Origin of the sequence: Acinetobacter sp. AR2-3 (assembly GCF_001878775.1) — a bacterium.
Lineage (GTDB): Bacteria > Pseudomonadota > Gammaproteobacteria > Pseudomonadales > Moraxellaceae > Acinetobacter > Acinetobacter lwoffii_D.
On record NZ_MJIQ01000001.1, the window covers coordinates 1 to 44,947 of the forward strand.

Consider the following 44,947-nt stretch of genomic DNA (forward strand, 5'->3'; position numbering starts at 1 on the left):
ATTGATGACACGCCCTAATAGAAAATTAGAATTTTTTATTCCGTTTCCGACTGATCTTCTGCATCTTTATCAGTTGTTTTCGGTTCTGTAATCATGGAAAATTGGGTGGCTTGCCCAGCCGGAGCATTGTCTTGACGATTACTTTTTAATTTGATCTGTAAACGTAATTCATTGGTTGAATCGGCATTACGTAATGCTTCTTCATAAGAAATTTCGCCTTGGTTATAGAGTTCAAATAAAGCCTGATCAAAGGTCTGCATTCCCAATTCCCGTGATTTTGCCATAATCGCTTTCAACTCATGAAACTCTCCTTTCAAAATCAAGTCTGAAATGAGCGGTGTATTTAACATGATTTCAATGGCTGCTCGACGTCCCTTGCCATCCTGAGTCCGAACCAAACGCTGTGAAATAATAGCCTTCATATTGGAGGACAAATCCATCAACAACTGATTGCGACGTTCTTCTGGGAAGAAGTTAATAATCCGGTCTAAAGTCTGGTTGGCATTATTGGAATGCAACGTACCTAAACAAAGATGCCCAGTTTCAGCAAAAGCAATCGCATGTTCCATAGTTTCTGTATCGCGGATTTCCCCGATCAAAATCACATCGGGTGCCTGACGTAAGGTATTTTTTAAAGCATTTTGCCAAGAATGGCTATCTACCCCGACTTCACGATGGGTAATCATGGATTTTTTATGCTTGTGTACATATTCCACCGGATCTTCTACCGTGATGATATGTCCAGCCGAGTTTTCATTCCGATAGTCAATCATCGCTGCCAGTGAAGTTGATTTACCCGAACCGGTTCCACCGACCACCAAGACTAGACCACGTTTTTCCATAATCACATGTTTCAGCGATTCAGGCAGTTTTAACTTCTGGAAATTTGGGATTTCCGCAGTGATGGTACGAATCACCATACCGATATTCAACTGTTGCTGGAATACATTGACCCGGAAACGTGAAATACCCGGAACAGTAATCGCAAAATTACACTCAAGTTCGGTTTCAAATTCATTGCGCTGTTTTTCATTCATTAGGCTATAAGCAAAGAGCTTGGTTTTCTCAGCGGTCAGGGTCTGCTGTCCAAATGGTTTCATCAAACCTTGATGTTTAATACTTGGTGGAAAATCTGCAGTAATAAATAAATCTGAACCGCCATATTCAACCACTTTGGTTAGCATATGGTGCATAAATTTTCGTGCTTCTTCTAAAAGCTCTAGCGCAAACATTGAGATCCCCAAGTGAACGGATTTGATATTTAAATATTTGAAAAATTTATATATTCAGAGAGATATACTGGTTTTTATTGTGTCTAGAGTTAGACAAGGACACAAACAGATTTTAATAATTTGATGAAAATTATCGTCACAATTATGTGACCTATTACAGGTTAATTATATTTATAAATAACTGCTTCCTGATATTCAAAAAAGCACTTTCCCCGCTGCTCAAGCAGAGAAAGTGGTTTTTAAATTTAGGCACTACGTTTCAGACAACTGATCGCTAAAGTATTGGCCACCTCCAGTAACAGTTGTCGTGTTTTTGTCCAGCCCAGACATCCATCAGTAACAGATTGACCATAAGTCATTTGCTCAGAAATTTTCTGGTTGCCATCTACCAAATGACTTTCTAGCATTACGCCACGAACATTGGTCTGTAAGCGTTCTGCCACGATCTGCTCCAGTACTTCAGGCTGCAGCATCGGATTTTTTGAGCTATTGCCATGACTACAGTCAATCACCAATGCGGGTAAGTCGATCTGATGTTTGGCGCGGATTTTCTCAATTTCTGACAATTGATAATTTGGTCCGCTATTCGAGCCACGTAAAATCAAATGTGCTTTAGGATTACCTTGCGAGTGTAAAATGCATGGCAAACCGGATTGGCTCATTCCCAGGAATTGATGCGGATGAGAGGCAGACTGAATGGCATCCAGAGCAATTTGAATCGAACCGTCAGTACCATTTTTGAAACCAATGCTATATGGCATATGGCTGGAAATTTCGCGATGAATTTGCGATTCGCTGGTACGTGCGCCAATCGCACCCCAAGCTAGTAAGTCATCGAAATAAGCAGTTGCCATTGGGCTAAGAATTTCCGAAGCGATTGGCAGGCCCATTTCAATAATTTTTAGGTATAAGTCACGGGATTTTTCCAAGCCCAATTGCATATTGGATGAACCATCCAGATTTGGATCGTAAAGGAAACCTTTCCAACCCACCGTAGTCCGTGGTTTTTCAATATAAGCACGCATCACCAGGAAAATCTGATCAGATAGCTGTGACTGAAGTTGTTTTAATTTTTCTGCATAGTCTAGCGCGGAAGCTTCATCATGAATGGAACATGGGCCTGTGACCACCATTAAACGATGATCCTTGCCTTCTAATATATTTTGAATAGTTTGACGGTGTTCAGCGACTTGGCTGGCCAATTGCGGAGACAGTGGCAATTGCTGCTTAAGCTGCTGAGGTAAAATTAAAATGCTTTCAGCATGATGTTGTTGTGATGTATTTGGGGTATTCATGACTTTAATCCTGGGACTGGCAATCAGTCCAAACTTTTATTTGAGCGTTATGGGTCTAATCGAAGGTGTTGTGAGTGTCATTAGCTGACTAAAATAAGACCAATAAAAGTTGTTAAAGTATGAATAGTTAAAGTTTGTCATGGCTGTCTCCAAAATATTGTAAAAAATGAAAGGCATAAAAAAACCTGATCAGGGTTGCCGATCAGGTATAAACTGGTGGGCAACCTTTTCATTGCCCAAACGCATTCAGGCAATTAGCTAAACTGCCAGAAATAAAAATATGCGTTTGAAATGATAGGTTGCTTTAACATGTTATGTCTTTCATAAAATGTGATTCTGAAATTAAAATACGCGCTCTGTGATCATTTGACAAGCATTAAATATAAAAAAATATTTATTAACTTTTCTACTTTTATTTATTAATTCATCAAACCGTGAGATGTATCACTAAAATTGGTAAAACCCACAAACCTATTGCAGATTTTACCAAAGAAACTTCAGTTTAATCCAAAGATTAAAAATTAACGTGAAACACGATTCCAGGCATCACGCACTGCAAATTTAGCCTGTTCCCAGTTTAAACGTGATTCGCCTTTTATTTGTTCCCATTTCAGTCTCAAATCAGGTTCTACGTCTTCAAAACGGGTATGGGCATCATAGCTACCACGGTTTTCATAACCGACTCGGTAGGCCGTATCATAATCACGGTCATAATCCAGATCGCTATAGGTAGTACGGGCATCTGAATAGTATGGCGTATTGATCGAATTATCACGCCAGTAAGCCTGTTCTTCTGTTGGATTTATAGCTTCGCCTACACCTTTACCTGCCAGACCACCAACAACAGCACCGACAACGCCACCGACAGCGACACCCACTGGACCGCCTGCAGCACCAATAGCTGCACCTGCAGCTGCACCACCTGCAGCACCTACACCTGTACCTACAGGATGTGCGCCAGGTTCACCCGTAATTGGATCAGCATTTAAATCATCGCGGACATCTTTAGGCGCATTCTTAATTACATCACGATCAAAATTATCATTCGACATAGAGCTTATCCTTATTCTTTAAAATGGTTTTAGCACGTATCTTCATACGTCCTATTTAATATAAGCATCTGGCATGTAATGACATTAGCAGGCGTGTTTTGTTTCAGTGACTCTCTGTGAGGCTTTCATGCACTAATGTATCCTGAATCAAGTGAAAGCCGCATAAAAAAGACCGGTTTAATACCGGTCTTTTTTAAAATTGAAAAAGCTTAGTCAAAATGAATGACCGTACGGATTGATTTACCTTCATGCATCAAGTCAAAAGCTTCATTGATCTGATCCAGTGGCATGGTATGTGTCACAAAAGGCTCAAGTTGAATTTCACCTTTCATGGATTGCTCTACCATTCCCGGCAATTGTGAACGACCTTTTACCCCACCAAATGCAGTACCCATCCATTTACGACCTGTGACTAACTGGAATGGACGGGTTGAAATTTCTTTACCTGCTCCGGCAACACCAATAATCACCGACTGACCCCAGCCACGATGCGCACATTCTAGTGCTGAACGCATCACATCTACATTGCCGATACATTCGAATGAATGGTCTACACCCCAACCAGTCATTTCGACAATCACTTGCTGAATCGGCTGATCATAGTCTTTTGGATTCAGGAAATCTGTCGCACCAAACTGTTTCGCCAGTTCAAATTTATCCGGATTGGTATCAATCACAATGATACGGCCGGCTTTGGCCTGACGTGCGCCTTGTACTACAGCAAGACCGATACCACCTAAACCAAATACTGCAACACTGTCACCTTCCTGAACTTTAGCGGTGTTATGTACTGCACCAATACCGGTAGTCACACCACAGCCCAGCAGGCAAACATGCTCATGGTTGGCTTCAGGATTAATTTTTGCCAGAGAAACTTCAGCAACCACGGTATATTCTGAAAAAGTTGAACAACCCATATAGTGATAGATCGGCTCGCCATTATAAGAGAAACGGGTCGTACCATCTGGCATGACACCTTTACCTTGCGTCGCCCGTACAGCAACACACAGGTTGGTCTTGCCTGATTTACAGAACAAGCATTCGCCACACTCAGCAGTATAAAGCGGAATCACGTGATCGCCGGGTTTCAGGCTGGTGACACCTTCACCGACTTCAACGACCACACCCGCACCTTCATGACCCAAGATTGCAGGAAATACACCTTCAGGATCTTCACCAGACAAGGTAAATGCATCGGTATGACACACGCCTGTATGGCTAATTTTTACCAGTACTTCACCTGCTTTTGGTGGAGCAACATCCACTTCTACAATTTCTAATGGCTAGCCTGGACCAAATGCAACTGCTGCACGTGATTTCATGTAAAACTGTCCTTTTTTTGCTGATTTACAGATGACTAACAGTAACCTCTTTCTATTCGGAGATTCAACTATTAACATCACAAGATAAGGAATAAAAGATCCTATAATTAATGGAACATCAATGACTAAACCTTCGCCTTTTGTATGTTTGAGCATTTTTACTTTTAGCATCATGCTTTCTGGCTGTGAACCGGCTCCCAACACTGCTGAAGAAGCGAAAATCACGCCAGTTCGACCTGCACACTGGATCGACAATCAACTTTCAAAACAGCAGATCAATAGCGGTAAAACGGCTTTTTTGCCGCTCTATGATGGCTTTATGAGTATGGCAGCGCGTCTGCACCTAATTAACAAAGCCAAATATCATCTGGATCTGCAATATTACATCTGGAAGGATGATTATATTGGCAATATGATCTTGTCTCAATTGCTCAAAGCTGCCGATCGCGGTGTCAAAGTACGGGTTCAGATTGACGATCAAAATGGTACCCAGCTTGATGACAAGCTTCTTGCTCTAAGCCAACATCCAAATTTTGAAGTTCGGATTTTTAATCCCTATAAATTTCGTCATTTACGTGCGCTGGATTATGGCTTCCGGATGAAAAAGGTCAATCATCGCATGCACAATAAATTGATCATTGCGGATGGCACTGCAGCCGTGACCGGCGGCCGCAATATCAGTAGTGAATATTTTGATGCCAGTGAAGATTTTCAGTTCACCGATGTGGATATATTCTTCGCAGGGCAAAGCGTAACAGATGCCAATCAGACCTTTATTAACTTCTGGAATGATGATCTGAGTTATGACGTTCGACAGATCTTGAATGATGCCGGCCATCCTGAAATGCTTAAAAGGCTCAGAACTGAATTTGAACGAGAAGATGTTGACGAAACTGAACTCAAACGCCGGGTGGGCATTGCCGAGAAACAAGTCGAACAACACTTAAAAAAACAACCCATTCACTGGGCGCCGGCTTATTTTGTTGCGGATAGTCCCGCAAAAGCCCGTCCTCATGCCAAAAATGGCGATTATATTTATACCCATATGCTTGAATTAATGGGTGAGCCAAAAAAACATCTGGAACTAGTGTCCTCATATTTTATTCCCACGCAAAAAGGGGCCGACTATTTAACCCGCCGTGCGCAACAGGGTGTGAAAATCAGAATCCTGACTAACTCTTTTCAGGCCAATGATGTGGCCGCAGTGCATGCCTATTACCAGCAATATCGTCAGCAATTATTGAAAAGTGGCATCGAACTCTGGGAATTTAAACCCTACATTGTCCGTCCGGAACGGACCTGGTATGAAATTATGACGGGAGACATTATCCCGGCTAAAAACAAAAATAGCTCCAGTTTGCATGCCAAGTTTTTTGATCTGGATGGCATGGTTTTTGTCGGTTCATTTAATTTTGATCCGCGTTCAGCCTATCTGAATACCGAAGTCGGTCTGGTCATTGAGTCGGAAGATTTTCAGAAGGAAATTACCAGTGCGATGGATCAGTACTTACCACGCGTGGCTTATCAGCTTAAGCTGAATGAAAAAAATGAAATGATTTGGCTAGAACATCAAAAAGATGGCCGTAGCATTCAACATTCACATGATCCGGAAACTACAAAATTCCAGCGTTTTATGATGAATCTGGTGACGAAATTTCCCGGTGAATGGTTAATGTAATGACATTGGAGTGACCTTAAAATTACATGCTATGAAAAGCCCGTATTTCGAGAATAGCCGATTAACCTAACTTAGTCCGATCATCTTTTAAAAGGTTTTACAGTCGATTGCGCTTACTTTAGAATTACACTTTTCTCGTATTTTGCGATTGTTCGCCCTCCACTCCCATGCAATTTTTTGATTTAAGCCGTCAGTTTAAGTTCAGTGATATTCTGACGCCTGTAAAAACTCTCCATGATTTATCCCAGCAAGAATGGTATTTGGCCAAAATTCGGGTGGAACATGACTGTCTGTCCGACTCCGATACGGTCGAGGGACAGGTAGTTTTGAAATCCAGTGAAAATATTCAACTTGAACTGGAATGGCTGATTCAGGATAGCGGTTATGAATTACAGGTTTTATTTAAAGGTGTAGAAACCGAAGCCACTGATGAGACCGGTATTATGTTAAAAGGTGCACAACTGGTCGATGAACTGCAGCAAGTACTCTCTGCCCAAGCATTGAGCTTATGGATTGATGGCACTCTTTTGCCGATGTTGCCCGAGATCCGTCAGGAAATTAAAGCACGTTTAAACTTATGGGATTATGTCGAATACGATGGCTAATCGCCGAGTTTTGCATTTTTTAAAGAGCCTATGGGGCTCTTTTTTATAATCTGAATAACGATTTAGATTGATCAAACTGCCGTAGCTTCAGTTTTTTCAGGCAATGCCGAGCTGGGTAACTTGTTATAAAATTTATAAAAATAATAAGAGAATCAAGGCATGATTTCTGATAATGAATGGCAACAGATTCGCCAGGTGGTCGCTGATGCACAACGGGCCGCCATGCATTGCTCTATTGCAACAGTCAACTCCAAAGGCTTTCCTAGTATTACTCCGATCGGAACCGTATTCCTCAACAAAAAGACCAGTACGGGTTTCTTTTTTGATACTTATTCCACTACTTTTTCTGAGAATTTGCAGCATCAGCCGATGGCCTGCATACAGGCTGTGAACAGTAGCAAAATGTTTTGGTTTCATGCGTTGCTTAAAGGTAAATTTAAGCGTTATCCAGGAGTACGCTTATATGCAGAAATTGAGCCTTTACGTCCGGCCTCACCTGAGGAAATACAGCAGGTGGATTCGCGTATTCGAGCTTTAAAATGGACCAAAGGTAGCCAGTTAATCTGGTCAAGCTTTCATCATGTCCGGGAGATTAAGATCAATAGCTATCGCTGGGTCGAATATCCAAATATGTGAATAAATACAACCAAAAACTTACAAATAGTAAGTTCATTTCTTATCTGCAGCCCAGAAACTTCTTTAACTATTTTTTCATCTGATTATTGGATTAAATATTAAACCAGACCCACATGTTCAAACATCGTCCGGTAACTTTCGGCTTTTTTCTCCAGAGAAACCGGATAGGCTCGAGAAGATGAAGGCATGCGATATAAATACAGATCACGTCCGACAAAATGGGCTTGGCTAGGTTGACCAATACTCGGCTTTAAAGTCCCTTCAGGCATGGACAGCATCATGGTGTCTGTGGCCTTGTCGCCTGTGGTCATAATATGATTGCACTGCGGCATTTGGCTTAGTAGTTGCTCAATATTGGTAGGTACTACAATTTCCAAAAATTTGTCTGAAGCATTGCCCTTTAAACGCCGGATCTGATAGCCACTATCAAAAATCGCAATCCCCGTTTCTGTTAAAAACTCCCGGATCAATTGTTCCTGAAATTTTTTATTGGGTAGATCTAAAAAGTAATCTTTATTTTCAAAGAAAATCAGTCCAAAAATCCGCCACATATCATTTTGATAGTTTGGATAATAAAAGTTCATTTTCCAGCGTGTGGCAGGTGGCGGAAAACTACCCAACATCAGTAATTTGGCATTGGGCGGTAAAAATGGCGGTAGCGGATGCGTTTCAATATCAGACATAGAATTAACTAAATTGAGAGATTTCAACTATTTTAGAAGGTCTTCCGAATCTTGCCAGCTACTTCTTGTCCCCAAAGTGTATAAACTTCCTTACTCGGATGAAAACCATCTGCAGCCATTTGTAAATTCATGGCACGATACTTCTCAATATCGTATTCAATCCATTGCATATTCACTTGCTGATTCACAAAATTTTCTAGTTGCTGGTTCATCTGTTTAGCATACTGGCCAAATAGCCAGGCTAAAGGATTCGGTAGCGCCGGAAACATATTCATTGGCGGCACACCGGCAGCAATGATCAGTTTCGGACTAAATTTTTGCTGAATTTTACTATAAAGCTGTTCCTGCTTCTGAATCCAAACCTCGACAGGTATCAGTTTGGTCACATCATTGACGCCAACCGACGTGACGATTACATCATAGTGCTGGACTTCTATTTGGTCCAAAGCATGAATTACTTTTGAGCTGGTATCGCCTGTTTTGGCCTGTAATTTCCAGTCAATTTCAAAGTCATCTTTCAGTTCATGCAGAATTGCACCCAGTAATGCGTCATCCTGATGTTCTACTCCTACACCTGCTGCTGCCGAATCCCCTAAAATCAGCAGAGACAGTTTGTTGCCGGTTCCGGTTTGACCTTCACGTGCACCTTCAGGTTCCGGCAGTCTTAGGGTATTTTTCTTGACACGATTACCCTGAATGACAAGTGCAGGAATCAAGGCAATGGTGGCGGCTTTCAGCAACATAGCGGGCTAATTTATATAGGGATATACTTAATTTTACCTGAGTTTATTCTTTTGAACTATTTCCTCAACAGTCATTTTAAATGAATGTTCACCTAAATTTAACTAAGATAGGATTCTTGCAAAATACAGGCTTATACATCTTGCCATTGGGTAAAACATCAAGGATAAATATAAAAAAATCCCGCTTAAAAACGGGATTTCTTATGGAAATTAAAGCTTAGATTTTATAGTCATTCCAGCGATTCATACGCTTAAAATTTCCCACATCATTAAAACGCACGCCCACTTCTTTCATTACTTTATGCGCCGTTTTGGACGTCAGTTGACGGATATAAAATGGCTCTTTGACCACAAAATGATGAATCGCATGGGTCGAACCAAAATTACAGCAGAATAACTGGAACGGAACCATCCACCATGGATTGAGCACTTGGGTTTGTTTGATCACATCACGTGGATCAATATCGCCATAGTAATGCATATTTGAGCTGACAAACTGCAAGCTAAAAGAACGGATAAAGTTCGGAATCACCCAGATGACTGCCAGCAGATTTACAATCGGCATCGCGTCGACAATGCCTTGCGACCAGAGCATCTCATAACCGAATAGCGGTGAAACTGCATTTAAACCATGAAAGACCACAAACAGGTAGCACAATCCATAGTAAATAATGCTGAGAGGTAAAAAGCCAAATAGCTGAGAAATCATGGCAATTTTACGTTCTTTTTCAGGCTGTTTTTCCAGAAAAAGATGAATCATTTTAATCATCTGAAATGGACGCAGATACACTGACATCAACTGGTCACTAATCACCAGAATTCGGCGAATGCCCCAAGGCATACCATTACTGATGCCACGTTCTTCCAGGTCATGTTCAGTGCCTGAATATTTATGATGATGCAAATGTAAACGACGACGTGCCCACGGACTGATGGTGTTTGGACGTGCCAACCAGACCAGTGCCAGCATCAGATGATGTGCCCAAGGTGTTTTTTTGAAATACATATAATGAATCAGGTCATGTTCCAATTCATGGGTCAATGACGCAAAAATCGCAATCAAGGGAATGGTAAACCATGCTGAGAGATAACCTGTTCCATATGCTACCGCGCATGCAATCATGCCTGCCCAGGCAAAGCCTAAAATACTCGCACCTATAAAGTTCTGATGTTTGAGTATGGGATAACGAGCACGCACCTCTTCCCCGGCCTGGGTAACGATACTTCTGACCTTGGAGATTCGCTGCTGGTCAGTCATATCCGCAGATGTAGACATATGGACAACCTTTAATTTCTGAACGGTTGTACATTAAAGGAAATTCTAAAAAAGAGAAGTTATCTTTCCACTTTTAGAGTGAGTATGTCTAAGTTTTGGACAGTTTGGAAAAGTTCTTAAAATTGGCGAAAATTAGGAAAAGTAAAAGATGGTCTTTCTCATGAAACGAAAATTTAAAAGTAATTGATTTAATTGCAAATTCATCAATAAAATAAAAATATAATTTTTGATAATTTAAAACTTTATTTTAATAATCAATATATTAGGATTTATAAGATTTCGCTTTTTTGTAAATTCAAGCTATACATTTTTTAGAAAAAAATACTGATTCAGAAATTTTTCTCAGTTTGTCATAAAAAATAAAAAGAGAAGCGCTCTAGCTTCTCTTTTTATAGATCTAAGAGCGCTTTTAACCTAACTTGTTCACCAGTTTAAGTGGTAATACTTTCATGGCTAGACCGAGTGGCAACCAAGGCCATTTCGGCACATAAGCCTTAACTGGTGCTTTTTCAATTTCTGCTGCCAATAAACGCGAACCAGTTTTTTCATCTACTTCAAAAGGTAGCTTTTTTGCCCCTTCATTAATTTCAGTACGAATATATCCTGGGAAAATGGTGGTCACTTTTATTGGCGTATCGATCAATTCAGCTCGAATGCCTTCCGCTAAATGAGCCACGCCGGCCTTACTTGCACCATAAGCCGTTAAATGTTTTGGCATACCGCGCATTGCACTCATAGATGAAATCATCACCAGATGGCCAGAGTTTTGTACACGGAAGATTTCAACTGCAGCTTCACATTGTGCTAATGCCGAAATAAAGTTGGTTTCAACCGTGGCTTTATTGATAGCAAAATTACCTTTACCAATCCGGCGGCCCTCACCGACACCAGCATTCACAATAACTCGGTCAATGGTGCCAAAGTCTTCTTTAAAAGCACGAAACACTTCAAACACTTGATCGTAATCGGTGACATCTAGTGTTTTGGCAATGACTTTGATGCCATATTGGCTTTCCAGTTCCTGCTTTAAGATTTCCAGACGCTCCAAACGACGTGCACAAATCGCCAGGTTATAGCCTTTTTTCGCAAATTCACGTGTCATACCGGCGCCGATCCCTGAACTTGCACCGGTAATTAAAATTGTTTTAGCCATGTATTTACCCTATTCCTTTATTTTTCTAACGTATTAGGTTTTAAATCCAGGTCAATAAGTCTGGACGCTGTGCTTTAATAAAATGATGTTCATTTAAACTGAGTAGTTGCGGTTCATTACCCACCAGACGTAGTGTCGTGATACTGGTATTGGTAATCGCCCAGTTCAGAGCAAAGGTTTTCTCCGGACTAAGGCCCAAAATTTTGCCTACAGCCACAGAAATCACCCCACCTGAGGTATAAACTACTGCATAGCGTGGTCGGCTTTTGGACAACTGGTCACACAGATTTTCTAAGCCGCTTTCCACGCGTGCTTTGAAACTTGGCCAAGATTCATCATATTCATGGTGATAATCATCGCCAGTCCAGCGTGCAATTGCACCGCTAAAAATCTTGCTCAGATAATCCCGTGGATTTTCATGTTCTGATACATCCTGTTTCAGCAATTCAGGCTGATTAAAGCGCGGCTCATAACGGGCGAATACCTGCTGATGATTAAATTCATTCCAGGCACTATCGGTCAGAATCTCACTTTCCGGAAAACATTTGTCCAGTGATAATTGCGCTGTCTGTTGATGGCGTTGCATGGAACCAGCCACCACATAAGGCGCTTCTTTCAGGATTTCGTCAAAATAGCGACCCAAAAGCTTTGCCTGTAACTCGCCGTTGGGCGAAAGTTGATCGTAACTTTCTGCGCCAAAAGAGGCCTGGCCATGCCGGATCAAGTAAATGGTTGTCATTTTGGCATTATCTCTTTAAATTTAAGCACATACTTTTGTGCAATCTCATTGGCTTCCAGTTTTTGCTTGCCAATCAGTTTTAAGGCACGAATATGCAAGGCATGAATCACCACCCAAAAATCCTTGAACGCTGGATTATTAGTCTGTTTATGGTAATAACGATAATAGATCTGCTGGGCAATCACCGCGAGACGGAAAATTCCGAACACCTCATAAAACGCCCAGTTTTCCGGTTGCAGGCCGGTTTTCCCCAAGTAGTAATCCACCACTTCTTTACGGGTAAACATACCTTTTAGATTGGTCGGCTGGCGGCGTGTTGCCTTAAAGATGGCATTGTCAGTATCTTCCACCCAATAGGCTAAAGCAGAACCTAGGTCCATGAGCGGATCGCCGAGTGTCGCCATTTCCCAGTCCAGTACGCCAATCACTTCAGTCGGATTTTCCGGATTTAAGATGACATTATCAAAACGCCAGTCATTATGAATCACACAGGTTTTAGAATCTGAAGGAATATTATCTTTAAGCCAGTTGCGCACATATTTAAACGATGGAACATTTAAAGTTTTAGCCTTTTCATAACGTACATCCCAGCCTTCGACCTGACGGCGACAATAGCCTTCACCCTTACCGAGATTTTCAAGTTCAGTCCCTTGATAAGGCACCTGATGCAATTCGATCAGTTTATCAATCACATTGATACATAAAGTCCGGATATCGGATTCAGTAAGCTGCAGCTCAGCTGGCATTTTGGCGCGAGGAATAATTCCTTCAAGCCGTTTCATCACATAGAAATCACAACCAATCACTGATTCATCCTGACAAAGCGCGACCATTTCAGGCACGACGGGATAATGTTCAGCCAAGGCTTTCTGCACATGATATTCACGTGCCATATCATGGGCTGATTTGGCTTTGGTACCTTGTGGCGGACGACGTAAAATTAAATCGGCATTGGCATACTGTAAACGGTAGGTCCAGTTTGAAGCTCCGCCTGAATATTGGGTCACCTGCACAGGGCCTTCAACATTCACATTTTGCTGAATTAACCAATTGGTGATGGCTTGTACATCCAGTTCTTCACCTGCACGAACTGCTCCACCTACATCAATAACCGCCATAATTTTTCCTTAAAATTTTTTAATATGTTGCAATTTTCTAGTTAAAGCCAGCTTATTTTTTGCGACGAGTACTGTAGCCACGTTTTGCCAGTTCCAGTTTGGCAATCATGCCCTTATGCACTTCGTCCGGGCCATCAGCCAAACGCAAGGCACGTGCCTGAGCAAAAAATCCGGTTAATGGTGTATCCCGAGAAACACCGGCACCGCCGTGGATCTGGATGGCCATATCAACAACTTTTTCCAGCACACTTGGCGCAACGACTTTAATTGCAGAAATTTCAGTCAGTGCTGCCATATTCCCTAAAGTATCCATTTTATAGGCGGCATACAAGGTCAAAAGACGTGCCTGATCAATCGCAACCCGTGCTTCCGCGACACGCTCCAGGTTGCCACCGAGTTTTAAAATCTCTTTGCCAAATGCGCTACGGCTCATACCACGGTCAATCATCAACTCTAAGGATTTTTCCGCAGCACCGATGCAACGCATACAATGGTGAATACGGCCTGGCCCTAAACGGCCTTGGGCAATTTCAAAGCCTTGACCTGCACCCCCAATAAAATTCGAAACTGGAACACGAACATTATCGAAGCTGACTTCGCCGTGGCCATGTGGTGCATCATAATCACCAAAGACTGGAAGCATCCGTTCAATTTTCACGCCTGCAGTATCGACTGGAACTAAAACCATGGAATGCTGATGATGACGGTCTTTGGATTCATCCGGTGTATGTGCCATAAAGATGATGATTTTGGCATTTGGATCACCCAAACCCGAAGACCACCATTTACGACCATTCAAAACAATTTCATCACCTTCAACTACCGCCGTCGCCTGCATATTGGTAGCATCACTTGAAGCCACAGCAGGTTCAGTCATACAGAACACTGAACGGATTTTCCCTTCCAGAAGTGGCATCAACCATTGCTGTTTTTGTTCTTCAGAACCATAGCGCCACAATACTTCCATATTACCGCTATCTGGCGCATTACAGTTAAAGACGGTAGGTGCAATCAGGCTTCGTCCAGAAAGTTCAGCGATATGTGCATATTCCTGAACGGATAATCCCTGACCTAATTCTGAACAAGGCAAAAACATATTCCAGAGACCTGCCGCTTTGGCTTTATCTTTCAATATTTCAAGCTCTGCCGGCCATTGCCATTTGGTCCAGTCGCCACCTTGATTCAGTTGATGCACCTGATGCCAGAAACCAGCCTCGACAGGTTCAATTTCATCAGTAATAAACTTTTTTGTTCTATTTAAATAATCCTGTGCACGTGCTGAAAGCTCAAACATCTCTTTTATCCCTCTAAATATTCTAATTCATACGCTTTACAACACCTTAACCCAAAACCTATTATGAATAAAATGATTTTAACCCATACAATATTATGCATACTATTCATTCCAAAACAGTCATGGACCTGCGAAATTTTCATCGTATCGACATTAACCTTTATCCGCTTTTTATGGCAATTTATGAGCAGAATAGTATTTCTAAAGCTGCACAGATTTTATCAGTTAGCCAGTCTGCTGCCAGTCATGCTCTGCAACGTTTAAGACAGCATTTACAGGATGATTTATTTGTACGTACTGGTAGCAAAATGCAGCCTACGCCGTTTGCGGAACAGATCTATCCTGAGCTGAAGAATGCACTTTTTGCAATTCAAAATATTTCAATACAGCATCAGCAGTTCAGACCAGAAATGATTCAGAGTTTGAAAATTGCCGTTCATGATGAAATTGAGCCAATGATCTTTCCCAGACTGGTTCAGCACTTTCAACAACTCAATCTGGAAATTCAACTTAGCAGCATGAAGCTGGACCGTAAAAATATAGCAGCAGACCTCGCCTCTCAACAGGTCGATTTTGTCATAGATCTGGAACAAAACATTGCTGAAAAAATCCAGTTTGAGCGTCTGGTTCAAGATGAATTTGTAGTGTGTACACAATTAACAGAAATGAATGAGCAGATTTATCTTGCCTCACCTCATATTGGCGTGTCATCACGCCGTACTGGCGTTTTAGTTGAGGATATTTATTTAAGCCGTAAACAATATTCACGACAGATTTTTTTACGCTGTCAGCATTACTCAACTGCTCTGCAAATTTTGGAACAACAAAAGACAGCTATGCTGACTATTCCTAAAAATGTATTGGTACATTTACAATTGGCTACCAGTCTAAATATTTTTGAAGTCCCTGTGGAACTGCCGAAAATTAATATGGGGATATATTGGCATAAGGATTTGCACGAGAATAAGAGACATCAATTTTTGAGAGCTGAAATTTATAAAATTTTTACTTAGGCTATTTATAAAGAAATTTAAATTGCTTAGGCTATTTTATATATAAGTTTAGATGGTTGCAGATTCATCTTTTCGCCAGAAAAATATACTTAGGCTATTTTAGCTGGTACAAAACTAAACACTGAGTGATTAGCTTTTAATCCGTAGATCTACTGGCTTTGCTCTAAAATGGCTCGACTTTTAGCTGTGATTTTACAGCTGGTTTTGCTGATTTGGATCTTGCCTTTGTTAAATCTCTCCATCACCTGGCAAATTGTGCTGGGCTTAGTATTGCTATGTTTTTCTTATTATCTGCTGCATAAAATTACAGTTTATTTAAAAGATGTTTTCCGCCCTTTTAAGAAAGGCAAAAAATACTGGTGCCGTGTAAAAGCCGTAAGTGATGGTGATACCCTCACCTGCTACCGTTTTAACATTCGTCGCTCTGAGACCAAATTGCGCTTTGCTTTTGTCGATGCCCCTGAATCATCACAAGCCTATGGCAAGGAATCGCAGCGTCTGGTCAAAAGCATGGTGAATAATAAAATGGTTCGGGTCAAGATTACCGACATTGACCGTTATGGCCGCTGTGTCGGTGTGGTCTACCGCTATCGCAAAAATATCAATGAAGAGATTGTCAAACGTGGTGCAGCGTGGGTCTATGAAGAATATATCAAGGATAAAAACCATTTACGCTATATGATGGAATTGCAAAATAAAGCTAAGAAACAGAAAAAAGGCCTTTGGAAACATACTCGTCCTGTACGTCCAAGTGTGTATCGTAAACAGGTAAAATCGTAAATTTGGTTTTATCAAAGATAAATGGCAAATAATAAAAAGTGATCAGGACATTCAGATCACTTTTTTCATTTTTTCATTTTTTTAGTTTTACTAATTTAATAAGCCAAATGCACCAGAAAGCGGAATGCACCAGCAATCAGGGCCAGCGTTAAAAATCCTGCCAGCCATAATCCTACAAACCATAATACCTGTTTGCCTTTCATGACTACTCCTTAATGATAGCCATCATCGCCGACCCTGACCTTATGCCGGAATACCCAATAGGACATACCGGTATAAATCACAATAATAGGAATCAGGATCAAGGCACCAATCAAGGCAAATAGCTGGCTATTTTCATGCGCTGCTGCCTGCCAGATGGTCACGCTCGGCGGAATAATATATGGCCATAGGCTGATCAAGAATCCGGTATAAGCGAGGAAAACCAGAACCAGCATATAGGTAAATGGACCTAATTCACTGCGTCTTTTACAGGCACGTAAGGCCAGCCAGGTAAACAGCAGAACCAGAATTGGAACGGGCATAAAATAGGTAAATTGTGGCTGACTAAACCAGCGTTCGGCAATCTGTGGATGGGTCAACGGCGTATAAATACTGACAGCACCCAATATGATCAACAAAGCAATAATCAGCTTAGGCATCAGTTTAAACATTCGATCCTGTAAGTCATCTCCGGTTTTATAGATCAGCCAGCCACAGCCTAATGCCGCATAGAGCACCACCACACTGATTCCGGTGAAGATGCTGAATGGAGTGAGCCAGTCCAGACCACCACCAACATAGACACCATTTCGAGTTTCAATGCCCTGAATATAAGCGCCTAAAATCATGCCTTGCAGGAAACTGGTGATCGCAGAACCACCGATAAAGGCTTTATCCCACCAATGTTTGCTGCGGTTGGCCTTGAAGCGGAACTCAAAAGCCACGCCGCGGAAAATCAAGGCAATCACCATCAGAATAATTGGCATATACAGTGCCGAGAGTACGGTCGAGTAAGCAAGTGGGAAAGCTGCAAATAACCCTGCACCACCCAGTACCATCCAGGTTTCATTGCCATCCCAGACCGGAGCCACGGTATTCATCATGACATCACGTTCATCCTGATGCGGAAAGAAAGGAAACAAGATGCCGATGCCCAGATCGAAACCATCGAGAATGGTATAAATCAATACACCCAAACCAATAATCACAATCCAGATTAATGATAAATCAATCATTTTTTGTCCTCCTGATCCGGTTGTTCAGGAACTTCTTCGATACGTTCGCGAATACTACTTAATGGTCGATGCGAGGCCTGAACCACATCGCTATCTGATTCATGATCTGGTCGGGTATGAATAAAATCCGGGCCTTTGTGCATCAGGCGCAACATGTAGTAAATTCCGATACCAAATACCACACAGTAGACAACTACAAAAATAATCAGGGTCAGCCCCACCTGTTCAGCGGAAACCGGAGACAATGCATCCTTGGTTCGCATGATGCCGTAGACTACCCAAGGCTGACGGCCGACTTCTGTGGTAAACCATCCCGCAAGCATGGCAATAAATCCGGAAGGTCCCATAATCAGGGCAAATCGGTGCAATGCACGGGACTCATAAAAGCGACCACGGGTACGTGCCCACGCTCCCCATAACGCCAGTAACAGCATCAATACGCCGAGTCCGACCATAATCCGGAAGCTCCAGAACACCACCAGCGAATTCGGCCGGTCTTCAGGCGCAAAGTCTTTAAGTCCTGTAACCTTTCCATCCATCGAGTGGGTTAGAATCAGGCTACCCAAGTTGGGAATTGCGACTGCATATTTGGTTTCTTCGGCCTCCATATCTGGAATACCAAAGAGATATAAGGGCATGCCTTCGTCATGATTGGTTTCCCAGTGCCCTTCCATGGCTGCAAGTTTGGCTGGCTGATGTTCAAGGGTATTAATACCGTGCATATCACCGACGATGACCTGTAAGGGCGCGAGTACCAGAAGCAGCCACATCGCCATGGAAAATGAAGTCTTGACCAGTGCATCACGACGGCCTTTGATTAGATGCCATGCGGCTGTAGCAGCGACCAGTAAGGCGGAAACCAGAAAGGCAGCCATGGCCATATGGGCCAGACGATAAGGGAAAGATGGGTTAAACACGATGGCAAACCAGTCTTGCGGAACAATCAGGCCATTTTCAATCGCAAAGCCTTGTGGGGTCTGCATCCAGCTATTGGACGATAGAATCCAGAACATGGAAATACAGGTTCCTATCGCAACCATCAAGGTTGAGAAAAAGTGCGCCTTTGGTCCCACTCGACCCCATCCAAAGAGCATGATGCCCAAGAATCCGGCTTCTAAAAAGAAGGCGGTTAAAACTTCATAAGCCAGCAAGGGCCCAGTCACACTTCCTGCCACCCGGGAAAATTCACTCCAGTTGGTTCCAAACTGGTAGCTCATGACCACACCAGAGACGACGCCCATCCCGAATGCCACAGCGAAAATTTTCACCCAAAATTTGAATAGATCCTGAAAAATCGGGTTTTGGGTTTTGAGCCAGCGCCATTCCAGAATGGCCAGAAAGCTGGCCAAGCCAATAGAAATTGCCGGAAAAATGATATGAAAAGATACAGTAAAGGCGAACTGTATTCGTGCTAACTCTAATGCAGTTAAACCCAGAGTCATAAGCTTCACCTATGCATTGTTATTTGGCATCTTTGCCCTTCAATTTTTAAGTCATGAATTTTTCTAGTGACATGGCTAGCTTAGGCGTGGCTGTTATAAAAAGTATGTAGTCTTTTGTTGATTATTTTTTAATCAGGTTAAACTATGTAACTTTTGCTGATAAAGAAAATATTACTCTGAATAATTTTTAAAACTCTCCTCTTGAGCTTTAGATAAAACAGGCGTAAATTAGGCCTAAATTTAGTTACCCAGGTTAACTAACCATATGTTTTCCGAATCTCCCCGACTTCGTACGCTGTTATTACGCTGCGCACGACTGATGAGCGATGAGATCAATACGATCTTGTTGTCATCTCAATTAAATTATTCCTTATGGCAGGTGTTATACGTCATCCAGTCAAAGCAACAATGCACGCTGGCAGATATTTCCAGTTATCTCAATGTATCCAAGCCCGGTATTACTAAGCGGATTCAGCAACTGGTTGAACTCGATCTGATTGCCCAACTCGAAACTGAAGATAAGCGTCAAAAGCTGTTCAAGTTGAGTGAGCAAGGAATTGAGACCTTTGCGATGTGTTCCAAACAGATCGATGCATTTGAAGATCAGTTGCTTGAGCACATTGAATCAGATGATCTTGAAGGCAGTAAAAATACCTTGATGCAACTCATTCAGCAGTTATATCCCTCATCTCAGGACAGACCTCAATGAGCCAAGAACAAGAAGCGCCTTTATGGACGCCCAATTTTATCCTGATCAGTCTGGTGAATTTCCAGCTGGTTCTGGTGTTCTACTTACTGGTGATTGTGATTGTCGGCTACTCAGTGGCTGAGCTAGGGGCTTCGACTGCACAAGCCGGTCTGGTATCAGGTCTGTTTATTGTCGGCACCCTATTCGGACGCTTATTGATCGGAAAATTACTGAATCGTCTGGGCCTAAAAAATACGCTTGTCATTGGCCTGACTGGTTTCCTACTCTTTTCCGGACTGTATATGATTCCGGCCAAGCTGGAAGTTTTACTAGGCATCCGTCTGATACATGGCTTTATGATGGGTATGGCTTCTACTGTACTGGGTACAGTGATTGCACAGACCATTCCTGCCACACGACGTGGTGAAGGAATTGGATATTTCAGCATGAGCAGCACCCTCGGCACAGCGATTGGTCCCTTTGCCGGAATCTGGCTGATGACAAATTTTAATTATCAGGTAATTTTCATCTTTACCAGTATCGTTGCGCTCAGCTGCCTGATCTGTGGACTGTTTATCCAGCCACCACGCCTTAAGGCAAGTCATTCGTCAGCAGCCTCTACTTCGCAAAGCACCAGCAAACTGGCTCAGTATATTGAACCGAATGCGCTACCGATTGCACTGATTGTACTGCTGGTGGCTACTTCTTATTCAGGCATATTGTCGTTTATTCACTTTTATGCCAAAGAAATTAATCTGGTCGAAGCAGCATCTTTTTTCTTCCTGATGTATGCTTTTGCCATTTTGCTTTCGCGTCCTTTTACCGGCCCGCTCATGGACCGTAAAGGCGAAAATATCATTATCTATCCTGCCATTGTGATTATGGCACTGGGGATATTACTCCTCAGTCAGGCGCAAAACTCTGTGATGTTACTTGCCAGTGCTGCCTTGCTTGGTTTTGGTTTTGGTAATATCCAGTCAGTGTGTCAAACCATTGCGGTGAAAAGTACGACATTGCAGCGTATGGGGCTTGCTACCTCAACCTTCTTTATTGCCCTGGATGCCGGTCTTGGTTTTGGCCCTTATTTCCTGGGTATGCTGCTGGATCAGATTGGTTATCGTCAGCTTTATCTGTTCTCGGCGCTGCTCACCCTGAGCTGCCTGGTTTGGTATTACCTTCTGCATGGCCGTAAAGTGGGAAAAGTACAGCCTTCTCATTAAGCGCTTTTAAAAGCGTCGGCTAAACCGGCGCCGGTATTCCAACGGCGTCAGACCGGTTTTTTTATGAAATAAACGGCGGAATGAACTTGGATCCTGATAGCCGACATTTTGCATGATCACATCCACAGCTTGATCGGTTTCTTCCAGTCGTTTACGGGCAGCCTCAATCCGGATCGCTTGTAGATACTGATTGGGCGGTATGTCTAAGGCTTGTTTAAAGCGTCGAATCAGGGTCCGGCCAGTCACATTAAACTGCTCTGCCAGCTGGTTCAAACTAAAATCTTCATGAAAATGCTGCTCTAGCCAGTTCTGGATTTTTTGTACCAGTTCATCATGGTGCGGCCGGCCAATATTCAGCAATGAATAAGACAACTGGCTATCACGGCGGTAATCAATTACGAAAGATTTAGCCGATTGCATGGCCACCTCAAAGCCATACAAGCGCTCAATCAGATGCAAACCCAGGTCAAACCAGGCCAGGCCTCCACCCGCACAATAGATATTCTGATCCCGGCTAATCATCAGATCGGCATTCAGTTTCACCTTAGGATAGCGTGAACGGAACATTTCCTGAAAACCCCAATGCGTTGTTGCAACTCGGTCATCTAAAATGCCTGCTTCTGCCAGAAAAAAATTTCCGGTACAGTTTCCTGCAATTAAAGTCGCATCTGCATGTGCAGATTTTAAAAAATGAATCAGTTCTGGATTTTGTTGCAATACATCCTGAATTGGTGCAGCGATGGTCGGTACCACCAGAATATCTGCAGTTTGAATCTCTTGATAAGAAACATGTGCCTGCAACTGCAGCCCATTGATACACCGAATCGGGTGTCCATCCGGACTGGCGATACTCACCTTAAACAGGCGCTGTACATCCTGCTGCTGGATCCGGTTCCAGCTTACGCCAGCCATGGCAAATAAATCGACCACGCCCGTAATGGCCGAAGCCAGTGCCCCATCAAAGCCTAAAATCACCACATCTTGCATATTTTTTTATTTGTCACTTTTCACCCGATTCATGTCATTATTGACAATCCTCCTCAATAAAAGCAACTGCTAGTCTTGATGCTATCTCAAGGATTGCACATTCAGGACAGTACCGTGACCCAACTGATTAATGATAAAGATCTTCATTTCCAACTTTATGACGTATTCAAACTTGAAGCGCTGACTAAACTGCAACGCTATCAGGATCATGACAAAAATACTTTCGACAGTATTCTAGAAACGGCAAAAGGTATCGCGACTGATTATTTTGCGCCGCATAATGCCAAAGCTGATCAACAAGAACCGAACTTTGATGGAAAACAGGTCAAAACCATTGATGAAGTGAAGACAGCCTGGCAACAGTTTGCCGATGCCGGCCTGCTTTGCGCCCAGCATGATTATGCAGATGGTGGCATGCAACTGCCTACTTTGGTGAATATGGCCTGCAATGCGTACTTCATGTCGGCCAATCCGTCCACCGTGGCTTATTCTTTTCTAACAGCCGCTGCGGCGAACCTGATCCAGGCTTTTGCCTCCCCACAACAAAAGCAGATATTCCTACCACATATGTTGAGTGGCCGCTTTGCCGGCACCATGGCCATGACCGAGCCGAATGTAGGTTCCTCTTTGGGCGATCTGACCACTAAAGCCATTCCTCAGGCAGATGGAATTTATAAAATTAAAGGCCAGAAAATGTTTATTTCGGGTGGCGATCAGGACATTAGCGAAAATATTGTGCATCTGGTCTTGGCGCGGATTCAGGATGCGCCGCAAGGCGTGAAAGGAATTTCCCTGTTTATCGTACCAAAATTCAAAACCAACGAGGATGGTTCACTCGGTGAAGCTAATGATGTACAGCTGGCTGGCTTACTGCACAAAATGGGCTATCGAGGTACTACATCTACAGTTTTAAGCTTTGGAGAAAATGATAATTGCTTAGGCTATTTAATTGGTGAACCCGGTCATGGCTTAAAATATATGTTCAAGATGATGAATGAAGCACGTGTGGGTGTCGGTCTGGGCGCAGCCATGATTGGTTATCGTGGCTATCTGGAATCTCTGGATTATGCTAAAAACCGTCCGCAAGGCCGGCCAGTTCATGAAAAAACACCTGACTCGAAACCAGTAAATATCATTGAACATACCGATGTCAAACGCATGCTACTGGCGCAAAAGTCATATGTAGAAGGTTCGCTGGCACTTTGCTTATTTGCAGCCCGATTAATTGATGAACTTCAGGCAGCTCAAGATGAAGATAGTGCAATTCTGCTTGATCTCATCACCCCGGTGGTCAAATCTTTCCCTTCTGCCTATGGTCCGAAAGCCAATGATCTGGCTATTCAGGTCCTGGGCGGCGCGGGTTATACTCGTGAATATCCGGTGGAGCAATGTTACCGTGATAACCGGCTCAATCCGATTCATGAAGGAACTTACGGCATTCAATCTCTGGATCTGCTGGGACGTAAACTCTGGCAGCATAATGGCAAAGGGCTCAATCTGCTCATGCAGCGCATCCAGAAGACCTTGTCAGAGATTCATGAACCTAAGATAGTGGAACTCGCAAAGATCTATAAACAGCATCTTGCCACTGTGCAAAAGACTACACAGATTTTAGGCCAGGCCTTGCATCAAGGCAAAGTCAGCGAAGCTTTGGCCAATTCAGGCCTGTATCTGGATATGATGGGTAAGACCATCCTAGCCTGGCTATGGCTGGAAATGGCGAATCAGGCTCAACTCAAGTTTGGCACATCTTCGCAGGCAGAAGATCAGACTTTTCTGGCAGGGAAAATTCAGGCAGCTCAATATTTTATTCGCTGGGAACTCCCTGAAATTGAACATCAGGCCAAATTACTGATGCATCTGGATGATACTTGCCTGAATATGCAAGCCGACTGGTTCTAGGCAGAATTAATCAAAAAATGCGCCTTTATCGGCGCATTTTTATTTTGTAATTCATTAAGCTGTAGAGTTATTTACACCAAATTTTTTAAATAGCTTGGCACGCTTGGAAGGCAAGATATTAGCCTTACTTAAATCGCCCTGATAGTGCTGATATACCCGCTGATCCATGATTTTGTACCATAAAGGTGGAATCAAGGCTGGAATCAGCATGGTTGCATAACCGCTGGGTAATTCTGGCGCTTCATCAAAATGCCGCAACGCCTGAAATGGACGGCTTGGAAAAGCATGATGATCAGAATGGCGTTGTAACTGATACAAAAACAGATTAGTTACGATATTGTTGTTATTCCAGCTATGTTCCGGCAAGGTTCGCTCATAACTGCCATCCGCTTTCTGTCCACGTTTCAGTCCGTAGTGCTCGATATAATTCACAATCTCAAACAGGCTAACGCCATAAAATGCCTGTGTCAGTGTATAAGGAATAATTTTCTTGCCATACGCCTTTAGCATCAAGGCATGATAGCCGGCACTCATGGCCCAACCATGAAACAGCTCATTTTCCTGATTAAAGAATTTCAGTCCCTTACGCTCGAGCCGTCTTTTTTCAATCTGGATTGCAGATTTTGATCCGCCTATTACGGTACGTGGCCAGAAACGGTAAAAAGATTCACCCATTTTTGAAGATGCCGGATCTTCTGGTGTCGCCACCCGTTTATGGTGTCCATAAGGATGTTCGATCCGGAAATGGTTATAGCCCAAAGGCATCAGGCTGGCATGAGACCAGTAATGGTCTTTTTTCTGGGGACGATGGCTGAGTTCATGTGCGGTATTCACCCCCACACCATTAATCGCACCCATAGAAACTCCAAGCAGTACCTGATCCAACAAAGACACATTTGGCCGGCTTACGACATAACCGGCAAAGGCATTGGCTGCCATTTGCAAGGGAATAAATGCTTTTACAATGCGGTCATAATAAGGATCGTTAACCAGTGCCTTGATCTGCTCATCATTTGGGTTATTGGCATCATCGCCAATCAGTGCGTCCAATGTCGGAATGATTACATGCAGTAATAAAGGCCCGCCCATGGCAAAGATTTTTTGAGTGGCTTTGGGACCAAAATGATAACCAGCCAGAATTCCCATTCCGATCACAGGCAGACTTGGGCTGAGCAACCAGCCAAAACGTTTTTTATCCAGCTTTACACCTTTTAGTGCCGACGCTTCCTGCGTAAACTGCGCTTTCTGGATTTGTGCAGGGGCATTCATTGCGACCTTCCTTTTTTATGTTACTCTGCACTTATAGTTGAATATTTCAGCAGCAGCGAACAGTATTCAACGTCCAGAAAACCTATGTCAGCGTCTTTGGCACATGCTGCCAAATTCTGGCCTACAAGCACAAATTTAAAATATTTATAGTCAATTAAATGAAATAAAACAGAAGAATAGAGTTAGGCATGGATGCTTTAAGTAAAATTTTTGATGATATTCATCTGGAAAAATCGGAATATCTTTATCTGAATGTATTTCATCCAGGCGGCTTTGATTATCAGCATGAGCCTTTTATGCTGGCCTATATCCTGTTACAGGGACAGGCCCAATTAAAGTTTATGAATGGTGATCGGCTGGAGCTGCAGCAAGGTGATCTGGTGCTATTACCTGCAGGTTCTGCCCATCATGTTTCCTGCCCAGACAATGCCGATTTTTCTGAGCACCATGCGATTAATCCTTATTTTCAGAGCAATGCACAGCAATGTATTGATCTCAATCGGGAAAATTCGGCGGAGCATAGTTTCATACTGGCTATTCGTTCTAGCTTGGATATCCAGATGGCCAAACCTCTTTTGAGTGCATTACCTAAATACCTGCATATTCAACATATTCTGGGTGATACGGCGCCAGAATGGTTACAGGTTGGCTTGCAGTTTCTGGCACTGGAAACCCAGCAGCTTCGTCCCGGACGTGACAAGATTCTGGATCATCTGGTCAGTATTTTACTGATTGAATGCGTACGTGATTATATTTTAAACCTGGAAAATGCCTCGAGCTGGCTGAATGCTCTTTCGCATCCGGAACTATCCAATGCACTGGCGGCGATTCATGGCAAACCTGAACAGTCTTGGGCTGTAGAAAGTCTGGCCGAACAATGTCATATGTCACGTTCTAAATTCGCCCAGTTATTTACCCAGATTGTCGGTGAACCGCCCCTTGCCTATCTGCAACAGCACCGCCTGCGTCTGGCAGCGCAATATTTGAGAAATAGTGGATTTGGTATCCAGCAGATCGCTTATCTGGTTGGTTATTCATCCGAGACGGCGTTTAGTCAAAGTTTTAAAAAACAGTTTGAACAGACGCCGACCCAATACCGGCTGAATTGTCAGAAGAACCAGTCTTTATTACCAGACTAAAATTACTGGACTAATGCCAATACTGCTGTGACCGGATCTTCGCTATTGCCAGAAAGTAGCTGCTTGTGCATGGTGATATGCTGCATAACCTGAATCTGCGCTGCTTCAATATCCATCAGTTTTTCAATTTCAGCTGCCAGATTTTCAGGTGTAGCAGCGGATTGGATGAGTTCTTGAATCACTTTTTTGCCAGCAATAATATTTGGCAATGAAAAATAAGGGATTTTGACCAGTAGCTTCGCAATTCGATAGGTCAGCCAGTGCAATTTATAAAAAGTCACCATCGGACGGTGCAGCAACATCGCTTCAAGCGTTGCAGTTCCAGACGCCAGTGCAATAATATTGGATGCATTCATGACCTGACGGCCAATTTTGGATTCAGCGCTGGTATTTTCCATCAAGCGAATTTGGGTTTTTAAGCTCTCAGGATAAGTGGCCAGTAAACTTTCGATTTGCTGCTTGCGTGCATCATTAATCGCAGGAATCAGAAAGGTATAATCCGGATATTTGTGATGCAGAATATTAGCTGCATCCAGAACCAAAGGTCCCAAACACTCAATCTCGCCACGGCGGCTTCCCGGTAATAATGCAATATATTTCTGATGTGGATCGAGGCCTAATTCTGTCTGAGCCTCCAGAATTGGATTTTCAAGCGGCAATTGGCTAGCGAGCGGATGTCCGACAAAAGCTGCAGGAACATCCCATTTTTTAAAGAACGCTTTTTCAAATGGAAACAGGCACAGCACCAGATCAATACTGGCTTTAATGCCATGTATACGGCCTTGACGCCATGCCCAGACCGAAGGACTGACGTATTGCACGGTTTTAATCGGTAACTGTTTTTGTTTAATGGTTTTTGACAAACGCAGGTTAAAATCAGGCGCATCAATCCCGATAAAAATATCGACCGGATCTTTAGTCCAGGTTTCCACCAGACCATCCCGCACAGCAAACAGTTTTTTAATATCTTTTAAAACTTCGACAATGCCCATCACCGATAAAATATCCATCGGATAATAGCTTTTAAAGCCTTCCGCGATCATTTGTGGACCACCGATACCTTCAAATTCAGCATCAATACCTTGCTCACGAAAACGGCGAATCAATTTTGCGCCAAGCGTATCTCCAGAGACTTCACCGACCACGATTCCAATTTTAAGTTTTCGATTTAGCAAGTGGGTTTCCTCTCAGATCCGCATGGAAATTTATTGAATCGGGATTCTAACATAATCCTGTGCTTATTCAGGAACAAGCTTAAGCATCTTCTAATTTTAAGAAACTCACCATTTAGAATGACTTAGTCAATGATCGAGCTTGCATAACAAGAATTAAATCGACATTTACAGGTACATTCAATTAGACAGAAATGGGGGCAAATCGGACAGTTAAAATCAATCATCATATTCGCACTTTATACATAACCCAGTGAATAAACATGAAAGATTACCTAATATTCTTCACCTAGCTTTATCTTTTTTATGCATAAGTAAATCAATAATCAAGACAACGACTTATATCCGAAAGTCATAAGATATGCTCGTTTTTTGATTTTGGCATATATGCATGTTTGGTCCGATTGAATTTATTTTAGCAGGCGTTCTGGTAGGTTTTTGTGTAGGTGTCACCGGTGTCGGTGGTGGTTCATTAATGACGCCAATTCTCATCAGTTTATTCCGGATTGAACCGCATATCGCGATTGGTACTGACCTGCTCTATGCCGCGATTTCTAAATTCTGTGGCTCGTTTGTGCATGCCAAGAAAATGAATATTGTCTGGCCGATTGTGATCTGGCTGGCCGTTGGCAGTATTCCCGCATCTTTTGCAACACATTGGGTTCTTGATAACTATCTGAGCCAATCAACGCATTACAAGGCCGTCCTGACCATGGTATTGGGCTTTATGCTAACCATTACCGGCTTATCCATTCTGTTTCGTAACCAGATCGAAAATCTTTTTAATAAATACAGAAAACAAGAACTACCGGATATGACCCAAGATCTGGAAAAAGTAAAGCTGCAAGCCAAGGAAAAGCGCGTAGCCATTATCATCATGGGCATTATCTTGGGCATATTTGTCACGCTCTCTTCAGTGGGTGCCGGCGCATTTGGCATCATGGCACTTGTAGTGATGTTCCCGAATCTGCCGATGATTCGTATCATTGGCTCAGATGTTGTGCATGCAGTGTTACTGACCCTGGTTGCAGGGCTGGGTCATATGTCTTCAGGCAATGTCGATTTCATGCTACTCATGTGGTTATTGGTGGGTTCTATTCCGGCAATTATTGTGGGGACCTTGCTTAGTTCACGTATGCCGGAAAAACTGATCCGCAAAATTTTAGGTATCACCCTATTTGCCCTCGGTGTAAATTTCATGATTAATCCTGTGAAATCAAAACCGGCCCAACCTGCTGAAACAGCAATGATAATCATGAGCCAAAATTCCCCGTCCGTTTAAGTTAACTATCCGATTCATCACTTTTTTTTCAAAGAAGTATTCATCTTTTTTATAACAAAGTGACGCATCATTCATGTTATATTCGGGCTATTAAACAACCTTTTGTATGATCGAACCAGTGACGGCAATGAATACACAACAGTCAAATCCTATTTCAGCATCAGATATTGATGACGTGAATATCCACAGCATGATTCCTCTTGTAACCCCTGCCGAGCTTAAAGCAGAGTTACCGTTGACTGAAACTGCTTATCAAACCGTACTGCATGGTCGTGAAACGATTCGTAAAATTCTGGATGGTGAAGACAAACGCCTGTTCGTTGTAATTGGCCCTTGTTCTATTCACGATCCAGAGGCGGCGCATGAATATGCTGAGCGTTTAAAAGTGCTGAGCGAAAAAGTTAAAGACAGCTTATATATCGTGATGCGGGTTTATTTTGAAAAACCACGTACTACCGTAGGTTGGAAAGGTCTGATCAATGACCCAGACATGAATGATTCATTCAATATTGAAAAAGGTCTGCGTATCGGTCGCAAGCTATTACTTGAACTGAATGAAATGGGCTTGCCATGTGCCACTGAAGCACTTGATCCAAACTCGCCACAGTATTACCAAGACCTGATTTCATGGTCAGCGATTGGTGCACGTACCACAGAAAGCCAGACCCATCGTGAAATGTCTTCTGGTCTTTCTTCACCAGTCGGCTTTAAAAATGGTACTGACGGCGGTTTAACGGTCGCGACCAATGCGATGCAATCTGTGAAACATGGTCACAGCTTCCTCGGTCTGAATGATCAGGGTCAGGTGGCTGTGATTCGCACTTCAGGCAATCCTTATGCTCACGTGGTACTGCGTGGCGGTAATGGCAAACCGAACTACGATGCAGGCTCGGTTGCCGATGCAGAAGCTGCTCTAGCCAAGGCCAAAGTCAGCACCAAGATCATGATTGATGCCAGCCACGCCAACTCTAACAAAGACCCGTACCTGCAACCACTTGTACTTAAAAACATTTCCGAACAAATTCTTGATGGAAACAAGTCAATTGTTGGTATTATGGTAGAAAGTCATCTTAAGGGTGGTCGTCAGGACATTCCGGCGAACCTGAATGATATGGAATACGGTCAATCCGTTACGGATGGCTGTATCGACTGGGAAACGACTGAAAAAGTTTTACTCGACATGCATGAGGCATTGAAAGACATTTTACCTAATCGTTAAATGATCTGACCAACGCCATCGCCAAGATGGCGTTTGCATTTCTAGAACAAGGAAAATTTATCTGATGAATGATATTGAAACGGCATTAAGCCAGATTGAGAATTTTCAGTTCATACACGAACATCTGTTTAGCTCCGGTCAACCGACCACTGCCCAATTAAAGCTGATGAAAGAATACGGTGTATCTACTGTCATCAATGTGGCGCTAACCGATAGCGAACAGTATCTGCCACATGAAGATAAAATTTGCCTTGAGCTGGGACTGAACTATATTCAGGTTCCGATTTCCTGGGAAACCCCTTCAGACAATCAATGCCTGCTGGTACTGGATCTGATTGATCATCTGGTAAAAGAGCAAATGGTCTGGGTACATTGTTCGCAAAACTACCATGTCAGCTGTCTGATGTACTTATATCGTCAGTACTATATGGATATCGATATGCCTACAGCACAAGAACACTTGCATCAGATCTGGGAACCAAATGAAACCTGGACCGGTTTAATGCATGCGGTTGCCCTACAGCTACAAGGTCGTAAAGCAACGCAGGAACTGGAACTTTCCCTGATTAATCCAAATTATTTTGCCTGATTTTATTTACTGTGGCTTAACAGCACGGTTGCCATGGACATAATGCCTTCCTGACGACCGGTAAAACCTAACTGTTCAGTGGTGGTGGCTTTAATACTGATTTGAGTCACATCAACATCCAAGACATCTGCAATACTTTGACGCATCGCCAGATTGTGCTTAGCCAGTTTTGGACGTTCACAAGCCACGGTAATATCGGCATTATTCAGGCGATAACCACGATCCAGAATCAGCTGATAAACATGCTTGAGTAGTACCCGACTATCTGCACCTTTAAACTCAGGATCTGTATCCGGAAAATGCTGGCCAATATCTCCAAGCGCCAATGCACCCAACAAAGCATCACAGAGTGCATGCAGAACCACATCACCATCCGAATGTGCTTTCAGACCGTGAGTATGCGGAATTTGAATGCCTGCCAGAGTGACAAAATCACCTTCTTCAAATGCATGCACATCCAGACCCTGGCCAATACGAATTTGTGCAATCACCTTATACATCCTTTAGAAATAGCCCATTGAAATCTTGTACACTTGCTTTCTATTTCGCTATAGTTAGACCAAGCGTAACACAGTGAAAGTATAAGCGATCATGCTACTGAAAACTGATATAAATATGTTGAAAATAATTGGCCTGATGCTCGGTCTGGGGATGATTTCTACAGGTAGCTCGGCGATCACACTAAACTGTAGCGATGACAGCCAAAAAACGGCTGCCATGAATAAAGTCTGCTCAGCATCGCTGGCTGAATCTCGTGCAAAACTCGCAGACCAATACTTTACTGCTTTTCTGATTACCGATGCGCCTGTGCGCTTATTGCAAGATAGCCAACAATTATGGGCGACCCGTTTACAGCAATGCAAAACGCTAGACTGTTTTAAACAGCAGTTTGAATGGCGTTTAGATGATTTAAATGTCTATATTTCACTGAATCAAAGTCTGACCCAGCATTATATTAAGTTTGAACAGGGACAAATCGCCAAGCAGCCTGTACATCTCAAGATTCATCAACTGACCAAAGACCGGATCAAGATTGAAGGCCTAGCCTATCGTAATCCGAATAACCGGACCGAGAAACAGATCATTCCTTTTTTAGCCTATACTACGCCTGAGACAAAAAACCAGATCACCGATAACGAAAATGACTGCCGCTATGAGTTTAACTATAGTAAAGCCATTTTAGCGGTCAGTAGCCAGCAAAAAGGCTGTGAACGTTTTACCGGTATTTATCGACTATATGATTGATTTATTTTGAAAAATATTATAATTTATCGTTATATAAAATGAGATTTTTGGTGTAAAAAATAGCCCGCAAGCGGGCTATCAATTTAAGCAGGATAGTATTGCGCAATTTCCTGACTGATCATTGCAGCCGTTGCAGCTGATAAAGTCCAGCCCAGATGACCATGCCCGGTATTGTAAAAGACCCGCTCATGTTTGCCACGGCGTACCACAGGCATCATATTTGGCATCATGGGGCGTAAACCAGCCCAAGGCACGACATGTTCGGTACACAGATCAAAATTACGATTGGTCCAGTCAATTAAAGGTTGAATCCGGTCTGCACGAATATCCCGGTTATAGCCATTAAACTCGGCTGTTCCTGCAACACGCAAACGATCCTTGCCTAGACGTGACAAGACAATTTTGGCGCTTTCATCTAGCAGACTGACCCAAGGTGCGTTGTTTTGGCTCTGTTCATCATTCAGTTGCACGGTAATCGAGTAGCCTTTGACTGGATAGACATTGACCCGCTCACCAAGAATCTCAGCCAGTTGATAACTGCCAACCCCGGCACAGACCACAATGGCGTCTGCATTAATTTCTAGCACATCGTCTGAAGAGGAATGAACATTTTCAGTACTGGGTTTGCATTTAACCCGAATATTCTGAGGCTGATAATCAACAGCGAAAACATCTTGACCAAATTCGAATTTCACGCCTTTTTGCATACAGGCTTTGGCCAGACCGGCACTAAATTTATGAATATCCCCGGTGGCATCGCTCTGACAGTAAAATCCCGCATAATAATCGCCAGTTAATGCAGGTTCGATCTGCTTAATTTCTGCATTGGAAATTGCATTGCGCTCCAGACCACCGCTACACAACAGATCATTGACTTTGATCGCAACATCATAATCCGTTTTGTTATGATAAAAATGTAAAATGCCGCGTTTTTCTAAATTGAAATCAATATTTTCTGTTTCGGCAATTTCAAATAAGCGTGCTCTTGCCAGTAAAGCCAGCCGTACAGTCTCTCGGGTATTGGCTTCATAATGTTTGATATTGCCCAGAAATTCCATGAGCCAGCTGTATTTATGCACACTGAAAGAAGGATTGAGCAAAAGTGGTGCGGTTTTTTGTGACATCCATTTGATGCCTTTTAGTACCGTGGCTTTCTGGTTCCATACTTCGGCATTACAAGCAGAAAGCTGGCCGCCATTGGCAAAGGATGTTTCCATTGCCGGATAAAGATGCCGATCAACCACGGTCACTTGATAGCCTGATAGCACAAGCTCATAAGCTGTGGTTACTCCGGTAATACCGGCCCCAATCACCACGACATGACGCATAGACACCTCCTTGATTATATTGATGTCTTCTCCCATCTGTCATGTGTACCTGAGAGCTTCGGTAGATACATTGCACATCAATGCGGCCACCTTCCCCTTCGGTGAGTGATTCAACACTTCTCTCCAGAGTCTTTATCCATTATCACAGTCCTTTTGCCTGAGAGTTTCCTGGGACCTTGCTCCTTCGGCGAATGCAGAAGCATTTCTCTCCTGCAATAATGTTTTATTATCATGAGCAATTTATATACCATTTTTAGGAAAAACACAGTTTTTATTTATGTTAATTCACGTGAATTTATCTGTGATTCTTTTTTAATTAAGGGCATACATGTGTGATGGAGGATATTGCCTAGATATCAAATTTTTAGATTTTGCTGTCGTAAGTGAAACGAGTAAGTTCTACCTTTTATAAAATTCTAAGACTTATTTGCTTTTGACGCTTAAATAAAATTTAACCTTTTTTTTGCTTAGGCTATTTTAATAATTCAAAATGTAGAGTTTTCCTTATCCATTTTAGAATTTTAGATAAGCCAAGAAAGCATCAGTACTAAGCTTACTGCTGCGACCACTGTTTGTACACTGATAATACTGGCCATTAACTCGCTATCGCCGCCATATACCCGGGTTAAAACATACGAAGCTGAGGCGGTAGGAAGTGCAAAGAACAAGACCAAAACCTGAGTAGTTAATGCATCAATCTGGAAAATTTTACACACTAAAAATGCAATCAGCGGCATTCCGAACAGGCGGCCAAAGGTTATCAGGCTGAGTGGCAACACATCACGCTGAAAACCCTGAAACTGTAAGGCTGCTCCCACACACATCAAACCGAGCGGCAAACTGCACAGTGCAATCTGTTTAAGAAACTGCTCTGCTCCAGTCCAGAGTGACAAACCAGAAAGATTAAATAAACCACCCACAATACAGCCTAGAATTAATGGATTTTTAGACAAATCCAGGATGATTTTTTTCAGCTGCATATCGTGACTACGGGTAAATGCCAGCACCGATAAGATATTCACCAAAGGAATACACAGCACCATGATCACCGCGAAGATGGTCATACCTTGCTGATGAAATAAGGCACTAACAGCAGCAAGGCCAATATAGGTATTAAAGCGCAGCAAGCCCTGAACATAGACGCCGAAACGCGCATAAGATATCTGGTAAATATGACACAAAATATACAGTGCAATACTGACCACAGCCATTATACTAAATACGACAAGCACTACATCCTGAATGACATCCATTTGAATCTTGGCAGTGGCCAGATTTAAAAACAGCATCACCGGAAACAGTGCATAATAATTTAACTTTTCTGCGCCTCGCCAAAAATCATCACTCAACCATTGCCTGCGCTTAAGTAAATAGCCAAAGCTGATCAGTCCGATGAGAGGAAATAAAGAAGTTAAAATAATATGCAGCATATGACATCCTGGTCTGTTTTCTGCCTAATCTTAAGTCACTTAGACTGAACAGAAAACTTAGCATGTTCAGGAGCTTTCCCACTACTCAATTTAAGCAGTAAAAAGCTTGAATTTTCATCAACTAATCATATTGATTTGCTGATTTTTTCTAAAATCAGCAAATGTAACGGAATCAACGGTTCTCCGACATTTTGACCCAGTGGATATGCTTCAATCTTTTCAGTCAGCTGATAGCCACGGCGCTGATAATATGCCAGCAGTTCAATACGGACATTTAATACTGACATCTGAATCACTTTCTTTTTAAATATTTCGAAAATATGGGATTCGGCAAAGTCCAATAATTGCTTGCCATAACCCGAGTTTTGCTCAGCAGGTGCAACAGCAAAGCTTCCAATCTCTGCTACTTGCTGTCCTAAGCTCACGCCAATACAACCAAGAAGCTTATTATCAATTTCCAACACAAAGAGCTGAAAATTTTCTAAATTGAGCAAGTCATATAACTGTTTTTCTTGAATACGATTACCCTGGATCATTCCTGCTTCAGTCGTCCATCCACCCGGAGTACGATAAGCTGTATTAATCAGCATAGTAAGTTGCTGAACATCAGCTTTGCTCGCCAATCGTATATTTTTATAGTGATTCATTTTATAAATAAAAAAAGTCAGACTGGAGTCTGACTTTAAAACAATTTCACTTTAAAGTTAAAGCAAATTATTTAGGTTCAATCGGTGCAAATGGCGCAACAACATCGGCATTTTGCGCACGGTGACGCATGAAGTGATCCATCAGCACAATCGCCAGCATCGCTTCAGCAATCGGGGTTGCACGCACACCTACGCAAGGATCATGACGACCTTTGGTCAACACATCAGTATCTTCACGATCAATATTGATGGTTTTACCTGGCGTGGTGATAGATGCAGTCGGTTTCAACGCAATCGCAACACGGATGTCTTGACCGCTAGAAATACCACCTAAAATACCGCCAGCATGATTGGCCAGGAAGCCTTCTGTGGTGAGTTCATCACGGCTTTCATGACCAAACTGTTCAGCGACACCAAAACCATCACCGATTTCGACACCTTTAACGGCATTAATCGACATCATGGCATGCGCAATATCAGCATCCAGACGATCAAAGACTGGCTCGCCCCAACCGACTGGCACTTTAGATGCAATGATCTCCAGTTTAGCGCCACAACTGGTACCTTGCTCACGCAAAGACGTCACTAGCGCTTCAAAACGCGGTACTGCATCCACATCGCCACAGAAAAACGGATTGTTTGGAACTTCGTTCCAGTCCAGTTTCTCTGCTTTTTCTGTACCGATCTGGGTTACATGACCGCGAATCTCAATACCAAATTTCTCGAAAAGGAATTTCTTGGCAATTGCACCCGCTGCAACACGCATTGCTGTTTCACGCGCACTTGAACGCCCGCCGCCACGGTAGTCACGAAAACCATACTTCTGGGTATAGGTATAGTCGGCATGACCCGGGCGGAAAGTCTGCGCGATATTGCCGTAGTCTTTCGATTTTTGATCCGTATTACGAATCAACAAACCAATTGAAGTACCGGTGGTTTTACCCTCAAACACACCGGAAATAATTTCTACTTCATCTGGTTCTTTACGCTGGGTTGCAAATTTCGATGTACCCGGCTTACGGCGGTCCAGATCCTTTTGCAAATCAGCTTCAGTCAGCTCAATGCCGGGTGGAACCCCATCGATGATGGCCATCAGGCCAACACCATGAGATTCACCACAAGTCGTTACACGGAACAGTTGCCCTATACTATTACCTGCCATGTCAAACGACTCCTTATGCAATAGACTGAATAAATAAATCACGGTAGGTACGGCATTGTTCTGCAGTCAATGCAAAGATACCCGTACCACCTTTCTGGAATTGCAACCAGTAGAAATCAACCGAATTGAAGTTTTGGCGCATTGCCCATTCTGAGTTACCCACTTCGATCACGATCAGGCCATTCTCAGTCAGATAATCTGCAGCTTGAGCCAGCATTTTACGTACCAGATCCAGACCATCCTGACCTGCAGCAAGCGCAAGCTCAGGCTCATGATGGAATTCCTCAGGCAAATCAGCCATATCTTCCGCATCGACATACGGCGGATTAGATACGATTAAATCGTATTGATTTTCGGCTGGAATTTTTTCGAACAAATCCGATTCAAGCAATGCGATCTGATATTGCTTGTCATGATGCTCAGTATTGATTTGCGCAACTTCTAAGGCTTCTTTGGAAATATCAGTCGCATCCACTTCCGCTTCAGGGAAAGCATAAGCCAAGGCAATCGCGATACAGCCTGAACCGGTACACATATCTAGAATACGTTGAGGCGTCTTTGGATTCGGGTTTTCCGGCAAGTTGTTGACTGCCTCACCCATTTGACCATGTTCGCCCAGGAAATACGGGGCAAAACGGTTCTGAATCAGTTCAGCAATCGGTGAACGAGGGATTAGCACGCGCTCATCAACGTAATAAGGTTTACCGTCGAAGTAAGCCAGGTTCAATAAATATGAAGTTGGTACTTTTTCATTAATACGGCGTTCCAGCAGACTTAAAAATTCGGCTTTTTCACTTGGTAATAATTTGGCATCTAAAATTTCAGCGTCCGCTTTCCATTCTAGCGACAGGGTTTGCAGCACTAGCGCTGAACTTTCAGCAAAATAATCTTCTGTGCCTTGGCCCAAATGTGCATCGTATTGACGTAATGCTGTCACACCAAAACGAATAAAATCACGAATGGTGGTTAAATTTTCAGCGGCTTCCTGCATATGTTCAGGGCTAATAGTCGGTCGATCCACTTAAGGCGTCTCCAAGGTCATTTTTTTAAACGCCTTATGATACCTTGTTTTGCCTGCTTTTATAATGCTAAAGCATGAAAAACACGAATTCTCTACGCCCACAAAAATTATAAAATTCCTGTTTTTGTAAGCGATTATGCAGATAAATGTTTACTTTATTCAGGGATGTTTCTGTTAAATGCCGATGCTAATACTATGATGATTTATCGAAAACCGGACGCATAAGAACGAGATTGATAAAGATTAGCCTGATCCATGATCAAAGCCAGCATACATTGACCCTGTTGCTGCTTGGCATATTTTCCTGACATTCTAAAGTTACATTGCTGGGACAGTTTACGCTCCCACAATACATGCTGACTGCGAATGGCGGCGGTCTGGTTCGGATTCAATTTAAGATAAGTTTTATAGTTTTTCTTCAGACGTTTATTATGAACTTTCAGCTCTTTTTCCAAGCATTTTTCAGCTTTGGGTGTATTACCATAACTAAAATTCATGCACTGTGTATATTCCTTAGAATACCCAACAGCAGCTTGTGTCTGAACCGAAGTACCCGCAAAAATTGCAACTAAAAACCATGCAAGACGCATAACTTCCCCTTGACCGAAACCGGTACAATCCCAATAAATGTTTAACAATCAATATTGTTTAAATTATCCACTGATATTAACGCAGTCCGGACAAAAATCCTATGCCTTTCTCGGAATGAAAGATTAAAACAGTTGCACAATTGAAAATTGGCCCATGACCCACATATAATCCGCATTCAATCTTCAAATGAGCCCAGATCTATGAGCTATAAGCACAATAATCTTATGGCGATGCGCCAGAATTACTGGAATGATAAAGCCTCCAGTCAGGTGCAGCAAGAAAAGGTATTTTTGCAGTCGACCTTAGTGCAACATGGCGTATTTACCGATGCGACATTGGACGATGCTAAATATCTGTTTTTTGGCTTGCCAAGTATTGTGATTGTAAAAGGCTATGCTTTGGGCTTCATGCATGACAGCGTACAGCGCCTGATTCATCAACATATTCAAACAAATAAACAACAGTTACAACAACGATCCGAATTAAAAATCCAATTTCAAATGGCATAATGCCCTGTCTAAACTGATACAAGTTGGTGAATAAATGAAAGCTTGCCTAGCTTTTACTATGAATTCAGCGGCTTAAACTTTTTTAATACGTGCAGAAACGCTACTATCCCTTACAATGATTTATTCTGCTTCATGCTGATGATGAAAGGATCGAGTTTACATGTCAGATCAGAACGATAAGCTTAAACAACTGAAAACCTCCTCTATGGATCGACGCTTATCGATCGCAAAGGCATCCTTGCTGGCAGGCACGCGTTGGGCGGCTTCTAGTGCAAGCTCCATGTTCTCAAGTGAAGAAGAAAAAGAACAGAAACGTAAAAAAGCCATGAAAGAACAGGCTGATTATCTGGTGGCAGAAATTGGCAAGCTAAAAGGTTCTATCGTTAAAATTGGCCAGATGATGGCACTGTATGGTGAGCATTTTCTGCCAGAAGAAGTCACTCAAGCTCTAAATACCCTGAACAATCAGACGGTGGCATTGGCATGGCCAGCCATCAAGACCCAGTTACAGCAACAACTCGGTTCAAAACTCGACGATCTCACCATTGATCATGAACCTTTGGGCACAGCTTCTTTGGCACAGGTACATCGCGCTACCCGAAAATCTGATGGCATGGAACTGGTGTTAAAAATTCAGTATCCGGGTGTGGCAGAAGCCATTGATTCGGATATGAGCCTGTTTAAAAACATGCTGAAATTGACTCGCATCGTGCCGCAGACCCGCGAATTCGACCAGTGGTTCGATGAAGTCCGTGAGATGATGCACCGTGAAGTAAATTATCAGATTGAAGCAGATACCACGCGTCGTTTTGCGGCGCGTTTAAAAGATGATCCTCGTTATATCGTCCCAACCATTATTAATGAATATTGCTCAGATCGTGTGCTATGCATGACTTTTGAACGTGGTGTGCCGATCAATAGCCCGGTAATGTTATCCCTGCCCCAAGAACGCCGCAACCTGTTAGGTGAAGCGTCACTGGAAATTGCAGTGCGTGAAATCTTCGAATGGGGCGAGATGCAAACCGATCCGAACTTTGGTAATTATCTGGTTCGTCTGGGCAATGGCGCAGATGTGCACGACAAGATCATTCTGCTCGACTTTGGCGCGATCCGCCAGTTTGACCAGCATCTGCTCAGTGTTGCGCGTAACCTGATCCAGGCAGGCTATCATCATGACTCGGATATGATGGTCAAGGCGATGACTGGTTATGAGTTTTTTGATTCGATTCCGCAAAGCATCAAACCGGATATGGCCAAAGTCTTTTTACTGGCCACCGAAGCGTTTAGTTCACCGCTAAATAATCAAGAATTGCCAGCTGGCATCATGGATGAACATAATCGCTATGACTGGAAAAAAAGCCAGCTGCATAGCCGTGTGATGCAACAGGCATCGAGATCTATGGCTTCACGTTATTTCAGTGTTCCACCCAAAGAATTTATGTTTATTAGCCGTAAATTTATTGGTGCCTATACCTTTATGACCGTGATTGATGCCAAAACCAATGTGCGTGCCATGATTAGACATCATCTCTCTTAAAATAAAATCTGCATCAAAAAGACCCGGATGATTTTGTCATTCGGGTCAATTTTTAGACATATTCGATTTTTTATATTTTTATCTTTCTTTTATTTTTCATTAATTTATTCCTCCATTTCTTCAATCCCCGAAACCTAAAAATTGTCAATCATTCGTGTCAGGGATGACATGGTTTTATCTCTGAGTGCATGTCAGTATTAAAAAAAATGACGTGACAACACCTTTAGGATAATCAGAATGAATAATATGGTGAATAAAGCCCAAGGATTTGGCTTGTCCATACTGACCAAAATCGCGGGTAGCGAAGTATTAGACCAATTAAAACTGCGTAAATTTGTTGAAAAATCGCTTTATCAAAGTTCAAAAGCAGGATTCAAAACACTGAGTCAAACCCAGAAAATCCTGAAATCTGGCCAGAAGATTCAAAAACAACGTCTCCCGCATCAGTCTAAATCCTTATTTGATCTAAACCTGACTGAAGAGCAGCAAATGACCTGTAATGCCATGCAGCAATTTGCCCAAGAGGTGCTGTATCCCTTGGCGCATAATGCAGATCAGCATGAATTATTTCCCCATGAACTCTCGCAATACAGCACTGATTTAGGTTTGAATTTCTATGCCCTGCCTGAAGCATTGGGGGGCGTTGCATCGGAACAGAATATCGTCAGCAATATTTTAATCGCTCAACATTTGGCTCAGGGTGATTTCAGTCTGACGGCTGGCTTACTTTCGACTTTTAGTGTCATTAACGCCATTACCCGCTGGGGCTCAGAGCAGATTCAGGCAGAATATCTGGGCGCTTTCGCAGAGAATCCTGAGTTAAAGGCCACCTTTGCAGTACAGGAAAAAACAGCAGCGTTTAACCCGGAGCAACTTAAAACCAAGGCTGTTGCACATCAGGGACATTATCTAATTCTGGGTGAAAAGACCTTAGTGCTCTTGGGAGAAAGTGCCGATCTGTATCTGGTCAGTGCTGATCTGGATGGCAGAGCTGAGGTCTTTGTGGTGCAACGCGACAGTACCATCACTGCGAAAAAATCGCCGGCTATGGGTTTAAAGGCCACTGAAACCGTTACGCTCAAATTTGAAAATACTCCAGCTCAACGTCTGGGAGATAAAGATTTTGATTATGCAGCTTTTGTTGATCTGGGTAATTTAATGTGGTGTGCGATGGCGGTGGGCACCTGTGAAGCAGTCAAAAAATACTGTGTGCAATACGCCAATGACCGTATTGCCTTTGGCGAACCGATTTCTCATCGTCAGAGTGTCGCCTTTATGATTGCTGATATGGCCATTGAAATTGACGCTATGCAAATGTTGATCATGAATGCCGCTAGTCTGGCTGAATCGGGACAAAACTTTCATCGTGAAGCCTATCTGGCCCGTCTGCTCTGCGCAGAAAAATCCATGAAAATCGGCACCGATGGTGTACAGATTTTGGGTGGTCATGGTTTCACCAAAGAACATCCGGTAGAACGCTGGTATAGAGACCTGAGAGCCACTGCCATTCTCCATTCTGGCTTGCATGCCTGATCAAAACATAAAGAAGAACAATAATGAATCTACAAACTCCAAAAAAATTCAAGCTTTTGATTGATCAAGCACATGAAGTTGCCCTCAATGTTTTGCGCCCTATTTCACGTAAATATGACAAGGCTGAACACGCTTATCCGATAGAGCTAGACATGCTCGCTTCAGTCGTGGATGGCATGAACCAAGGTAGTGAAGGCATGAATGCAGGTGCAGCAGTCAATAAACGTGGCGATGCAGACAGCAGCAATAAAAATGGCATTAATATGTCTACCGCCCTGAGCATTATTGAAATGTGTTATGGCGATACTGGTTTATTACTTTCGATGCCACGTCAAGGATTAGGAAACTCAGCCATTGCAGCCGTTGCCAATGAGGAACAATTACAGCGTTTTCACGGGGCTTGGGCAGCCATGGCGATTACCGAGTCAGGCTGTGGTTCAGACTCTGCGGCGATTCGTACCACTGCGACTAAAGACGGTGATGACTATATTCTGAATGGTGAGAAGATTTTTGTAACATCCGGAGATCGTGCTGATGCAGTGGTCGTTTGGGCCACTCTGGATAAAAAGCTGGGACGATCAGCCATTAAATCATTTGTGGTGACCAAAGGTACTCCAGGAATGAAGGTTGAACGACTGGAACATAAATTAGGGATTAAATCATCCGATACTGCCACGATTAGCTTTATCAACTGTCGAGTACCTGCAGCAAACCTGCTCGGTCATGCAGAAATCGATGTTGCTAAAGGCTTTGCTGGCGTGATGGAAACCTTTGATAATACTCGCCCGCTGGTCGCCGCCATGGCGATTGGTTGTGCGAAAGCCTCGCTGGAACGCATCAAGGAGATTTTTAAGGATCAGCTGGACTCCACTTATGCCACACCGTATTTACAAAGCTCTAATATCGCAGCACAAATCTATCATATGGAAGCTGAATGGGAAGCAGCACGCTTGCTGATGCTGAAAGCCGCCTGGATGGCCGATAATCACAAACCAAATTCACGTGAAGCATCTATTGCCAAAGCCAAGGCCGGTCGGATCGGTAATGAAATTACCTTAAAATGTGTCGAACTGGCAGCAGCCATTGGTTATAACGAAACTGAACTTTTGGAAAAATGGGCGCGTGATTCCAAGATTCTGGATATTTTTGAAGGCACCCAGCAAATTCAGCAACTGATTATTGCCCGTCGGGAATTAGGAAAATCATCGAGCGAATTAAAATAATGATTGCTCATTAAATAGCGAATTAAACTTATCTAAATTGAATAAACGATGGCTTTTTTAAGCATTTAGCGTTATAAAAATTCATCGTTTTTTCAAAATAAAATCAGTCCAATATGTACTCTATTCGTCCCATTCAGCCTGAAGATAATGCTCAAATTGCAAGCATTATTCGTGGTGTTTCCCAAGAGTTTGGACTGGCAGCAGAATCTGGTTTTGCCGTAGGTGATTCTATTCTAGATGAACTATATCAAGTTTATCAGCAACCGGAATCAGCTTACTGGGTTGTTGTAGATCAACAAAATAAAATTTACGGTGGTGGTGGAATTGCGCCCTTAAAAGGTGATGCAACTATTTTAGAAATTCAGAAGATGTACTTTTTACCTGAAATCCGTCAGCAGGGTTTTGCCAAGAAAATTTTAGAATTATCCTGTGAATTTGCACAGGCTCATCAGATTAAGTCAGTCTATCTAGAAACAACTAAAGCGCTTTGGCAAGCGGTGAAACTTTATGAAAAATTAGGTTTTCAGCATCTTGATCATCCTCAAGGCAATACCGGACATAGTGAAGCCTGTGAAATCTGGATGCTGAAAAACCTTTCAACTTAGAGATTTTTTAGTAGATAGATAAAATTTGTACATTAATAAAGTGCTTTCATCAGCAGCAAGCTTGACTCTTGTATATAGGCTGCCTAACATCAAAATACGTTTATTCAGGCATGGAATTCACAGTTTGTTTTTTTCTCATCTATTAAATCCAATTAAATCTAAATGTTCACTATTTAATTCTCATTCTTTTAAATTTTCTTCTATTTTATTGAGCACTTTTCTTTTTGTGGGTTGCTCATCCTTGGGCGGAGGGCCGGTAGAAAAGCGCGCAGCTAAACTATCTAAAGGCATTCAAACTGCTTATTCCACCCCATCCAGTACAGCTAATCGTGTTTCACCTTTAATTGTTCAACATGCACAAAATCAGGGTGTAGATCCGCTTCTAGTGGCGGCTGTGATCCGTCAGGAATCTACTTATCGTAGCCAGGCAACTTCGCCAGCAGGTGCGGTAGGCTTGATGCAAGTGATTCCGAGATATTGGCAACAAACTTGTCCAGGTGATTTATACAATGAAAGCAGTAATATCCAATGTGGTACATATATTCTTTCTAAATATAATCAATCATCCGGTGACTGGAAGAAAGCGCTTGCCTATTATAATGTAGGTCCATCGGGTTATGAAAATAATCGTAAAATGCGTAAACAAGGTAAACGTTATGCCAAACAAGTAAAACAGCATAAAAAAATGCTGAAAGACTCTCTATAATTACTGATTTAAGCTAATTAAATTAATAATGCTTAGGCTATTTGATGTAAAGCTTTGATAATTAGTAGTTATTAAATAATACCTATTGAAATTTCTGCTATGAAAGCATATTTAGAAAATATTAACTACAGTCGTGATATGCGTGTTCGGTAAAAATACCCTGCCATAAAAAACCAGCGATTCGCTGGTTTTTTATGTGCCAAAATTTACAAGATCAGCTTGTAAACTCTTATAGCGCTAGTTTTACAGAGATCCCAATAGGTCAAACAAATTAACAGGAATTCTCTGTCTCAGAAGAATCTGATCAACTTTGAGATATAGATATGTTAAATATCTTATCTAAAATTCCACGCACAAAAAAATCCCCCTCTGCCTTAGCGGAGGGGGATTTTGGAATAATGAGCTGGCGATGACTTACTCTCACATGGGTAATCCCACACTACCATCAGCGCTAAGAGGTTTCACTTCTGAGTTCGGGAAGGGATCAGGTGGTTCACTCTTGCTATGGTCGCCAGCACAACTGTTTATGGATACTTGCTAGGTCTTACGTTTTGCCTTGCTTTCTACCAAATAGAATTCATTAACAGATTTATCTGAGTTGGGTATTTTGTTCTTTAGCGTTCACTAAATCAAGCTGTTTTGCTTAATATCGAATCAATCGATCC

Annotated in this window: 43 protein-coding genes, 1 rRNA gene and 1 riboswitch; of the genes, 19 read left to right on the plus strand and 25 right to left on the minus strand. The window is 42.6% G+C overall.

Going from position 1 to position 44,947, the window contains the following annotated elements:
* Positions 1–35: 35 nt before the first annotated feature.
* The 4 genes from BFN00_RS00005 to BFN00_RS00020 all read right to left on the minus strand — a co-directional run bounded on the left by BFN00_RS00005 (position 36) and on the right by BFN00_RS00020 (position 4,853).
* Positions 36–1,232, minus strand: coding sequence for a PilT/PilU family type 4a pilus ATPase (locus BFN00_RS00005; protein ID WP_044108350.1), 1,197 nt, complete (start codon positions 1,230–1,232; stop codon positions 36–38).
* A gap of 245 nt (positions 1,233–1,477) precedes the next feature.
* Positions 1,478–2,527 (minus strand): 3-deoxy-7-phosphoheptulonate synthase, encoded by a 1,050-nt coding sequence (locus BFN00_RS00010; RefSeq protein WP_071850085.1) that lies wholly within the window; start codon positions 2,525–2,527, stop codon positions 1,478–1,480.
* A 521-nt stretch (positions 2,528–3,048) separates the two neighbouring features.
* A complete protein-coding gene (locus BFN00_RS00015) occupies positions 3,049–3,579 on the minus strand; it encodes a hypothetical protein (protein WP_005246167.1) in 531 nt (176 codons plus the stop codon).
* A 209-nt stretch (positions 3,580–3,788) separates the two neighbouring features.
* Positions 3,789–4,853 carry an S-(hydroxymethyl)glutathione dehydrogenase/class III alcohol dehydrogenase gene (locus BFN00_RS00020; RefSeq protein WP_249449766.1) on the minus strand — a complete coding sequence of 355 codons (1,065 nt, stop codon included), beginning with the start codon at positions 4,851–4,853 and terminating at the stop codon, positions 3,789–3,791.
* Between the two features lie 169 nt (positions 4,854–5,022).
* On the opposite strand from BFN00_RS00020, the gene BFN00_RS00025 reads away from it, so the two are divergent.
* The 3 genes from BFN00_RS00025 (at position 5,023) to BFN00_RS00035 (ending at position 7,820) form a co-directional block, all read left to right on the plus strand.
* Positions 5,023–6,579, plus strand: coding sequence for a phospholipase D family protein (locus BFN00_RS00025; protein ID WP_071850086.1), 1,557 nt, complete (start codon positions 5,023–5,025; stop codon positions 6,577–6,579).
* A 167-nt stretch (positions 6,580–6,746) separates the two neighbouring features.
* Complete coding sequence (locus BFN00_RS00030; protein ID WP_004647076.1) at positions 6,747–7,184, plus strand: hypothetical protein; 438 nt, start codon at positions 6,747–6,749, stop codon at positions 7,182–7,184.
* Between the two features lie 159 nt (positions 7,185–7,343).
* The gene (locus tag BFN00_RS00035) at positions 7,344–7,820 is read left to right on the plus strand and encodes a pyridoxamine 5'-phosphate oxidase family protein (protein WP_071850087.1); all 477 of its coding nucleotides are present in this window, start codon (positions 7,344–7,346) and stop codon (positions 7,818–7,820) included.
* A 98-nt stretch (positions 7,821–7,918) separates the two neighbouring features.
* Here the strand turns inward: BFN00_RS00035 and BFN00_RS00040 are convergent, their stop codons facing one another.
* The 7 genes from BFN00_RS00040 to BFN00_RS00070 form a co-directional block, all read right to left on the minus strand.
* Positions 7,919–8,503, minus strand: a complete 585-nt coding sequence (locus BFN00_RS00040) for a uracil-DNA glycosylase family protein (RefSeq protein ID WP_004280436.1) — start codon at positions 8,501–8,503, stop codon at positions 7,919–7,921.
* A gap of 32 nt (positions 8,504–8,535) precedes the next feature.
* On the minus strand, positions 8,536–9,246 hold the full coding sequence (locus tag BFN00_RS00045; protein ID WP_004280437.1) for an SGNH/GDSL hydrolase family protein: 711 nt from the start codon (positions 9,244–9,246) through the stop codon (positions 8,536–8,538).
* Between the two features lie 217 nt (positions 9,247–9,463).
* Positions 9,464–10,522: a fatty acid desaturase gene (locus BFN00_RS00050; protein ID WP_071850088.1), complete on the minus strand. Its 1,059-nt coding sequence runs from the start codon at positions 10,520–10,522 to the stop codon at positions 9,464–9,466.
* A gap of 409 nt (positions 10,523–10,931) precedes the next feature.
* Positions 10,932–11,675 (minus strand): SDR family oxidoreductase, encoded by a 744-nt coding sequence (locus BFN00_RS00055; protein ID WP_071850089.1) that lies wholly within the window; start codon positions 11,673–11,675, stop codon positions 10,932–10,934.
* 40 nt (positions 11,676–11,715) lie between these two features.
* On the minus strand, positions 11,716–12,414 hold the full coding sequence (locus BFN00_RS00060; RefSeq protein ID WP_071850090.1) for a histidine phosphatase family protein: 699 nt from the start codon (positions 12,412–12,414) through the stop codon (positions 11,716–11,718).
* Positions 12,411–13,532 (minus strand): phosphotransferase family protein, encoded by a 1,122-nt coding sequence (locus BFN00_RS00065; RefSeq protein WP_004731178.1) that lies wholly within the window; start codon positions 13,530–13,532, stop codon positions 12,411–12,413. The genes BFN00_RS00060 and BFN00_RS00065 overlap by 4 nt, the downstream gene beginning before the upstream one ends.
* A gap of 52 nt (positions 13,533–13,584) precedes the next feature.
* Complete coding sequence (locus BFN00_RS00070) at positions 13,585–14,826, minus strand: acyl-CoA dehydrogenase family protein (RefSeq protein ID WP_071850091.1); 1,242 nt, start codon at positions 14,824–14,826, stop codon at positions 13,585–13,587.
* Positions 14,827–14,921: 95 nt separating this feature from the next.
* Between BFN00_RS00070 and BFN00_RS00075 the strand changes: the two genes are divergently transcribed.
* Both BFN00_RS00075 and BFN00_RS00080 read left to right on the plus strand, forming a co-directional pair.
* Positions 14,922–15,839 (plus strand): LysR family transcriptional regulator, encoded by a 918-nt coding sequence (locus BFN00_RS00075; protein ID WP_071850092.1) that lies wholly within the window; start codon positions 14,922–14,924, stop codon positions 15,837–15,839.
* Between the two features lie 168 nt (positions 15,840–16,007).
* Positions 16,008–16,619, plus strand: a complete 612-nt coding sequence (locus BFN00_RS00080; RefSeq protein ID WP_005262794.1) for a thermonuclease family protein — start codon at positions 16,008–16,010, stop codon at positions 16,617–16,619.
* Between the two features lie 95 nt (positions 16,620–16,714).
* Here BFN00_RS00080 and BFN00_RS15740 read toward each other — a convergent pair whose 3' ends face one another.
* From BFN00_RS15740 to BFN00_RS00090, 3 genes are read right to left on the minus strand one after another with little or no spacing between them, the layout of a single operon-like run.
* The gene (locus tag BFN00_RS15740; protein WP_005246144.1) at positions 16,715–16,822 is read right to left on the minus strand and encodes a hypothetical protein; all 108 of its coding nucleotides are present in this window, start codon (positions 16,820–16,822) and stop codon (positions 16,715–16,717) included.
* A 9-nt stretch (positions 16,823–16,831) separates the two neighbouring features.
* Entirely contained in the window at positions 16,832–17,836 is a 1,005-nt protein-coding gene (gene cydB / locus BFN00_RS00085) for a cytochrome d ubiquinol oxidase subunit II (RefSeq protein ID WP_044108336.1), read from the minus strand.
* On the minus strand, positions 17,833–19,278 hold the full coding sequence (locus BFN00_RS00090; RefSeq protein WP_071850093.1) for a cytochrome ubiquinol oxidase subunit I: 1,446 nt from the start codon (positions 19,276–19,278) through the stop codon (positions 17,833–17,835). The genes cydB and BFN00_RS00090 overlap by 4 nt, the downstream gene beginning before the upstream one ends.
* 265 nt (positions 19,279–19,543) lie before the next feature.
* On the opposite strand from BFN00_RS00090, the gene BFN00_RS00095 reads away from it, so the two are divergent.
* Positions 19,544–19,987: a MarR family winged helix-turn-helix transcriptional regulator gene (locus BFN00_RS00095; RefSeq protein WP_004647091.1), complete on the plus strand. Its 444-nt coding sequence runs from the start codon at positions 19,544–19,546 to the stop codon at positions 19,985–19,987.
* Entirely contained in the window at positions 19,984–21,186 is a 1,203-nt protein-coding gene (locus BFN00_RS00100) for an MFS transporter (RefSeq protein WP_071850094.1), read from the plus strand. The genes BFN00_RS00095 and BFN00_RS00100 overlap by 4 nt, the downstream gene beginning before the upstream one ends.
* A gap of 6 nt (positions 21,187–21,192) precedes the next feature.
* Here BFN00_RS00100 and BFN00_RS00105 read toward each other — a convergent pair whose 3' ends face one another.
* Positions 21,193–22,173, minus strand: a complete 981-nt coding sequence (locus tag BFN00_RS00105) for a GlxA family transcriptional regulator (protein ID WP_071850095.1) — start codon at positions 22,171–22,173, stop codon at positions 21,193–21,195.
* A gap of 78 nt (positions 22,174–22,251) precedes the next feature.
* On the opposite strand from BFN00_RS00105, the gene BFN00_RS00110 reads away from it, so the two are divergent.
* Positions 22,252–24,075 carry an acyl-CoA dehydrogenase gene (locus BFN00_RS00110; RefSeq protein ID WP_082180534.1) on the plus strand — a complete coding sequence of 608 codons (1,824 nt, stop codon included), beginning with the start codon at positions 22,252–22,254 and terminating at the stop codon, positions 24,073–24,075.
* Positions 24,076–24,129: 54 nt separating this feature from the next.
* Here BFN00_RS00110 and BFN00_RS00115 read toward each other — a convergent pair whose 3' ends face one another.
* Positions 24,130–25,344: an alkane 1-monooxygenase gene (locus BFN00_RS00115; protein ID WP_071850096.1), complete on the minus strand. Its 1,215-nt coding sequence runs from the start codon at positions 25,342–25,344 to the stop codon at positions 24,130–24,132.
* A 188-nt stretch (positions 25,345–25,532) separates the two neighbouring features.
* On the opposite strand from BFN00_RS00115, the gene BFN00_RS00120 reads away from it, so the two are divergent.
* Entirely contained in the window at positions 25,533–26,483 is a 951-nt protein-coding gene (locus tag BFN00_RS00120) for an AraC family transcriptional regulator (protein ID WP_071850097.1), read from the plus strand.
* Between the two features lie 2 nt (positions 26,484–26,485).
* On the opposite strand, the gene lpxB is transcribed toward BFN00_RS00120, so the two are convergent.
* Positions 26,486–27,658 carry a lipid-A-disaccharide synthase gene (lpxB, locus tag BFN00_RS00125; protein ID WP_071850098.1) on the minus strand — a complete coding sequence of 391 codons (1,173 nt, stop codon included), beginning with the start codon at positions 27,656–27,658 and terminating at the stop codon, positions 26,486–26,488.
* Positions 27,659–28,046: 388 nt separating this feature from the next.
* Between lpxB and BFN00_RS00130 the strand changes: the two genes are divergently transcribed.
* The 3 genes from BFN00_RS00130 to BFN00_RS00140 all read left to right on the plus strand — a co-directional run bounded on the left by BFN00_RS00130 (position 28,047) and on the right by BFN00_RS00140 (position 30,745).
* Positions 28,047–28,937, plus strand: a complete 891-nt coding sequence (locus BFN00_RS00130; protein ID WP_071850099.1) for a sulfite exporter TauE/SafE family protein — start codon at positions 28,047–28,049, stop codon at positions 28,935–28,937.
* Between the two features lie 127 nt (positions 28,938–29,064).
* Positions 29,065–30,156: a 3-deoxy-7-phosphoheptulonate synthase gene (locus BFN00_RS00135; protein WP_213032097.1), complete on the plus strand. Its 1,092-nt coding sequence runs from the start codon at positions 29,065–29,067 to the stop codon at positions 30,154–30,156.
* Between the two features lie 64 nt (positions 30,157–30,220).
* On the plus strand, positions 30,221–30,745 hold the full coding sequence (locus tag BFN00_RS00140) for a protein tyrosine phosphatase family protein (protein WP_071850100.1): 525 nt from the start codon (positions 30,221–30,223) through the stop codon (positions 30,743–30,745).
* A gap of 2 nt (positions 30,746–30,747) precedes the next feature.
* On the opposite strand, the gene ispF is transcribed toward BFN00_RS00140, so the two are convergent.
* Positions 30,748–31,236, minus strand: coding sequence for a 2-C-methyl-D-erythritol 2,4-cyclodiphosphate synthase (gene ispF, locus BFN00_RS00145; RefSeq protein WP_005251989.1), 489 nt, complete (start codon positions 31,234–31,236; stop codon positions 30,748–30,750).
* Between the two features lie 100 nt (positions 31,237–31,336).
* Between ispF and BFN00_RS00150 the strand changes: the two genes are divergently transcribed.
* The gene (locus tag BFN00_RS00150; RefSeq protein WP_005100107.1) at positions 31,337–31,990 is read left to right on the plus strand and encodes an A1S_1983 family putative colistin resistance protein; all 654 of its coding nucleotides are present in this window, start codon (positions 31,337–31,339) and stop codon (positions 31,988–31,990) included.
* Between the two features lie 83 nt (positions 31,991–32,073).
* On the opposite strand, the gene BFN00_RS00155 is transcribed toward BFN00_RS00150, so the two are convergent.
* The 6 genes from BFN00_RS00155 to BFN00_RS00180 all read right to left on the minus strand — a co-directional run bounded on the left by BFN00_RS00155 (position 32,074) and on the right by BFN00_RS00180 (position 38,168).
* Positions 32,074–33,318, minus strand: a complete 1,245-nt coding sequence (locus BFN00_RS00155) for a D-amino acid dehydrogenase (RefSeq protein WP_071850101.1) — start codon at positions 33,316–33,318, stop codon at positions 32,074–32,076.
* 135 nt (positions 33,319–33,453) lie between these two features.
* Positions 33,454–33,541: riboswitch (glycine riboswitch) on the minus strand.
* A gap of 298 nt (positions 33,542–33,839) precedes the next feature.
* Positions 33,840–34,748, minus strand: coding sequence for an AEC family transporter (locus tag BFN00_RS00160; RefSeq protein WP_071850102.1), 909 nt, complete (start codon positions 34,746–34,748; stop codon positions 33,840–33,842).
* 125 nt (positions 34,749–34,873) lie between these two features.
* Positions 34,874–35,395: a GNAT family N-acetyltransferase gene (locus BFN00_RS00165; protein WP_071850103.1), complete on the minus strand. Its 522-nt coding sequence runs from the start codon at positions 35,393–35,395 to the stop codon at positions 34,874–34,876.
* Positions 35,396–35,462: 67 nt separating this feature from the next.
* The gene (aroC, locus tag BFN00_RS00170) at positions 35,463–36,557 is read right to left on the minus strand and encodes a chorismate synthase (protein ID WP_005106805.1); all 1,095 of its coding nucleotides are present in this window, start codon (positions 36,555–36,557) and stop codon (positions 35,463–35,465) included.
* Between the two features lie 13 nt (positions 36,558–36,570).
* On the minus strand, positions 36,571–37,578 hold the full coding sequence (gene prmB / locus BFN00_RS00175) for a 50S ribosomal protein L3 N(5)-glutamine methyltransferase (protein WP_005246127.1): 1,008 nt from the start codon (positions 37,576–37,578) through the stop codon (positions 36,571–36,573).
* Between the two features lie 203 nt (positions 37,579–37,781).
* Complete coding sequence (locus BFN00_RS00180; RefSeq protein WP_071850104.1) at positions 37,782–38,168, minus strand: lysozyme inhibitor LprI family protein; 387 nt, start codon at positions 38,166–38,168, stop codon at positions 37,782–37,784.
* Between the two features lie 201 nt (positions 38,169–38,369).
* On the opposite strand from BFN00_RS00180, the gene BFN00_RS00185 reads away from it, so the two are divergent.
* From BFN00_RS00185 to BFN00_RS00210, 6 genes are all read left to right on the plus strand, one after another.
* Complete coding sequence (locus BFN00_RS00185) at positions 38,370–38,678, plus strand: hypothetical protein (protein ID WP_004731213.1); 309 nt, start codon at positions 38,370–38,372, stop codon at positions 38,676–38,678.
* A 160-nt stretch (positions 38,679–38,838) separates the two neighbouring features.
* Positions 38,839–40,215 carry an ABC1 kinase family protein gene (locus tag BFN00_RS00190; RefSeq protein WP_071850105.1) on the plus strand — a complete coding sequence of 459 codons (1,377 nt, stop codon included), beginning with the start codon at positions 38,839–38,841 and terminating at the stop codon, positions 40,213–40,215.
* A gap of 246 nt (positions 40,216–40,461) precedes the next feature.
* Positions 40,462–41,748 carry an acyl-CoA dehydrogenase family protein gene (locus BFN00_RS00195; protein WP_171260746.1) on the plus strand — a complete coding sequence of 429 codons (1,287 nt, stop codon included), beginning with the start codon at positions 40,462–40,464 and terminating at the stop codon, positions 41,746–41,748.
* A 23-nt stretch (positions 41,749–41,771) separates the two neighbouring features.
* The gene (locus tag BFN00_RS00200) at positions 41,772–42,971 is read left to right on the plus strand and encodes an acyl-CoA dehydrogenase family protein (RefSeq protein WP_071850107.1); all 1,200 of its coding nucleotides are present in this window, start codon (positions 41,772–41,774) and stop codon (positions 42,969–42,971) included.
* Between the two features lie 113 nt (positions 42,972–43,084).
* Complete coding sequence (locus BFN00_RS00205) at positions 43,085–43,576, plus strand: GNAT family N-acetyltransferase (protein ID WP_005100090.1); 492 nt, start codon at positions 43,085–43,087, stop codon at positions 43,574–43,576.
* Positions 43,577–43,700: 124 nt separating this feature from the next.
* The gene (locus BFN00_RS00210; protein WP_071850108.1) at positions 43,701–44,282 is read left to right on the plus strand and encodes a lytic transglycosylase domain-containing protein; all 582 of its coding nucleotides are present in this window, start codon (positions 43,701–43,703) and stop codon (positions 44,280–44,282) included.
* Between the two features lie 401 nt (positions 44,283–44,683).
* On the opposite strand, the gene rrf is transcribed toward BFN00_RS00210, so the two are convergent.
* Positions 44,684–44,798: ribosomal RNA gene (rrf, locus tag BFN00_RS00215) — 5S ribosomal RNA — on the minus strand.
* Positions 44,799–44,947: the final 149 nt, after the last annotated feature.

Bases quoted from the DNA above. Each gene is read 5' to 3' on its own strand.
- BFN00_RS00010 (WP_071850085.1), bottom strand. From the start codon at position 2,527: ATGAATACCCCAAATACATCACAACAACATCATGCTGAAAGCATTTTA.
- BFN00_RS00120 (WP_071850097.1), top strand. From the start codon at position 25,533: ATGGATGCTTTAAGTAAAATTTTTGATGATATTCATCTGGAAAAATCG.
- BFN00_RS00180 (WP_071850104.1), bottom strand. From the start codon at position 38,168: ATGCGTCTTGCATGGTTTTTAGTTGCAATTTTTGCGGGTACTTCGGTT.
- BFN00_RS00075 (WP_071850092.1), top strand. From the start codon at position 14,922: ATGCATACTATTCATTCCAAAACAGTCATGGACCTGCGAAATTTTCAT.
- BFN00_RS00070 (WP_071850091.1), bottom strand. From the start codon at position 14,826: ATGTTTGAGCTTTCAGCACGTGCACAGGATTATTTAAATAGAACAAAA.
- BFN00_RS00045 (WP_004280437.1), bottom strand. From the start codon at position 9,246: ATGTTGCTGAAAGCCGCCACCATTGCCTTGATTCCTGCACTTGTCATT.
- BFN00_RS00035 (WP_071850087.1), top strand. From the start codon at position 7,344: ATGATTTCTGATAATGAATGGCAACAGATTCGCCAGGTGGTCGCTGAT.
- BFN00_RS00115 (WP_071850096.1), bottom strand. From the start codon at position 25,344: ATGAATGCCCCTGCACAAATCCAGAAAGCGCAGTTTACGCAGGAAGCG.
- BFN00_RS00185 (WP_004731213.1), top strand. From the start codon at position 38,370: ATGAGCTATAAGCACAATAATCTTATGGCGATGCGCCAGAATTACTGG.
- BFN00_RS00165 (WP_071850103.1), bottom strand. From the start codon at position 35,395: ATGAATCACTATAAAAATATACGATTGGCGAGCAAAGCTGATGTTCAG.
- BFN00_RS00140 (WP_071850100.1), top strand. From the start codon at position 30,221: ATGAATGATATTGAAACGGCATTAAGCCAGATTGAGAATTTTCAGTTC.
- cydB (WP_044108336.1), bottom strand. From the start codon at position 17,836: ATGATTGATTTATCATTAATCTGGATTGTGATTATTGGTTTGGGTGTA.
- BFN00_RS00065 (WP_004731178.1), bottom strand. From the start codon at position 13,532: ATGGCGGTTATTGATGTAGGTGGAGCAGTTCGTGCAGGTGAAGAACTG.
- BFN00_RS00025 (WP_071850086.1), top strand. From the start codon at position 5,023: ATGACTAAACCTTCGCCTTTTGTATGTTTGAGCATTTTTACTTTTAGC.
- BFN00_RS00130 (WP_071850099.1), top strand. From the start codon at position 28,047: ATGTTTGGTCCGATTGAATTTATTTTAGCAGGCGTTCTGGTAGGTTTT.
- BFN00_RS15740 (WP_005246144.1), bottom strand. From the start codon at position 16,822: ATGAAAGGCAAACAGGTATTATGGTTTGTAGGATTATGGCTGGCAGGA.
- BFN00_RS00190 (WP_071850105.1), top strand. From the start codon at position 38,839: ATGTCAGATCAGAACGATAAGCTTAAACAACTGAAAACCTCCTCTATG.
- aroC (WP_005106805.1), bottom strand. From the start codon at position 36,557: ATGGCAGGTAATAGTATAGGGCAACTGTTCCGTGTAACGACTTGTGGT.
- BFN00_RS00195 (WP_171260746.1), top strand. From the start codon at position 40,462: ATGGTGAATAAAGCCCAAGGATTTGGCTTGTCCATACTGACCAAAATC.
- BFN00_RS00090 (WP_071850093.1), bottom strand. From the start codon at position 19,278: ATGACTCTGGGTTTAACTGCATTAGAGTTAGCACGAATACAGTTCGCC.
- BFN00_RS00205 (WP_005100090.1), top strand. From the start codon at position 43,085: ATGTACTCTATTCGTCCCATTCAGCCTGAAGATAATGCTCAAATTGCA.
- BFN00_RS00100 (WP_071850094.1), top strand. From the start codon at position 19,984: ATGAGCCAAGAACAAGAAGCGCCTTTATGGACGCCCAATTTTATCCTG.
- BFN00_RS00005 (WP_044108350.1), bottom strand. From the start codon at position 1,232: ATGTTTGCGCTAGAGCTTTTAGAAGAAGCACGAAAATTTATGCACCAT.
- BFN00_RS00050 (WP_071850088.1), bottom strand. From the start codon at position 10,522: ATGTCTACATCTGCGGATATGACTGACCAGCAGCGAATCTCCAAGGTC.
- BFN00_RS00060 (WP_071850090.1), bottom strand. From the start codon at position 12,414: ATGACAACCATTTACTTGATCCGGCATGGCCAGGCCTCTTTTGGCGCA.
- BFN00_RS00155 (WP_071850101.1), bottom strand. From the start codon at position 33,318: ATGCGTCATGTCGTGGTGATTGGGGCCGGTATTACCGGAGTAACCACA.
- BFN00_RS00095 (WP_004647091.1), top strand. From the start codon at position 19,544: ATGTTTTCCGAATCTCCCCGACTTCGTACGCTGTTATTACGCTGCGCA.
- BFN00_RS00015 (WP_005246167.1), bottom strand. From the start codon at position 3,579: ATGTCGAATGATAATTTTGATCGTGATGTAATTAAGAATGCGCCTAAA.
- BFN00_RS00055 (WP_071850089.1), bottom strand. From the start codon at position 11,675: ATGGCTAAAACAATTTTAATTACCGGTGCAAGTTCAGGGATCGGCGCC.
- BFN00_RS00200 (WP_071850107.1), top strand. From the start codon at position 41,772: ATGAATCTACAAACTCCAAAAAAATTCAAGCTTTTGATTGATCAAGCA.
- BFN00_RS00110 (WP_082180534.1), top strand. From the start codon at position 22,252: ATGCTATCTCAAGGATTGCACATTCAGGACAGTACCGTGACCCAACTG.
- BFN00_RS00030 (WP_004647076.1), top strand. From the start codon at position 6,747: ATGCAATTTTTTGATTTAAGCCGTCAGTTTAAGTTCAGTGATATTCTG.
- BFN00_RS00080 (WP_005262794.1), top strand. From the start codon at position 16,008: ATGGCTCGACTTTTAGCTGTGATTTTACAGCTGGTTTTGCTGATTTGG.
- BFN00_RS00105 (WP_071850095.1), bottom strand. From the start codon at position 22,173: ATGCAAGATGTGGTGATTTTAGGCTTTGATGGGGCACTGGCTTCGGCC.
- BFN00_RS00150 (WP_005100107.1), top strand. From the start codon at position 31,337: ATGCTACTGAAAACTGATATAAATATGTTGAAAATAATTGGCCTGATG.
- BFN00_RS00160 (WP_071850102.1), bottom strand. From the start codon at position 34,748: ATGCTGCATATTATTTTAACTTCTTTATTTCCTCTCATCGGACTGATC.
- BFN00_RS00040 (WP_004280436.1), bottom strand. From the start codon at position 8,503: ATGTCTGATATTGAAACGCATCCGCTACCGCCATTTTTACCGCCCAAT.
- BFN00_RS00135 (WP_213032097.1), top strand. From the start codon at position 29,065: ATGAATACACAACAGTCAAATCCTATTTCAGCATCAGATATTGATGAC.